Consider the following 57,671-nt stretch of genomic DNA (forward strand, 5'->3'; position numbering starts at 1 on the left):
AGACTGGACACACGCACCGGCATTTCCGTATCGATCGTGTGGGTCAGTTCCAAGCCAACATTGCCATGGCGCGACAGGAACGTAGAATAGCCCTGTCCATGGCGTGTTTCATACTGCACCGATGGATCACGCAGCACCGAAGCCGTGGGCGAGAATGCCGTGCCCTTGTCGAGATCAACGACATAGATCGCTTCGCCCGACCGGTTGATAACAGGGTCGTTCGACCATTGCGTCAACTGATAGTCGCGGCTGTTGCTGGACCATGTGAAGCCTGCACCCTCAGCCGAAACGTGGAAGCCAAAGCCTGCATTGGAAATCACATTGATCCAAGGCTGCGGCGTGTTGGCCCGGTCGGCAAGACGGATGACATATTCATTGGTCTTCATGTTGAAGCCGCCAAAACCATTCCAGAAGGCAAGATCACTACCCTCTGTTTTCTGGCGACGCTTGCTTGCCAGTTGGGTCGGCGCTGGCGCAATGGCGCGCATGTCGTCAAGACCGGTGTCACCGGTAGCGAGCGTTTTGCCGGAAGCAGTAATGGTTGGCTGCAGATCTGCCGCCGCCAGTTCTTCCGTACGCTTCAATTGCTCGACCAGCGTGCCGTTCTGCGCATGCATGACGATACGGGCGGAGGCGAGCAGGGTATTATAGCTCGCATCGCTCATCTGGTCTTTGCGCACGGTGAAGATATGGACACGCGGTCCATATTGGCCACCACGGTTGCGGCTGTTTTCGCAGATTGCTTCAAGCCCGCGCTGGAAATCCTGTGCATAGGAGAAGGAGCGCTCATTGATGACGACAACGTCAACCACAAGCCCCTTCGCCCGCCAGTATTCCTGTGCCTTCAGCACGTTCTTCAGCGTTTCCATATCGGCTTCATCATCAATGCGCAGTGCAAGGATGGGGAAGTCGCCCGAGATGGACATGGGCCAGAGATCGGACTGGCTGCCAAGGCCGGATGCGATGCTTTCGGAGGGCAGGCGCAAGGCCTTGTCCGTATAGATCAGGCTGGTTGCGACGCGCTGGAAATCCGCAGCCTCATCCGGATTGATCTCGATATGATGCAGCCGCACCTGCGAACTTGTCCACGACAATGAGAATTCGCGGGCAAAGCAATCCGGATGGCGGAAGCGCGAGACGACTTCTTCCAGTTCATGCCGGTCTGGCCCGACAAGGGTCCAGTAAACCAGCGTCACACGCTTGTGCGCAGGAACACGCACGCGGCAACGCAGCGAAGCGATGGGATCGAGCACAAATCCCTGACTGCCATTAAGAGTGACGCCCTCATCGAAAGCTGCCGGATTGCGCAGATTGCGACCACGGCCGATAAATGCCCGCCGGTCGGTTTCCGCCTGAATTTCGCGCATTGCGCCAGAACCATCGGTAACCACATGGGCCACGTGAATATCGGGTTCATTGCTGTCACGCTTGCGGCGCGTCGCATAAATCGTGTCGCCGCGCGGATCGATATCGGTTTCCACGAACATCTTGGCAAATGCCGGATGTGCCGTATCCGTATCGTCAGCGGTCAACACCAGTTCCGCATAGGACGTCACTTCAATGATCCGGTCTTTTGTACCGGTATTGGTGATGATGATGCGGCGGCCTTCGCCATCGGAATCCGAAGCGACAATGGTTTCCACTGTGGTCTGGATCGTGCCATTTTCCTTGACGAATTCAGCTTTGTAGTCAGCAAAGATGGTTGTGCTTTTTTCGCCGGCTGCCCGAACGGGATCGCCAGTCGCCGACCACCATTCACCGCTGTCGAGATCGCGCAGGAACAGGAACGTGCCATAGCCGCTTTCAAGCGGATCAGGCTGGAAGCGGGTGATGGCAAGACCATTCCAGCGGCTGTAACCACCACCATTGGCGGTGACCATGACCGAGTAATGGCCGTTCGACATGATCTGCGTGGCGCGTGGGGCGGAAAGCGGGTTCTTGATGAAGCGGATAGACGCCGTTTCCTCGCCGCTTTCCACCGCCTTGCGCATGGGATTATCGGCCTTGGCCTGCAGGACAGGAATTTCGCGCGGGGCTTTTTCCTGCAACAGCAGTTCGGCAGCTTCAATCACAGGATCCGAATGGAACCGGTCACGCATGCGGCCTTCGAACACCACATTGTTGACGGCAACAATCGACATGCCGTGATGGTGCGCCATGTAGTTGCGCACGACGGCATATTCCTCACCCTCGCGAACGCGGGAGCGGGTGAAGTCCACGGCATCATAGAAACCATACTGACCCAGCGCACCCATCTCGCGCAGGCGCTTGAGATTAACGACAGCTTCTGCCGGGCGATATTGGGCTGCCATGATGCTGGCATAGGGTGCCACCACATAGTTTTTGGACAGGCCACGCTTCAGGCCGAGCGTCGGAACACCGAAATTGGTGTACTGGTAGTTCATCTCCGGATCGCGCGCATTATAGGCGGCTTCGGAAATACCCCATGGCAGACCCTTTGACTCGCCATATTCGATCTGGCGCTGAACGATCAGCTTGTTGGTTTGATCGAGCATGGAGCCCAATGGTTCGATCATGACCAAAGGTGGCATGAGATATTCGAACATGGAGCCTGACCACGAGATCAGCGCACCGCGCCAGCCAACCGGAACCAGAAGACGGCCAAGACGGAACCAGTGATCAACCGGTATATCGCCCTTGGCAATGGCAAAGAGGCTGGCAAGACGGGCCTCCGAAGCCAGAAGATCGTAGCAGCTGGCATCAAGCTCATTGGTATCGACACGGAAACCGATTGATAGCAGACGGCGTTCCTTGCGCTCAAGGAAGGTGAAGTCCGTATCAAAGGCCAGTTGCCGGGCCCGGGTTGCCAACGAAACCAGACGTTCGCGCAGGCTGTCCGTACCATCATGCGTTCCGATGGCATCATCCGTATGGGCCTGACAGGTCTTGACCAGAAGCAGCGCCCAGCCATTGGCAACGGTGCTCAGCGGGCTTTCAAGTTCGCCGTGCAGTTCCTCGGTCAGGCGCTGAATGTCACCGGCAAACAGCGAAAGATTGATAGTGCGCAGGGAAGCGGTTTCAGGCTCTTCCTTGATGGTTGTGATCGCACGGCGGAAGTTCGCCACACGCTCATCGAGACGGCGGCGCAGTGGCCGCAGCACACGGCGTTCATCGGGAATATCGTTGATCGCCTCTTCAAGGATATCGCTGACATCGAGAATACCGTCGAGATCGCTTTGCAGATAGACCGACGGTGCTTCGGCCCACTTTTCCAAAGCGGAGGAAAGCGCCACCAGATGACCGGCGAGATTGCCACTATCCACTGAGGAGACATAGAGCGGCAGCAGGGGCCGCAATGTCGTTGTCTCATACCAGTTGTAGAGATGGCCGCGATATTTTTCCATCTTCTCAAGGGTGGTCAGCGTGTCATCAATACGCGTCAGCGTCTCGTTGAAACCGATCCAGCCAAAGTCGCGCGCAGCCACGGTCGACAGCAGATACATGCCGATATTGGTTGGCGATGTGCGTGTCGCGATAACCGGATGCGGGTCTTCCTGAAAATTGTCAGGCGGAATGAAATTCTGCTCTTTGGTGACGAACGTATCGTAATAATGCCAGGTGCGGCGGGCGAACCGGCGCAATTCGCTCTTATCCGAAGAGCGGACGTTCAGATCATCCAGCGGCTTGGCCGAACGGCTGACGAGCCATGCAATGACAGGCGAGAAGAACCAGATCAGCGCAAAAGGCACGGCCAGAAACCATGCCCGGTTATGGGTGGCGAGTGGCAGTGCAATGGCAACAATGGCCACGATAACAGCTGGCCACATCAGGCGGGCATAATATTGCAACGTATCCGGCGCGCTGGCCTTGGCCTGTGCCGCAGCACGCCATTCGAGCAGGTTCTTGCGCGAGATGAACACGCGGTAGAGCGTGCGGGCGATAGCATCCGCCATCAGGCAGGCCATGTTGGCGATAAAGGTAATGCGCAGCGCAATATCGGCGGCACCGGAGAAGATATCGGTGAGGATCGCCTGAAAATGGCCCTTGAGCGACAGGTTCATATCTGTCGGCACGAGATTGGTGAAGAGGATCATCGTCGGGACGATGAACATGCTGAAGATCATGAAGAATTGCCATAGCGCGGCAACACCCGGTGGCAGCAATGTCCAGCCGGCAATCGAAGCGATAATCCAGAAAACAGGCGTCAGCGAGCGGCGCAGATTGTCGGTCATCTTCCAGCGGGTAACCGCTGTTACCCCCGGCTTGGTGCTGAAGAGATAAGGCAGAAGTTGCCAGTCACCACGGGTCCAGCGATGGTGGCGGGAAATGTCGACATTGTATCCGGTAGGATAATCTTCAACCACCTCGACATCGCTGACGAGAGCGGCACGGGCATAGCCACCTTCGAGAAGGTCGTGGCTGAGAACAGTGTTCTCATCGATCTTGCCATCAAGCGCCAGTTCGAAGAAGTCGATATCGTAGAGGCCCTTGCCGGTGAATGTGCCTTCACCCAACACGTCCTGATAAACGTCTGAAACGGCAAAGACATAAGGATCGATGCCGCGATTGACAGAGAAGACACGTTGCAGGAACGACGCATCGTCACCTGTCGTCAGCGAGGGCGTAACGCGCGGCTGGAGAATGGCATAACCGCTCGTCACACGGCCGGACTTTTCCTTGTAGATTGGACGGTTCAGCGGATGGCTGAGCTTGCCCGCAAGACGATTGACGGAATCCGGCGTCAGACGCGTATCGGAGTCGAGCGTCATCACAAATTTGATGTCGGTGGGCACGTCCTCATTGCTGGGGAAATAGGTTGTATCTTTATCGCCGCGCAGCAGAAGGTTGAGTTCGTGCAACTTGCCGCGCTTGCGCTCCCAGCCCATCCAGCGGCCTTCCTGTGCATTGTAAAGGCGTTTGCGGTGCAGGAGGAAGAAACGTGGATTTCCGCCTTGAGTATAATGCTGATTGAGCGCGGTTACTTTTTCGCGTGCATAGTCAAGAATATCAAGATCATTCTCGGTCTGCTCAACTTTGCTGTCGGCCCAGTCGGTCAGCAGCGCGAAATAAATTTCACCGCGCGGGTTGGTCAGATAATGGACTTCGAGATTGCGGATATGCTCGTCAACGGAATCGCGTGAGGTGATCAGCGTCGGCACCGCCACAAGGGTTTTGGCTTCCGGCGGCAGTCCGTTCTTATATTCAAAGCCGATCAGCCGTGTCGGCGGCATGAACATCGGAATGATCCAGTTGACGAAACCATTGGCGGTTTCCATCGTCGGGAAGACGGCCAGTATCGTGAGCAGAAGAACCGTATCGCTCGGCAGGCCATAGCGGCGCAGCCAATAGTGGATCAGAAACAGAATACCGATGGAGATAACGGAGGCGGGAACCCACAGACCGGCAAGGCCAAGCATCTTGTAGAACCGCACCCAGCGCTGCAGCACCGTCGGTGTGGAACCACAGGTTTCCTCGAGTTCGGAGCGTCCGTCACCCGCGAGATAATAGCCGACATCGCGCTTGCGTTGCACGGTAACGCTTTTCTCGTCGCCTTTGGTTTCGGCGCTGTGATGGGCCAGATCAAGTGCGGCCTGTGTAATGTCCTGCTCGCTCTTGCCGGAGCGGCGCGCGATCTTTTCAATTGCCACGCGATAGGCGTTGCGGGAGTGGAAATCGAGCGCGTCGAAGTTGGAATGTTCGCGCAGCACCGCATCGACGCCGCTAACCGTCTCAAACCATGTGATCCAGTCGACGTCGTCAATGGCTTTCAGGCTGCGAATGAGGTTACCCATGGTAACACCGCCGGTGGACTGGCGCGTATGTTCCTGGATAATGGCGTCTTCCGCGTCACTGCCGTTCTTCTCCAGCTCTTCTTCCAGCCAGGCGACAGCGGCGCCGGAATGCATCGCGCCGCCACGCAGGCGGTAGAGCAAATGGGTAGCAAATGTGCTGTCGCGCGCAGCCGTGGTGTATTGGGCTAGAAGCTGCGGCAGCGTGTCCTTGTCGGCGTTGAGCGTGATTTCATCGGCAACGCTATTGGCATAGGCGCGCATGCGCCGGGCGCGCTCGACCCGCAAAGACAGGCGGCGCGCATTCTCGATAAGGATGAAGCGCACAGCTGAAGGCAGCGCCCAAAGCTCACCAATATGCAGCGGCGAAACGGTCTGGAAGCCTTCGACCACGGCGGTCAGGCTGCTGAGCGAGAACTGGCTGTCCGTATGGGCTGCATAGAGCCAGGCGAGTGCCATGACACGCGGAATTTCCGGCTTGCCTTTCAGCGGGGGCAACTGGCGGAAGAATTTTTTCGGAAGATCGCGTTCGACCTGCTGGATGTTCTGATCAACGAGATAATAATTGTCGAGGAGCCACTGCGCTGCCGGTGTAATCGTTTCGCCCTTGCGTGCAGCCGCGTCGGAGGAACGATAGGAGTGCAGGATCAGCCGCGCATTCTCGACGGTGCGTTGCTCAAAGACCATCGGTTCATAATCGGGCAAGCGGATGTCTTCGCCGCGCGCCACGCGCGCACCCATCTCTCGCAGATCGTCAACGGATTTGTAGTGAGCTCTGATTGGATTGGGTTGGACCGAAAAAATCTGACCAACGGCATTCTTCTGTGGTGTGAAAGATTTAAAAAAAGACAGTAGGGCCATTTGCCTTCGTTTCGGTTGTGAAGAAAAAATCTTCAGGGCTGCAACACAGACGATAATAACGGGTCGATTGACCCATAGAGGAGTCACGATCTAATCGGGTCGGAGCAACTAAGCTACCATCACTTTTACCCTTGCCGATCAGTTTTGATGAAAATGAGTCAAATTTCCATCTGTTTATCTTAGGCAATTCGTAGCGGACTGCACAGGGGCATTGCGCGCAAACCGCGTTGTAGCCGTTCACGGAATGCCATAGGCTTTGTGAACAGACTGTTTCGAGATCAGTAACAGCAAATATAGCGGACATGCAAAAAAGCCGGAGGGGAACTCCGGCTTTCCGTGTCGGTCGTAAGGAGGGTTAAACCTTCGGAAAAACCCGCCAATGCTTGGGGCGAAAGGCGATGCGGCTCTTTTCCTTGGCCGGATGATCAGCGGGAATTTCAATCTCGACCCGTTCTGCCGCGCCGCCGATTTCAAGTTCCACACGCCTTGTCGCACCCACGCGGCGGCTTGCAATGACAGTCCCGGCAATGCAGCCGCCACAACCATCGACCAGTTCGACATCGTGCGGGCGGAAATAAAGCGCGGCTTCCCCGTCAGGCACATCGCTCTTTATGCCAAGTGCACGGTCCGTAAGCCAGATTTCGCCGCTTTCTATCCGCACCGACAACGAGCTTGATTCGCCAATAAAGCCGTAGACGAACGGAGAATTCGGCGTGTCATAGACCTGATCAGGTGTGCCAATCTGCTCGATCTTGCCCTGGCTCATCACCACCACACGGTCGGCGAGTTCCAGCGCCTCGTCCTGATCATGCGTCACAAAAACCGTGGTGTGCATGGTCTTGTCGTGAATTTCCCGCAGCCAGCGGCGCAGTTCCTTGCGCACCTTGGCGTCGAGCGCACCGAATGGCTCGTCAAGAAGCAATACGCGCGGCTCAATCGCCATGGCACGGGCAAGCGCAACGCGCTGGCGCTGACCACCGGAAAGCTGGGCCGGATAGCGCTTTTCCAGTCCACCAAGCTGCACGAAATCGAGCAGCTCTGACGAGCGGCGGCGGATTTCCTCATTGCTTGGGCGGCTGGCAGACGGGCGAACTTTGAGGCCGAAACCAACATTGTCGATCACAGTCATATGCCGGAACAGCGCATAATGCTGGAATACGAAGCCGACATTGCGTTCCTGCACGGATTTCAGCGATGCGTCTTCGTCGCCGAAGAACACCTTGCCCTCAGTCGGGGTTTCCAGACCGGCAATCAGCCGAAGAAGCGTTGTCTTGCCTGATCCCGATGGACCGAGCAAGGCAATCAGCTCTCCCGAATTGATATCGAGCGACACGTCGTGCAACGCCGGAAAGCGATCAAATTCCTTGCGTACACCACTTACGCGAACGTCCATCTTAATTCCTCTCAGTGTCCGCCATTGGCAGCCAGTTCCGCACCATATCTCAACTCCAGAAGAGTTTTGAGAACGAGCGTTACCAGCGCCAGCAGCGCCAGAAGCGAAGCCACTGCAAAGGCAGCAACCGTATTGAATTCGTTGTAGAGAATCTCGACCTGCAGCGGCATCGTATTGGTCAGGCCACGAATATGGCCTGAAACGACGGACACTGCGCCAAACTCTCCCATGGCACGGGCGTTGCACAAGAGCACGCCGTAGAGCAAGCCCCATTTGATGTTCGGCAGGGTGACATGCCAGAAAGTCTGCCAGCCATTGGCACCAAGCGAAAGCGCGGCCTCCTCATCGGTCGTGCCCTGTTCCTGCATCAACGGGATCAGTTCACGCGCAACAAATGGGAAGGTCACGAAAACCGTTGCCAGGACAATGCCCGGAACAGCAAACAGGATTTCGATCCCGTGCGATTTGAGCCAGGGCCCCAGCGCGCTATGACTGCTGAACAAGAGCACATAGACAAGACCCGAAATAACCGGAGAAACCGAAAAAGGCAGATCGATCAGGGTTGTCAGAAACGCCTTTCCCTTGAATTCAAACTTGGCAATCGTCCAGGCTGCGACCACGCCAAACACGAGATTAAGCGGAACAGCAATCACCGCCACCAAAAGGGTCAGCCGAATGGCGGAAAGCGCATCCGCATCGGCAAAGGCTGCAAAGTAAGCCGCGGGACCCTTTCGGAACGCCTCAAAGAAAACCGAGATGAGCGGCAGAAGCAGGAACAGCCCGAGAAACGCCAGCGCCACGCCAATCAGCACGAAACGCGCCGTTCGGCTTTCCGTGGTCGCCGGGTGCCAGGCTTTGGTTGCAGGCTCCGGAGGTTGTGGCAATTCATGTCGCATAGCCATACCTCCTGCGGCTCCAGGCCTGAATGAGATTGATGACAAAAAGCATCGTGAACGAAATGATCAGCATAATGGCCGCAATTGCAGTCGCACCGGTATAGTCAAACTCTTCAAGCCTGATAACGATCAGAAGTGGCGCAATTTCCGAAATATAAGGAAGATTGCCAGCAATGAAGATCACCGATCCGTATTCGCCAACGGCACGGGCAAAGGCGAGGGCAAAACCGGTAAGGATCGCTGGTGTCAGTCCGGGTAACAGCACACGCGTGATCGTCTGGAACCGCGTGGCGCCAAGTGTGGCGGCCGCCTCTTCCACTTCCTTGCGGATTTCCTCCATCACCGGCTGCACGGTGCGCACGACGAAAGGCAGTCCGATAAAGATCAGGGCAATGGTTATGCCAATCGGTGTAAAGGCGACCTTGATTCCCAGCGGATCGAGCCATTTGCCGATCCAGCCATTCTTGGAGTAGAGCGCTGTCAGGGCAATACCGGCAACAGCCGTTGGCAAAGCGAAGGGCAAATCCACAATGGCGTCGATGATACGGCGACCGGGGAAGCGGTAGCGCACCAGCACCCAGGCGACGATAACGCCGAACACGACATTGACAAGCGCGGCCACGAACGACGTGCCGAAGCTGATCTTCAACGCGTTCAGTGTGCGCGGATCTGTTGCGACATGCCACATGCCGCCCCAGCCAAGCGAGGCGGAACGCCAGACCAGACCGGCCAGTGGAATAAGAACGATGAGGGTCAGATAGGCAAGAGTGAAGCCGAGTGTCATTCCGAACCCTGGAATGACACTCGGCCTCTTAAACCGCCAACCTGCCTTGGCAAGGTTGGAAAGCATGCTGTTACTTTTTCGGCTTGTAAATCTGGTCAAACGTTCCGCCATCTCCGAAGTGATAGGGCTGTGCTTTAGCCCATCCACCGAAGATTGGATCATCGATCGTCACCAGTTTCAACTCCGGCAATTTCTTCAAGATGTCAGCAGGCACCAGTTTAGGCTCCGCCGGGCGATAAAAATGCTTGGCGGCGATGGTCTGGCCCTCTGCGGAGTAGAGATATTGCAGGTAGGCTTCAGCCACCTTGCGTGTGCCCTTGGCATCGACATTGCCGTCGACAACAGCCACCGGCGGCTCGGCGAGGATGGATTGCGGCGGGACAATGATGTCGAACTTGTCGGCACCGAACTCATCGGAAGCAAGATAGGCTTCATTTTCCCATGCGAGCAACACATCGCCAAGCTCGCGCTGGGCAAAGGTAGTGGTCGAACCGCGCGCGCCGGAATCAAGCACGGGAACATGCTGGAACAGATTGCCGATATAGTCCTTGATCTTGGCTTCATCGCCGCCGTACTGGCCATAGGCCCAAGCCCAGGCTGCAAGGTAGTTCCAGCGGGCGCCACCGGATGTTTTCGGATTTGGCGTGATGACTTCGACACCATCCTTGACCAGATCGCCCCAATCCTTGATGCCCTTGGGATTGCCCTTGCGCACGAGGAAAACAATTGTGGACGTGTAAGGTGCCGAATTGTGCGGATATTTGGTGCGCCAGTCAGGGTTGATTTTCTTGGTCGCCTTGACGATGGCCGAGATATCGCTCTCAAGCGCCAATGTCACCACATCGGCATCAAGGCCATCAATGACGGAGCGAGCCTGCGCACCGGAGCCGCCATGCGAGGTCTGGATGGTCAGGGTCTCGCCCGTATCGGCCTTCCATTTCGCAGCAAAAGCCGCGTTGTAGTCCTTGTAGAGTTCGCGGGTCGGATCATACGAGACGTTCAGAAGCGTCGTATCCGCATGGGCGGCAGACAGCGATTGAAAGGAAACTGTTGCGGCGAACAATGCTGCCGCCAGCGATAGCGAAAATCGGGAATGTTTCATGCCTGCCTCCGTGTAGTGTGACCTGAAGCGTAGCAGAGCGACCCGCATAGCGGGCGTTGGAAAGAATTCCTTTTATATCGATAAATTAGAAAATTCTACCTGAATACGTTAGTCTACAGAAACAGTAGTCTATTATCCGCTGACCCGGAATTTTGCCCGCAACAGGATTCTTTCAGGCTATCAAGCGCAAGCTCCAATTAAATGGATTGATGGGTTTGGTACTCTTGAGAAAACTGGTTGCGTGCGAAATAATATTTCACCGGTAGGTTGTGTTGTCCGCGTTGAAGGACAGTACCGGCGCAGGGCCGGTACCGGGCTGGAGGCCTTTATTTTCTGAGCAGCAGGTCGGCCGGTTCCACCGACGCAACTTCCGTGAAAGTGCTCGTCACGGCCTTGGCTTCAATGGAAGCGCGCACCGTGAGCGGTGTGATGAAAATCGCCAGAGTCAATGCGGCAGTCGCGGCGATTGAGAGGCGTCGTTCCAAGCGGGAGCTGATGATCATTATATTTCCCCTTCTTCTTAATGGTACTTCGCCCGCATCGGGCGAGAAATGATGTCATCGATTGCAAATTTCGGGATCGGCAAAAGCACTTGATCCAGTTCCACCAGTGTTTCGGCAAAACCGATGGCTGCGTTCTCGACTTCCTCATGGCGGGAGGGACATGCCATGGCATTGAGGCAGGTTCTTGCTGCAAGCATGTCGCAATTTTGAAGTCCGGCGATCAGACCCAAAGTCAGGCACTCTTCCTTGCACACATGGTGTGAGCCGAACGGGAATGTCTTCAGCGGGCACAGGGCGCAATGGCGCAGCGTGCGGATGAAGAAAGACAGTTCCGACAGGGCGCGATTGCCTTCACGGGTGCCGAGAATTTCGCTGTAAAGTCCGTAAGCCATTTCCCAGGCAATCACCGAGCCGGTTTCAAACCCGGCAGTCCAGCGGCGATACCCTTCAAGCACGAGCTTTTCCGGGGTACGGTCGAAATAACAACCCGTACCGTTCCCGATTTCAGATGTGCGTGGATACATGCCCACTCCCATCCTGCTCATTGTTGCGGATCAAGGCAGTAAATTCGTTGTGGCATAGCCAGGCAACGGGCTGCGTCAGCCTGTTGAGGCCGGAAGCAGAATGTGGACGCCGTGGGTGCAGCGTAGAGACCACGCGCAGGCGTGGCAGAAAAAGACCTATCATAGGGTCCTCCAATCGAACGGGTTCAAGGCCCAGACATCAAAGGTATGCACTCCTGTGCTCGTGCATAAAGGCAATGCTTCGATTCAAAGTCAAATGATAATTTCGGAAAACAATGAAAAATATCAATAGCTTAGAATTATTCTAGGAAATTATGAGTATTTTAGTAGACAATTGTTCTGGCAAGCTGACAAATCACCGCACCTCAGCCGTCTTTACGGGTGGAAGCCGTACGACCGCATTCTCAGGAATTTCAGGAATTAGCCTAAAGCTGCGTGACCATCCGGTGGGACGAGGGATGGATCATCCGCACGAATGTGATCGGTTTCTGCGGCACGAATGTAACGCGCTCGACAATGAACACCGCATCCTTTTCGGCAACACCAAGAATATCGGCTTCTTCTGCCCCCGCCACATCAGCGTGAAAGACAATTTCAGCCTGTGAAAACGGCGAGTGGGTCACCAGCCATTCATTTGGGCTGATGGTTTCAAACGTCTCACCGCGAATGGAAGGCACAGCATCCAGATTAACCCAGCGGTCCTCATATTGATAGGCCTTGCCATCGGAAAGATGCAGACACCGTACATGCAGCATCTCCTTGCCCTTGGTGAGGCCCATGCGCTGGGTAATGCTAGCGGGGGCTTTCTCAACCCGGTTGGAAAGCAGCTTGAATTGGTATTTTCCGCCCTTTGTCTCGATTTCCTGCCTGATAATAGGAATGACGAAGCGTGCCTCGCGCATTGGATGCAGGGCCACCCGTGTTCCGGCCTTGCGCTTGCGTACAAGCACACCGCCACGCGCCAATTCCTGCAGGGCGCGATTGACAGTTGCGCGGGCGCAGCCAAACTCAACCGATAAAACTTCCTCGCCGGGAATAAGCGCTCCGGGAGCCCAGACCCGCTCGGCGATGCGCCGGGCCATTTCAGCCTTGATGGCGTGGAAGGATTTTCGCGCTGCTGCTGTCACACCCGCTCCAGAATCGACGCAAGCCGCGTCTTGTAGGTTGCAAAAATTTGCTCGCGCGCATGATGGCGTCCGTTATGCACCACATGGCGGCCTGCCGACCACACATCGGTCACCGCATGCCTGTCGCCTGCAAAAATCCAGCCGTCAAGCAGCCGGTCGCCCTTAAGGCCAAGGATCGCAGGATTGTCGGCATCGAGCGCGACCATATCGGCCCATTTCCCGGACGCCAGACTGCCAGCATTGCGGCCAAGCGCCTGTGCTCCGCCATTAAGTGCTGTGTCATAGAGCGTTCGCCCGTTGGACTTGCCATCAACCGAAAGCGTCACCCGCGAGACATCGCGTAGGCGCTGGCTATATTCAAGCTGCCGCAATTCTTCCGATGGCGAAATGCGGATATTGGAATCCGAACCCGTACCAAAGCGTCCACCCGCATTGAGATAGCGCACACCGTCGAATATGCCATCACCGAGGCTGGCTTCGGTCAGCGGGCAAAGGCCGACAACCGCGCCGCTTTTGGCGACGCGCAATGTTTCTTCCGGCGTCATATGTGTCGAGTGGATGAGGCACCAGCGTTCATTGACGGGCAGGTGATCCAGCAGCCAGCTCATGGAGCGTTGGCCATAGGCAGCCTGAACCTCTTCCAGCTCGGGAAGCTGCTCAGCAATGTGAATATGGAACGGCATGGCTCTAAACCGGCGCTCAAGCTCCAGAAGGTCATGCTCATTGACGGCGCGGATTGAATGCGGCGCAACGCCGAAACCGGCATCCGGCCCAGTCTGGCGGGCTGCTTTTTCAGCCGCCTCAGCCAATTGTGAAAACCGTTCAACGTCATTGCCAAAGCGCAATTGCCCGCCCGCAAGCGCCCGACCATCGACACCGCCCTGCGCGTAGGCGACAGGCAGCAATGTCAGGCCGATACCGGTGGCACTGGCTGCAGCGGCGATCCGCTCGGACAACTCGCCAAGGCTCGCATAGGGCGTTCCACCCGGCTGGTGGTGAACATAGTGAAATTCTGCAACGCTGGAATAACCGGATTCAAGCATTTCGACGAAAGCAAAGGCGGCGATGGCCTCAATATCCGCAGGGTCGAGAATATCAAGAAACCGGTACATGATCGCGCGCCACGTCCAGAAACTATCCCGGCCCTCAGGGCTGCGCGCTTCTGACAGTCCCGCCATCGCGCGTTGAAAGGTGTGACTGTGCAGATTGGCCTGAGCGGGAAGCAGGATAGCGGTGCTGTGGCTGTTGGGGAGGGCGTTGCTGTTGGCTTTGACGGAAATAATTTGTCCAGTTGCATCGATTTGCACCAGAACATCGTTTTCCCAGCCGTTTTCCGTGAGGGCCTTATTCGCAAAAACGGATTTTTTGGCTTCGCTCATTTCTTCTCTCATCCCCGGATTGACATAATATGTATATACATAATAACGTCATGAGCAAGCGCTAATGGGGATGGTATCAAGGCCAATGAGGAAAATTCTTTCCGGATTGAGAATTGCGACGCTGGAGAATACCGGTGCGGCCTATGGCCTGATCGATGCGGGCGCCATCGGCATCGAAAATGATCGTATTTCCTGGGTCGGCGAGACCATTCCGGGTGACTGGAAAGGTGTTGAGACGCTGGATTTCGGCGGACGCCTGGCAACGCCTGCGCTGATCGATTGCCATACCCATCTGGTGTTCGGCGGCAACCGCGCGCGTGAATTTGAAATGCGGCTTGAGGGTGCAAGTTACGAGGAAATCGCCCGGGCAGGCGGCGGTATTGTCTCCTCGGTCAAATCGACCAATGGCCTTTCGGAAGATGAACTCGTCGCGCAAAGCCTGCCGCGCTTGGATACCCTGCTGGCGGAAGGTATTTCCACCGTTGAAATCAAATCCGGTTATGGCCTCAATATCGAAACGGAACTGAAAATGCTGCGGGTGGCGCGTCGCCTTGGCACGCTGCGTCCAGCACGCATCCGCACCAGCTATCTTGCTGCCCATGCGGTTCCGCCTGAATATCGTGGGCGCGCGGATGATTATATCGGCGAAGTAGTCCTGCCCGGTCTTGATGCCGCCCATGCGGAAGGTCTGGTTGATGCGGTTGATGGCTTCTGCGAGGGCATAGCTTTCTCGCCCGCGCAGATTGCTCGCGTTTTTGACCGGGCAAAGGCACTTGGTATCCCGGTCAAACTGCATGCGGAACAGCTTTCCAATCTTGGCGGTGCAAAGCTCGCCGCCTCCTATGGCGCGCTCTCCGCCGATCATCTTGAGTATCTCGATGAAGATGGTGCAAAGGCGATGGCTGCTGCTGGTACGGTTGCCGTGCTGTTGCCCGGTGCATTCTATGCACTGCGCGAAGAACGGGCACCGCCGGTCAAAGCCCTGCGCGAAGCCGGTGCGCGTATCGCTATCGCTACAGATTGCAATCCCGGCACATCGCCGCTGACATCACTGCTCCTGACCATGAACATGGCCTGTACCCTGTTCCGCCTGACTGCCGAAGAGGCACTGGCGGGCGCAACACGGGAAGCCGCCCATGCGCTTGGATTGCAGGATGATCTTGGCACAATCACTCCGGGCAAACGCGCCGAAATCGCCATCTGGAACGCCGCGCAGCCCGCAGAACTTTGCTACCGCATCGGCTTCAATCCCCTCCACCAGCTCATCTTGAAGGCCTAACCATGACCGTCGTCCTCCATCCCGGTTCCGTTCCACTTGCCGAACTGGAAAAAATCTACTGGCAGGGAACGCCGGTCAAGCTTGATCAATCGTTCCATAAAGGCATCGAAGCTGCCGCTGCGCGTATCGCCGAAATTGCCGCCGGAAACGCGCCGGTTTATGGCATCAATACCGGCTTCGGCAAACTTGCCTCGATCCGCATTGATGCGGCTGATGTGGGAACGCTCCAGCGCAATTTGATTCTGTCGCACTGCTGCGGCGTTGGTAAAGCGCTGCCGGAGAATATCGTCCGGCTGATCATGGCGCTGAAACTCATTTCACTGGGTCGCGGCGCTTCGGGTGTTCGCCCTGAACTGATCAGCCTGATTGAAGGGATGCTCGCCAAGGGTGTTATCCCGGTTATTCCTGAAAAGGGTTCAGTCGGTGCTTCGGGCGATCTGGCACCTCTGGCCCATATGGCTGCCGCAATGATTGGCGAGGGCGATGTGGTGTTTGCAGGAACCCAGATGCCCGCCGGTGAAGGGCTTGCCAAGGCTGGTCTGAAGCCGGTTGTGCTTGCCGCAAAGGAAGGGCTGGCACTCATCAACGGTACGCAGGTTTCAACGGCGCTGGCGCTGGCTGGCCTGTTCCGCGCGCACCGTTCCGCGCAGTCTGCTCTGATCACCGGCGCGCTCTCGACGGATGCGGCGATGGGCTCTTCCGCTCCGTTCCATCCGGATATTCATACCCTGCGCGGTCATCGCGGCCAGATCGATACGGGAGCAGCACTCCGCCGTCTCCTCGAAAATTCGCCGATCCGCGAAAGCCATATTGAAGGCGACGAACGCGTTCAGGACCCCTATTGCATTCGCTGCCAACCGCAGGTGGACGGGGCCTGTCTTGATCTCCTGCGCATGGCCGCCCGCACGCTCGAAATCGAAGCCAATGCTGTCACCGATAATCCGCTGGTTCTCAGCGATGGTTCAGTGGTCTCGGGCGGTAATTTCCACGCGGAACCCGTGGCTTTCGCTGCGGACCAGATTGCGCTTGCAATCTGTGAAATCGGCTCGATTGCGCAGCGCCGTATCGCGCTGCTGGTTGATCCGGCCCTGAGCTATGGCCTTCCTGCTTTCCTCGCCCGCAAGCCCGGTTTGAATTCCGGTCTGATGATTGCCGAAGTGACTTCTGCTGCGCTGATGTCAGAAAACAAGCAGATGTCGCATCCGGCATCGGTCGATTCCACCCCCACATCAGCCAATCAGGAAGACCATGTGTCCATGGCGTGCCACGGCGCGCGCCGCCTATTGCAGATGACCGACAATCTGTTCTCGATCATTGGCATTGAAGCATTGACCGCCGCGCAGGGCATTGATCTGCGCAGCCCGCTGCAAACAAGCCCGGAACTTTCCCGCGCCCATGCGGCGATCCGTTCCGTTGTGCCGACGCTGGATGAAGACCGCTATATGGCGCCCGACCTCAAGGCTGTGTCTGATCTTGTTGGCTCCGGCGCTCTGAATGCCGCCATTTCCCCTGATATCCTGCCAGCACTGGATACCGCCCTATGAGTGTTGTTGACGTCAAACAGGGTTCATCCCCGGTCATTTTAGGCTTGCCGCATACGGGCACGGAGGTTCCGGCTGATATCTGGGACCGCCTCAATGAAAATGGCAAGCTGCTTGCTGATACGGACTGGCACATTCACACGCTGTATGATGGCCTTTTGCCTGAAGCGACGACGGTGCGTGCGACGTTCCATCGTTATGTCATCGACGCCAATCGCGACCCTGAGGGTGTGAGCCTTTATCCCGGACAGAATACCACGGGCCTGATTCCTGAAACGGATTTCGATGGCAGGGCGATCTGGCGCGATGGCGAAAAGCCTGCAGCCGCCGACACGCAAACGCGGCTTGAACAGTTCCACAAGCCCTATCACGAGGCTCTCGCCGCAGAGATCAAGCGTGTGCAGGATATTCACGGCCTTGCCATTCTCTATGATTGCCACTCCATCCGCTCGCACATCCCGTTCCTGTTTGAGGGAAAGCTGCCGGATTTCAACATCGGCACCAATCAGGGCACCAGTTGCGCCCCCGAAGTGGCTGCCGCCACGGGCCGATTTGCGCTTGCTGCATCCGGTTATGATGGGGTGATGAACGGCCGCTTCAAGGGCGGCTGGACGACGCGGTATTACGGCCGTCCGCAACTGGGCATCCATGCGATCCAGATGGAACTGGCGCAGTCCACCCATTTGCAGACGGAAGCGCCGCCCTTTGCTTATGATGAAACCAAGGCCGAGCGCTTGCGCAAACATCTCAAAGACATTCTCGAAAATCTCGAACAAACCGCTTTCAAGCTGGGGAGCTAATGATGAACAATCCGCGCCATAACATTAGAGAAATTCGTAGCCCCCGTGGTACGGAACTCAACACCAAATCCTGGATGACCGAAGCGCCCCTGCGCATGCTGATGAACAATCTTGATCCGGACGTCGCCGAAAACCCCAATGAACTGGTGGTTTATGGCGGCATTGGCCGCGCCACCCGCACATGGGACGACTTTGACAAGATCGTCGCAACGCTCAAGACATTGAACGAAGACGAGACGCTGCTCGTGCAATCCGGCAAGCCGGTTGGCGTGTTCCGCACCCACGCGGATGCACCGCGCGTGCTCATTGCCAATTCGAACCTCGTTCCCCATTGGGCTACATGGGACCATTTCAACGAACTGGATAAGAAGGGTCTGGCCATGTACGGCCAGATGACCGCCGGTTCATGGATTTATATCGGCACGCAGGGCATTGTTCAGGGCACCTATGAAACCTTCGTTGAGGCTGGCCGTCAGCATTATGGCGGCAGTCTCAAGGGCAAATGGATTCTGACCGGCGGTCTCGGCGGCATGGGCGGCGCGCAGCCGCTGGCGGCTGTCATGGCCGGTGCCTGCTGCCTTGCCGTTGAGTGCAATCCTGATTCCATCGATTTCCGCCTGCGCACCCGCTATGTTGATGCCAAGGCCGAAACGCTGGATGAAGCCCTTGCAATGATCGACCGCTGGACCAAGGCTGGCGAAGCCAAGTCCGTGGGCCTTCTTGGCAATGCCGCTGAAATTCTGCCGGAACTGGTGCGGCGCGGTGTGCGTCCTGATATCGTCACCGACCAGACCTCGGCCCATGATCCGATCAACGGCTATCTGCCCAAGGGCTGGAGCATGGCTGAATGGAAAGCCAAGCGCGAGAGTGATCCGAAGGCTGTCGAAAAAGCCGCCCGCGCCTCCATGCGCGAACATGTGGAAGCGATGATTGCCTTCTGGAATGCCGGTGTGCCGACGCTCGATTATGGCAACAACATCCGTCAGGTCGCCAAGGATGAGGGGCTTGAAAACGCCTTTGCATTCCCCGGTTTTGTTCCTGCCTATATTCGTCCGCTGTTCTGCCGCGGTATCGGCCCGTTCCGCTGGGCTGCACTTTCGGGCGACCCGGAGGATATCTACAAGACCGATGCCAAGGTGAAGGAACTGACACCCGGCAATACCCATCTGCACAACTGGCTCGATATGGCGCGTGAACGTATCGCGTTTCAGGGCCTGCCCGCGCGCATCTGCTGGGTCGGTCTGGGTGATCGCCATCGCCTTGGTCTTGCGTTCAACGAAATGGTGCGTACAGGCGAGCTGAAGGCGCCTGTTGTCATCGGTCGTGATCATCTGGATTCTGGCTCCGTCGCCTCGCCGAACCGCGAGACCGAATCCATGAAGGACGGTTCCGATGCGGTTTCCGATTGGCCATTGCTCAACGCTTTGCTCAACACGGCATCCGGTGCCACATGGGTTTCGCTGCATCATGGCGGCGGTGTCGGCATGGGTTTTTCGCAGCATGCGGGCATGGTTATCTGTGCTGACGGTACTGATGATGCCAAGCGCCGTCTTGAGCGGGTTCTCTGGAACGATCCGGCAACCGGCGTCATGCGCCATGCGGATGCGGGTTATGAGATCGCCATTGATTGCGCCAGGGAGAAGGGCCTCAACCTGCCGGGCATTCTCGGCTGATGCGCGTCCTGCGCGCCGCTGATCACCGGCAGATGTCATGGAAGAACGGCAAGGGTGTCACCACCGAAATTGCCGTTTTTCCTGAAGGCGCATCGGTCGACAGTTTCGACTGGCGCATCAGCATGGCAAAGGTGCCTGATTCAGGTCCGTTCTCGGCTTTTGCCGGGATCAACCGGGTGCTGGTCGTACTTGAAGGCGAGATGGTGCTGACCGTGGACGGCGGATCGCCTGAAAAGCTCGATCCGTCATGTCCAGCCATGGGATTCCCCGGCGATAGGCCCACCAGCGCGGAAGTGCTGCATGCGGTAACGGACCTCAACATCATGATCAGGCGCGGAAGATATCAGGCGCGGGTTAGCCGGTTGGACAGGGCGGTTGTGCGTGGCGACGCCGAGCAGACTTTTGTGCTTCTACGCGATAATGCACAGCTGGTGTCAGGTGAAACGCTCAGGTCCGACGATGTATTGCATCTCGCAACGTTGGAAACAGCAACATTCGAAACCGCGCCATCCCATGCATGGCTCATCGAGATCAATTCTCTCTCCTCATGAGTATCCTCCGGGCATTTGTCGCTTTGCCGCATAGATTTCGCCGCCGAGCTGGAGTATCTGGTTAGCCGGAACCGCAAAATGGGGATGTGATGCGCAAATACGGATACGATTGGCAACTGGCGGTGCGCATGCTGTGCGCGCTGGCGCTTGTCTTCGTCGCCTTTGCCCATCAGCCCGTCATAGCCTCGCCCAATGATCAGATTGATCTTGCCGCCTATACGCTGCCTGACGGCACCGTTCCTGTGCTCTGCCTTCCCGGTAGTGGTGATCAGAACCCGCACAAAAGCGCCTATCACGGCAATAGCTGCGAAGCCTGCCGCCTCTCTGCTTCGTTCATTCTTGCCACCCCGCCCCATACGGGTGGCTTGAAGGTTGAACCTGTTCGCTCGCTTGCCATCAAGCGCGAAGCGGTTCTGATTGCCCGCAGCCTCTATCCTCCGGCAGCGCCGCCGCAGGCTCCCCCACTCGTCTGACAGGAACCCTTTCGCACGCTGGTCCGCCATCGAACGGAAGGGTTGCGCCATTTTCGGCGCGTCCATTGGCCTGATCAAAGGCCAATCATTGTTGCTTTCGGACGATTGGAACACGCATGAGCGTCTCAACTCTGGCTTCGGAGAAGCCAAAAGACATCAGTCAATCTCTCTACCGCGCCATCTGGCGCTGGCATTTTTTCGCTGGCCTTCTGGTCATTCCTTTCATGCTCAATCTTGCCATCACTGGTGGCCTCTATCTCTTCAAGGATGAAATCGACAATACGGTCTTTGCCTATCGCAATGTCGTCACGCCCCATAATGAGGTGCTTGCGCCATCACTGCTGATCAAGAATGCACAAGCGGCGGTGCCCGGTTCGACAATCCTGCGTTATCGCGATCCATCGACACCAACCCAATCAGCACGGGTGATCGTCGGCACTGATGCCGGAAAGGTGCTGGTCTTTGTTGACCCTTATACGGGTTCTGTTCTTGGCAAGGTCGCCGAGAAGCAGGAGTTCAACTGGGTCGTGCGCAAGATCCATAGTCTGGTCTATTTCGGCCTTGCACTTGACCGGGTGGTCGAAGCCGTTGGCGGTCTCGCATTGATCCTCGTTGTCACCGGCTTCTATCTCTGGTGGCCGCGCAAACAAAAAGGCGGCGTCATTACAGTGCGCGGCACGCCCGACAAGCGGGTGTTCTGGCGTGATCTGCATGCTGTGACTGGTGCAGTGGCCGGTGCGCTGATCTTCTTTCTTGCCATCACAGGCATGCCTTGGTCGTCCTATTGGGGCGACAAGCTCAATGGAACATTGGCAAATAACGGTCTTGGCTATCCCACGCAGCTCTGGAACGAGACACCCATATCGCAAATTCCGACAAAGGATGTGCTGACAGAAGCGGGTTGGACCGTAGAAAACGCGCCGGTTCCGACCTCGACAGTCGATGGAGTGGTGAAAAGTGTTGGCCTCGATCAGATCGTCACATCCGCCAAGGCTGAAGGCATTACCCCCGGTTTCGAGGTTTCGCTGCCATCCGATCCGGAAGGCGTCTATACGGCGGCGATCTTTCCCGATGATATCGCCAAACAGCGGACGATCCATTTCGATCAATACACCGGTAAGCCGCTGGTTGATCTGAAGTTTGCCGATTATGGCGCGGGTGCCAAGGCAATCGAGTTCGGCATTGGTGTTCACATGGGTCAGTATTGGGGTCTCCTCAACCAGATTGTCATGCTCATCACCTGCTTTGCCATCATCCTTGCGGCGGTTTCCGCCATGGTCATGTGGTGGAAGCGTCGTCCTTCCGGTCGTCTTGGTGTGCCGCCCATGCCTTCGCAAAAAAGCGTCTTTGCGGCGCTGACTTTGGTCATCCTCGGCTTCGGTGTGCTCTTCCCGCTCACCGGTTTTGCCATTCTGGCGATGCTTGTTCTGGATCAGCTGATCCAGCGTATTCCTTCCCCGCTCAAACGCGTATTCTCGTAACCAAACGGAACTGGAGAACGTCCATGAAATCCACTCTCAAATTTGCCGCCATTGCTCTTCTGGCGACATCCTTTGCAGTGCCTGCACTGGCCCATGATCATGCGGCCATGGGTAAGGGCGATGCAGCCAAGATGAAGAAAGATATGACGCAGGACGCGGTGAAAGTCGGCAATCTTGTGTTCACTGATGCTTTCACCCGCGCCACATTGCCGGGTGCCAAGGTTGGCGGCGGCTATATCTCGATCACCAACGAAGCCAAGGAAGCCGACCGTCTGCTCGGCGGCTCCAGCCCGGTCGCCGCCCGCGTCGAAGTCCACGAAATGAAAATGGACGGCGAAGTGATGAAAATGCGTCAGCTCAAGGATGGCGTTGAAATTCCCGCTGGCGGAACCATCGAACTTGAGCCCGGCGGCATGCACCTAATGTTGTTGGAGATTAAACAGCCTCTGAAGCAGGGTGAAACCGTTCCCGTCACGCTGGAATTCCAGAAGGCGGGTAAAGTTCAGGTCAATCTGAAAGTGGAAGCCGCCGGTGCGACCTCCACGGGGCATGGTCAGTGATGAATGTACGCAATGTCCGTATAGCGCTGTGGTCGGTCATCGGCCTCTTGATCATCTTCCTTGCCTTTACCTATCTGAGTGCCCGCAATGGCAATGAGATAGAGCCGGTCAAACTTGGTGCTCCGTTTTCTCTGATTGATCAGAACGGTGCGCCAATCACCCAGGCGGCGTTCGAGGGGCATCCGACAGCCTTGTTCTTCGGCTTTACCCACTGTCCGGAAGTCTGCCCGACAACATTGTTTGAAATGGCGGGCTGGCTCAAAGCCCTGGGCGATGAAGGCAAGGATCTGCGTGTCTTTTTCATTTCCGTTGACCCCGAGCGTGACACGCCCGAGGTGATGAAGGGCTATACCGCTGCCTTTACCGACCGGATCACCGGTATCACCGGCGATCCCAAGGAAGTCGAAAAACTCATCAAGGGCTGGAAGATTTATGCCCGCAAGGTGCCGACGGAAAATGGTGACTACACCATGGACCACACGGCATCGGTGATGCTGCTGGACCGGGACGCCCGGCTGAAAAGCACCATCGACTACAAGGAAACCACAGAGATGGCATTGAAGAAACTACGGCTTCTCATCGCTTCCTGATTTCCCGCAACAATGAACGAGGCCAATATCCGGCCTCGTTCATGAGGGTTCAATTGTCCAGCATCACCAGATCGAAGCCACCGAGGCGTTCTGGATCGGCAATAGCCTCGATACCGGTGATTTTTCCGTCCATCATTGTCAGGTTCAGCACCACGCGCAACTGACCTTGGATAGAGACAACAATAGCCAGCGCACCATCGATAAGTGCTGGCAGTGCGCCCTGTGCTCGTCCCTTGAAGGTATTGGCCACAGCCTCCGCACCACGAATTTCCGCAAGTGAACCCATCTGCACCGCAGTACTGTCGGCACGGAAGACCACATCCGGATCAAGCAGCGCCAGAAGCGCGCTGAAATCTCCGCCACGCGACGCGGCCAGAAAGGCAGTTACCACTTCACGCTGCCGGGCGAGATTGCGTTCCGGCGTGGTCTCCGTTCCCTGCACCCGCCGCCGTGCCCGGCTGGCAAGCTGCCGCGCCGCATCCGGCGTGCGATCGACAATGGGCGCGATTTCGTCAAAGGACACGCCGAACATATCGTGCAGCACGAAAGCCAGCCGCTCCGCCGGGGCCAGCTTCTCCAATACCACCAAGAGCGCTGCACCAACTGAATCCGCCATCACCACATCGCGTTCAGGATCGCCGCCCGCCACCGGTTCTGGCGTTTGCGGGGTCAGTTGTTCCTCACGGCGGGATTTGCGCGCGCGCAGCATGTCGAGACAGATGCGGGAGATCACGGTTGTCAGCCACCCGCCAAGGTTATCGACACCATCCATTTCCGCGCGGTTGAGCCGCAGCCACACTTCCTGCACCGCATCCTCGGCCTCGGTCATGGAGCCCAGCATGCGGTAGGCAACCTGCCGCAAATGGGCGCGATTGGCCTCGAATTGCTCTGCCAGAAATTTTTTCTCGTTCATCTGTCACATTTCCTCATCCTGTTCCGTCAAAGCAATGACGAACGAAAACCGGCGGATGTGACAAGAAATCGGAGCCGCCGGACCGTCAAGAGCAAATGCCCGGTTATGCACACCGGACCCTGAAAAATGAGAGGAAAGAAAATGCAAGCACGTATGAGCAACCCGGCAATGATCAATCCTGAAGCCATGAAAGCCTTGCAGGCGCTCGCCGCTTCCACCAGCACGAGCGAGTTTCCCAAAGGTATGCTGGAACTGGTCCATTTGCGGGCCAGCCAGATCAATGGCTGCAGCGTCTGTGTTGATATGCATCCACGCATGGCCCGCAAGGCTGGCGAAACCGATGAGCGCCTCTTTGCCGTCTCGGCATGGCGCGATACGCCTTATTTCTCCGATGCCGAACGGGCCGCACTGGCATTGACGGAAGCTGTCACCCGCGTTGCCGACAAATCCGACCCGGTACCGGATGATATCTGGAATGAAGCCGCAAAGCATTTCGATGAAAGGCAGCTTGGAGACCTCGTTCTGGCTATTGCCAACGTCAATGTGTGGAACCGTCTCAACATCGCCACCCGGCAGATACCGGGCGTGTGGAAAGTCTGATCGCAACTTATGCATTCCGCTGTGGCCCTCACGGTCGGCCGCAGCGGATGATGCGCATTGCCCCATTGGCGTTTCTGTTCAACTGCACTATGTGAAGCGTTGGGAAATAATAGGGACAACAAGCATGGCAGGCGTGAGCAAGGAGCAGGTTCTCGATCAGCTGAAAACAGTGACCGGACCTGATTTCAACAGCAATATTGTCGATCTGGGGCTCGTCTCGGATATTTTCATTGCTGACAACAAGGTGTTTTTCTCCATCACTGTTCCGGCGGCGCGTGCCCAGGAACTGGAGCCTCTGCGCTCTGCAGCCGAACGGGTTGTCAAGAACATGCCCGATGTGGCGGGCGCTATTGTCGCGCTGACCGCCGAGAAAAAGGGTGGCCCGACCAGCGATGATGCCGTACCGCGTCCGGCACCTACTGCCCCGCAACGCCCTGCCCAGCGGCCCGCGCCTGCCGGTGCTGTTCCGCCGCCCCGCGTTGCCGCACAGCCTGCGGCAACTCACCAGCATGGCCACGCCGCCGCGCCGGTTAAATCAGGTGTTCCCGGTGTTGGCGCGATTATCGCTGTGGCTTCCGGCAAGGGCGGTGTCGGCAAGTCGACAACCGCCGTCAATCTGGCGCTTGGATTGCAGGCCAATGGCCACCGCGTCGGAATTCTCGATGCGGATATTTATGGCCCGTCCATGCCGCGCCTTTTGCACATCTCAGGCAAACCGGAAGTCGTCTCCGGCCGCGTGCTCAAGCCCATGGAAGGCTACGGTCTGAAAGTCATGTCGATCGGCTTCCTCGTCGATGAGGAAACGCCGATGATCTGGCGTGGCCCAATGGTCATGTCGGCCCTGACGCAGATGCTGCGCGAAGTGCAATGGGGCGATCTGGATGTTCTCGTTGTCGATATGCCGCCCGGCACCGGCGACGCACAATTGACCATGGCACAGCAGGTGCCGCTGGCTGGCGCGGTGATTGTCTCGACGCCGCAGGATCTGGCGCTGATCGATGCGCGCAAGGGCCTGAACATGTTCAAAAAAGTCGATGTGCCATTGCTCGGTATCGTCGAGAATATGAGCTATTTCATCGCGCCCGATACCGGCAATCGCTATGACATTTTCGGTCATGGCGGAGCGCGTGCGGAAGCGGAGCGGCTCGGTGTTCCCTTCCTCGGGGAAGTGCCGCTGGTAATGGAAATCCGCGAAATGTCTGACGCCGGAACGCCCGTTGTGATCAGCAATCCCGAGGGGCCGCAGGCTAAGGTTTACCGCGAGATTGCAGCAAAGGTCTGGGATCAGTTGCAGACGGCGAAGACCCAGGGCAGGGCGGCTCCGGCTATCGTGTTTGAATAGCTGTGTTCTGTGTGTTTGTGGGGTGGTTTTCACCCCCCTCTGTCCTGTCGGACATCTCCCCCACAAGGGGGGAGATCACATTGGCATGAACGCTTTCCCACAACAGGAAACGTTGCAGATTGTGCAAAGGCGGCAAATACAGCTGATCTCCCCCCTTGTGGGGGAGATGCCCGAGAGGGCAGAGAGGGGTGAAACCGCTCCTCAAGTAATCACACTCGGCTTATCGCGGCCGGTGCGGGTCTTTATCTCGGTCAATTCGTCCGCAGCGCTGATAAGGTCTGCCAGAGCCGCTTGCGTTTCAAGGCCGTGGCGCTTCGGGTCTGCCTCATAGCGCTCGATATAGAGCCGCAGCGTTGCCCCCGATGTTCCTGTTCCGGAAAGGCGCAGGACAATGCGCGAACCACCCTCAAAGAGGATGCGGATGCCCTGGTGCTGGCTCACCGATTTGTCGACCGGATCGTGATAGGCAAAATCATCCGCCGTGGTGATTGTCAGCCCCTGCACGGTCTTGCCAGCCAATGTCGGCAACTTGGCGCGCAAGGTGTCGACCAAGCCATTGGCGGATGCCGAATCGACTTCCTCGTAATCGTGGCGGGTATAGTAATTGCGCCCATAGGTGGCCCAATGTTCCCGTGAGATCTGCTGAACACTTTCCTTGCGCACGGCAAGGATGTTGAGCCAGAGCAGAACGGCCCACAGACCATCCTTTTCGCGGACGTGATTGGAGCCGGTGCCTGAGCTTTCCTCACCGCAGATCGTTGCCATATCCGCATCAAGCAGATTGCCGAAGAACTTCCAGCCCGTCGGCGTCTCGTACATGCCGATTTTCAGCTTTTCGGCCACGCGATCCGCAGCGCCGCTTGTGGGCATGGAACGGGCAATGCCTTTGAGCCCAGCCTTATAGCCGGGCGCAAGATGCGCATTGGCTGCCAGCATCGCCAGTGAGTCCGACGGGGTGACATACATGCCCTTGCCGATAATCAGATTGCGATCACCATCGCCATCGGACGCAGCGCCAAAATCAGGGCCATCCGGGGACATCAGCAGATCGTAGAGATCTTTGGCATAGACGAGGTTGGGATCGGGATGGTGTCCGCCGAAATCCTCCAGCGGCACAAAATTCACGCAGGTGCCGTCAGGCGCACCAAGACGGTGTTCGAGGATTTCCTTGCCATAGGGGCCGGTCACGGCATGCATGGAATCGAAGCGTAGCGTGAAGCCTGACTTGATCAATGCGCGGATGGCATCGAAATCGAACAGCGTTTCCATCAGCTCCGCATAGTCGGAGACGGAATCGATAATCTCGACATCCATACCTGCGAGCTGCTGCTTGCCAACGGTATCGATGTCGATGTCAGCGGCTTCCGCGATCTTGTATTCCTTGATCACCTTGGAGTTGGCAAAGACCGCATCAGTGATCTTCTCGGGGGCCGGACCGCCATTGCTGATATTGTATTTGATGCCGAAATCTTCGGTTGGACCACCCGGATTGTGGCTGGCGGAAAGAATAAGGCCGCCGAACGCCTTGTACTTGCGAATGACATTGGAGGCAGCCGGTGTTGAAAGAATGCCGTGATGACCGACAAGGACCCGGCCAAACCCGTTGGCCGCCGCCATCTTCACGGCAATCTGGATGACTTCGCGATTATAATAGCGCCCGTCACCGCCGATTACCAAAGTCTTGCCTTTATAGCCGTCCAGCGAATCGAACACCGACTGGATGAAGTTCTCTACATAGTTCGGTTGCTTGAATTCGGGAACTTTCTTGCGCAGTCCGGATGTTCCCGGCTTCTGATCGTCAAATGGCGTGGTGGCTACGGTTTTAAACATGTGGACCTTCCCGGTTATGCGCATTGAGAACAATCTATGAGCGCCTTGTCGATCAGGTCAACAAGGCAAAAATCAGTTCGATAAATAAAAAGGCCGCCCGAGAGGCAGCCTTTTCGTGCAATTCATAAGTCGGAAAATTAAAGAACCACGACTTTCGCGCCCACTTCGGCACGGTTGAAGAGGTCGATAATGTCCTGATTCATTAGGCGGATACAGCCGGAGGACATCGCCTTGCCGATGGACCACCATTCCGGCGTGCCGTGCAGGCGGTAGCCCGTATCGCCGCCCTTGTTGAAGAGGTAGAGCGCACGTGCGCCAAGCGGATTTTGCAGGCCGGGGTCCATGCCGTCGCGGAATTCAGCCAGTTCCGGCTTGCGCTTGATCATTTCCTTTGGCGGTGTCCAGGTTGGCCATTCGCGCTTCAGGGCAATGCGTGCAGAGCCGGACCATTCAAAACCCTGCTTGCCGACGCCGATGCCGTAACGCATGGCGCGACCATCCCCAAGCATGAAGTAGAGGAACTTTGCATTGGTATCGACAATGATTGTCCCCGGTGCTTCCCCACTATCATAGCGAACTTCCTGACGCAGGAACTGCGGAGGAATTTTGGCGCGTGGAATGGCTGGAAGCACATATCCCGCGTCAGTCACAGAAGAATAGGAGGCAGTTGAATAGTTGAAGCCGAACGTGGAACAGCCGGTCAGAGCAGTTGCACCCATCAGTCCAACTGCAAGAGCGATCGTCTTGAGTTGCATAGTCACCCCATCAAGTATTGGCCGAATCCAAGGCGATTCAGTTGTCTTCCCTCATTACTGCCATTATTGTTAATGCTTGATTAACCGTAAAGCGTAGTTTTCTGTTAACCACGTTTTCTTCAACCAACTGGTGCATTTTTGCCGTATTCGGTTGCAGAGTTTTCAAAGATACTTGCGCCATGCCCCTTGTGATTCCCGGTCAGACCAGTCCGCTCATCGATGGACGCCAGTCAGAAAATGCCATGCTGGTGCGCCGCGGCGTGCAGCGGCTGTTTCTGGAGCTTGGTTTGGCTGTCGTGCCGGAGCTGCCGCTGGCCTCCGGACGACGTGCGGATTTGGTGGCTTTGTCGCGTAATGGTGAAATATGGATTGTTGAAATCAAGTCATCGATTGAGGACTGGAAGGTCGACAGGAAATGGCCCGAATACCGCGCCCATTGCGACAGGCTGTTCTTTGCCACCCATCCCGGCGTTCCGGCAGATATTTTCCCTGATGATTGCGGGTTCATATTATCGGATGGTTATGGCGCTGAAATCCTGCGCGATGCCCCGGAGCACAAATTGCCCGGCGCCACCCGCAAGGCGATGACCCTGCGTTTTGCGCGGGTAAGCGCTGCACGCATGACGCTTGCTGAACTGTCGGGGATACATTTGCCTGAGACGGATGTGGAGTAGGTGTTTGTGATGTGTTGCAGAGTTGTTGCAGGTTCGTGGTTCGACAAGCTCACCATGAGGGAGAGTGAGGATGCAACGCTAATCGCAGAGATTGCAGAAAAATGGGCCATGCCCCTCTTTCCGTCATCCTCGGGCTTGACCCGAGGACCCACGACAAAGCGGCAAAACCACTACAATGCCGGTAACTCCCGTGTTTCTCGATCATGGGTCCTCGGGTCAAGCCCGAGGATGACGGGAGGCGTGTCTCTGTCATGGTGAGTTGCGCCTACTGCATAGGCTGCAAAAACCGATGACATAGAAACTCAGCGCGGGGCGCGTTTGGCGAGGATGCGTTGCAGCGTGCGGCGATGCATGTTGAGGCGGCGCGCTGTTTCGGAAACATTGCGGTCACACATTTCATAGACACGCTGAATATGCTCCCAGCGAACACGATCCGCTGACATCGGATTCTCAGGCGGAGCAACCTTGGCACCGGAGCGCCGGGTCAGTGCAGCAAACACCTCGTCCGCATCGGCAGGCTTCGACAGGTAATCGATGGCACCCAGCTTCACGGCATTAACAGCAGTCGCGATATTGCCGTAGCCGGTTAAGACAATTGCGCGGGTATCTTCGCGGCGCGCCCGGATTGCTTCGATGATATCGAGACCATTGCCATCACCAAGGCGCATGTCAACAACCGCATAGGCAGGTGCGTGCGTCTTGACGCTGGCAAGTCCGGCTTCGACCGATTCAGCGATCGCCACCGTAAACCCGCGGGATTCCATGGCGCGCGCAAGGCGCTGCAAAAAGGGCTTGTCGTCGTCAACAAGTAACAACGTTCGATCGCCGCCTATGGCCGCAATATCGTCCTGATCCGTGTGTTCCATCAGGGTTTCCTGCTCATTTCTTACAAATATACTCCGTTAATGGTTCGCAATGAACAAAAAGTCAAAGGTTATCCGTTTTGTTCATCAAGTTGGTTGCGCGGCCAAGTCACAACAACTTCCGCGCCTTGGCCCGGATCATTGCGATTACGGAAGGTTATGGCTGCGCCAGAGCGTTCCAGCAGGGTTTTGGCGATGAACAGCCCGAGGCCCAGGCCGCCACCATGTTCATTGATCTCGCGGTCGCGGCCAGTGGTATAGGGCTCGCCGATTCGGTCGAGAATATCAGCCGGGAAACCTTTTCCGTCATCGGCGACGACAATCTGCACCGTCTTGTCAGTCCAGCCCCAACTGACCTCAATGGTCTCGCGGGCGAAATCCACGGCGTTCTCAACCAGATTGCCAAGGCCATAAATGATACCCGGATTGCGGCGGATAACCGGCTCGTGGCCTTCGCCGCGCAGTTTTGTTACCTCGATGCTGATGCCGAAATTGCGGTTGGGTTCGATGACTTCCTCGATCAGCGAGGAAATCTTCAACCGGGACATATGCTCTTCGCTCTCGGAGGAAAGGCTGGTCAGGCGCTTCAAAATTTCCCGGCAGCGATCAGTCTGCGAGCGTAAAAGTTCGACATCTTCGGCAAAGCGATCATCCTGTGCCAGTGCCCGCTGCATTTCCTTGGCGACAAGCGCGATGGTGGCAAGCGGTGTGCCAAGTTCATGCGCTGCTGCTGCGGCAAGGCCATCAAGTGCCGAAAGGTGCTGTTCGCGTTGCAGGATCAGTTCCGTCGCGGTGAGCGCGTCGGCAAGCAGGCGGGCTTCTTCGGCAACGCGGTAAGCATAGACAGCGGTAAAGACCAGCGCAGAGACAACAGAACACCAGACGCCCGCGACGAGCACAAAGGGCAATTGCAAGGTCTGATCAGGATACCAGGGCAGGGGCAGATGGAAATAGGCCAGTGCCGTTGCGCAGACCGTCACGAGAATGCCGAGTATGACGGTGGATGATGCCGGCAGTGATGTGGCGGAGATAATAACCGGAACAATCATGAGGACGGCAAAGGGGTTCTGCAGACCGCCAGTCATATAAAGCAGTCCAGCCACCTGCAGAATGTCAAAGGCAAGAACGGTGATCGCCGCCCGTGGTTCAAGGCGGTGATTGATCGGGTAGCGGAACGACAAAAGCAGATTCAACCATGCCGAGCAGGCAATCAATGCGAAGCAGATGCTGACCGGGAACGGGAATTTCAGATAGAGCGCGACAAAGAGAACCGCGATGCTCTGACCAGCAACCGCCAGCCAGCGCAGGCGGATCAATGTTGTCAGCCGCAGTCGCCGCGACAGATAGGAGGAACGTATGCCGAATTCTTGAGCCATGGGCGAGCTTTAGAACAAACCCGATGCAAAGGGAATTCTCGTTTTACGTCGTTGGTTACGGTTCCAGGATCGGGACTTAGGTGCCGCGCGGCTTGGCGCGGCTGGTGGGCAGGGCCTGCGCCGGGTCCTCAGGCCAGACATGTCTTGGATAGCGCCCGCGCATGTCGCTGCGCACATCCGCCCATGAGCCTTTCCAGAACCCCGGCAGGTCACGGGTAATCTGGATTGGCCGGTGTGCGGGGGAGAGGAGCTCAAGCAGCAGCGGGATTGTACCCTCGGCGATAGCAGGATGGGTGCCAAGCCCGAACAGTTCCTGCACACGCACCGCGAGAACGGGGTCATCGGCGTCATAGCGGATGGGAATGTTCGATCCTGTTGGTACCTCGAAATGCGTCGGTGCCAATGTGTCGATCTTGCGTTGCAAATCGTAAGGCACCAGCGAACGCAATCCATCCGTCAGCACATGCACGGGTATCTGGTTGAGATTTGATGCGCCTGACAGGAATGGCAGCAGCCAATCATCGAGTGTCGCGATCAGATCCGCATCCGCCATGGATGGCCATGGCGCGCCAAGCCCCTTGTGCAACCATGCGAGCCGCCGCCGCAGGATCATCGCTTCCTTCGACCAGGGCAGGATATCGAGACCATGATTGCGCACCGCTTCGACAACACCTTGGTTGGCCTGTTCGCCTGTGGGTGCAGGCAGGTTCTTTTCCGATAGCGCTATGGCCCCGATACGGGTGGCATCGCGGGCCTGCAAAGCATTGCGGGCGGCATCGTATGTGACCTGCTTTCCGCTGATAATGCGATCCGCCAGCGCCGCGCGGATTTCCGTTTCGGATATTTCTGTTGCCGCCAGAATGCGGGCTTTTCCAGCCCTGCCTGCCAGATCGGCAACCACCAGCCATGGAGAGCGTGCCAGAGAGGTCGCCGCGTCAACCTCGCCGCCGCGCCCGTTGGCCAGCGTGAACTGTCCATTGCCGCGCGATTTGGCGATACGATCAGGATAGGCATCAATGAGCAGGCGCCCGACGCTATCCGGTTCCGGCGCGTGCCCGGCGTCGCGTCCCGCCAGCCGCTTTGCCAGCCCTCGCGCACGTGTTGCGCGGTCGCCGCGTTCGCGCTGGAAGCGGGAAAGACGCACATCAAGGTCGATATCATTGCCGCCAAGCCCGCGTTCGGTCAGAAGCACCGCAAGCTCCGCCGCGCGCCCGGCCTGTCCGCGTTCGCGCGCTGTCAACACCATATGCGCCAGACGCGCCGGCAGGGCGAGGGCGCGCATGGCATTGCCCATCGGGGTAATGCGGTCGCCGCCCAGCGCGCCAAGGTTTTCAAGCAGGGCTTTGGCTTCCTTGATGGCAGGCGCTGGCGGCAAATCGAGAAATGACAGGCTGCGCGGATCGCCAACACCCCATGCCGCACAATCAAGCACCAGCCCGGTAAGATCAGCTTCGAGAATTTCGGGTGGCGCGAATGCTTCCAGTGCCGCCGTTTGTTCGGCCCGCCACAGGCGCAAGGCAATGCCCGGTTCCGTGCGCCCCGCACGTCCCGCCCGCTGGTCGACCGCTGCCCGGGCGGCGCGCACTGTTTCCAACCGGGTCAGGCCGGTTGCCGGTTCGAATTTTGGCAGGCGCGCAAGGCCGCTATCGATGACAACGCGCACGCCGTCGATGGTGATTGACGTCTCGGCGATGGAGGTGGCCAGCACCACTTTGCGCTTGCCCGCAGGTGCAGGCTTGATTGCCGCGTCCTGATCGCGTCCCTCAAGCGCGCCATAGAGTGGCACGATCATCGTATCTGCGCCGACACGCCCCTCCAACGCCCCTGCTGTTCGCTCGATCTCGCGTTGGCCGGGAAGGAAGGCGAGGATGCTTCCGGTCTCGGTCGCCAGCGTATCGCGGATCGCTCTGGCCATGGCATCTTCGATCTTTTCATCGGGCTTGCGTTCGCGATAACGCGTTTCGATGGGGAATGAACGGCCTTTGCTTTCCAGCACAGGCGCATTTCCCAAAAGCTGCGCAACGCGCGCGCCATCAAGCGTTGCCGACATCACCAGAAGTTTCAGATCCGGCCGCAAGGCTGCCTGCACATCAAGCGCCAGCGCCAGACCGAAATCCGCATCGAGACTACGCTCGTGGAATTCATCGAACAGCACCACCGCGACGTCCTTTAAATCAGGATCATCAAGGATCATCCGGGCAAAAACACCTTCGGTCACAACCAGAATGCGTGTCCTCGCCGAAACCTTGTTTTCAAGCCGCATGCGGTAGCCAACGGTCGCGCCAACCTCCTCGCCAAGCAGGCTGGCCATGCGGCTTGCTGCTGCCCGCGCTGCCAGACGGCGCGGTTCAAGCAGGATAATGGTGCGCTCGCCGCGCCAGCTGGCGTCAAGCAGGTGCAGGGGAATGAGCGTTGTCTTGCCCGCACCGGGCGGCGCAACGACAACCGCCGCATGGCCACCTGCCAGCGCTTCATCCAGCGCTGGAAAAATCTCGGTAACGGGCAGGAGAGGCAGATCGGGCACGGGCGAAATCCAAGGATGAAATGTCAGGCCGTTTTGACAAGGTTTACTGTCGCAAGTCCATAGCCTTGTGTTTCCCTTCCTACCAGTTGCCCTGATCGGCGACGGGAAATGTCGCCGATTTGATTGACGACACCGGCTATCATCCTGCACAACAGCAAATCAGTACACCGCACTTAAAAGACGTATCAGGGAGAGTTTGAATGAAATCGCGCGCCGCCGTTGCCTGGGAAGCCAAGAAGCCACTGACCATCGAGACAATCGAGATTGGCGGGCCGAAGCCGGGCGAGGTTCTGGTGGAAGTCATGGCCACCGGCGTGTGCCATACGGATGCTTACACGCTCTCCGGCCTTGATTCCGAAGGCAAATTTCCCGCCATCCTTGGCCATGAGGGCGCAGGCATTGTGCGCGAACTCGGCGCTGGCGTCACGTCGCTGAAAGTCGGCGATCACGTCATCCCGCTTTACACGCCGGAATGCCGCCAGTGCAAAACCTGTCTGTCGCAACGCTCCAATCTCTGCACCTCCATCCGCTCGACTCAAGGCCAGGGCGTTATGCCCGATGGTACCAGCCGCTTTTCCTGCGATGGCGGTGAAGTGTTCCATTATATGGGTTGCTCGACCTTCTCCAATTTCACCATCCTGCCTGAGATCGCTTTGGCGAAAGTGCGCGAGGACGCGCCATTTGACAAGATTTGCTATATCGGCTGCGGTGTAACGACGGGCATCGGCGCGGTTATCTATACGGGCAAGGTCTGGCCCGGCGCGAATGTTGTCGTGTTTGGCCTTGGCGGTATCGGCCTCAATGTCATTCAGGGTGCCCGCATGGTAGGTGCGGACAAGATCATCGGCGTTGATCTCAATCCAGCCAAGGTTGAGATCGCGAAAAAGTTCGGGATGACCCATTTCGTCAACCCCAACGAAGTGGGCAATGACAAGGTCGTGCAGGCCATTCAGGACTTGACCGATGGCGGTGCGGATTTCTCCTTTGATGCCACTGGTAATACCAATGTCATGCGGCAGGCGCTGGAATGCTGCCATCGTGGTTGGGGCACCAGCATTGTTATCGGCGTTGCGGAAGCCGGCAAGGAAATTGCAACCCGGCCGTTCCAGCTCGTCACCGGGCGCAACTGGCGTGGCACCGCCTTCGGCGGCGCGCGCGGCCGCACGGATGTGCCGAAAATCGTCGACTGGTACATGGAAGGCAAGATCGAGATCGACTCGCTCATCACCCACACCATGCCGCTTGATGAAATCAACACCGCCTTCGATCTGATGCACGAAGGCAAGTCGATCCGCTCGGTTGTGGTCTTCTGATGGACCCTGCCGATTACACGGTGGATGTGCGCGGGATTGATGAATTCGGCCCGCGCGATCTCTATGCCATGCTGCGCATGCGGGTTGATGTGTTCATTGTCGAGCAGAAATGCCCCTATCCGGAATTGGATGGCAAAGACATTGAGGCGTTGCATCTGAGGCTTTTCAGCGGTGATGAGCTGGTGGCAAGCGCCCGCCTGCGCCAGCCGCATGGCGCTGGCAGCGATGCGCGTATCGGCCGGGTCGTCGTCTCGCCTGTTCATCGCGGCAAGCGGCTGGGTGATCGGCTGATGGCGGAGGCGATTGCTGAATGTGAACGGCGCTACCCGGATAGCCCGATTGCTTTGTCGGCCCAAAGCCATTTGCAGCGGTTTTACGAATCCTTTGGCTTTTTGCCGGTTTCCGGGGAATATCTCGAAGACAATATTCCTCATGTGGATATGCAACGGCCAGTGACGGCAAAAGCGGGGTAGGATGTTGATACTGCGGCGGCACAATCCCTTCTATCTTGCAGCGATTATCGGCATTGCAGCGCTGGCGCTCGCTCTGGCGTTCTACCCGCGCCTTGCCTATGTGATCGGCGCAAACGCCTTTTTCATCGTCTATCTTGTGCTCTCTGCGTTCAAGATTCACCGTCTGACGGCAGCCTTTCTCAGGAAGAATGCCGCCCGTTCCGATGAGCCGATCTGGATTATTTTTGCCGTGACATTCTGCACGGTTGTCGTGGCTGTGGGCTCGCTGTTCGTCTTGATCAACAGTGAGAAAAACCCGCATTTGCTCGATCTTTCTCTGGCATTGGCTGCAGTGCCGCTTGGCTGGTTCACCATTCATATGATGACCGCCATTCATTATGCCCATCTTTACTGGCAGCCGGATGAGACGGCGGACGGCGCAAAAGATGCGCCGCGCAAACATGTGGGCGGTCTGGACTTTCCCGGCGAAAAAGAACCCGGCGGCATCGAGTTTCTCTATTTTTCCTTTGTCATCGGTATGACGGCCCAGACCTCGGATACCGCTGTCACCAGCACCGAAATGCGCAAGGTCAATCTGCTGCACGCCATTGTTTCATTCTTCTTCAACACCGTTCTTGTCGCGGCAGCGGTGAATGTCGCCGTCTCGCTCGGCCAATAATCAACACATAAAATCTCACGGGAATTGTCATGGAAACGCTATCGATCGCCAAAAGTTTTGACGGTACGCAAGGGGTCTATCGTCATCGCAGCGATGCCTGCCAATGCGACATGACCTTTGCGGTTTTCCTGCCGCCGCAGGCAAAGGATGGTCCAGTGCCGGTGCTGTGGTATCTGTCGGGTCTTACCTGCACCCACCAGAATGTCATGGACAAGGGCGAATATCGCCGAGCCGCCGCCGAGCATGGAGTGGCCATCATCTGCCCTGATACCAGCCCGCGCGGCGAGCATGTGCCCGACGAAACGGACAATTGGCAATTCGGTAAAGGCGCGGGCTTTTATCTCGATGCGACGCAGGCGCCCTATGCCACCAATTATCGCATGGCAAGTTATATCGCCGAGGAACTGCCCGCGCTGATCGCCGCTAATTTCCCCGTTGATATGGCGCGTCAGGGCATTTTCGGCCACTCCATGGGCGGGCACGGCGCGATCACGCTGGCGCTCAAAAACCCTGATCGATTCAGGTCCGTATCGGCCTTCGCTCCGATTACCCGTCCGGGCGTTGCGGGCTGGTCACGTCCCGCTTTTGAGAAATATCTTGGCCCGGATCAGGCAGCTTGGCGCGCCTATGACAGCGTGCTTCTGATCGAAGACGGCCACCGGGTGCCGGAATTGCTGGTGGATCAGGGCAAGGCCGATGGTTTTCTCGATGATGGCCTGCGTCCATGGCTGTTGGAAGTCGCCTGCAAGCGCGCCGGTATTCCGCTGACGCTGAACATGCGCGATGGCTATGACCATTCCTACTTTTTCATCTCGACTTTCATGGCCGATCACATCGCCTGGCATGCGGCGCGGCTTGGCTAGACCCGCGCCATGCGTGGATCATTGGCAAAGATCGCACGGCTGAAACCCAGCCGAATATCAGGCTGATCGCAAATGGCTTTGACGCCATAATCGGAAAACACCAGCCGCCACGTCGTCGTGTGCGTCGGGCGGGGCATGGCAAAGGCGGCGCAGGAGAGAAGCGCGAGATTGGCACCGCCCGATGGATCGCGCACCGACTTGTAGCGGATAATCTCGATTTCAGCCTCGTGTGCCGCATCGGCAAGCGCAAGACAGGCCGAGTAATCGGACAGGTGCGTCCAGTGCTCCGCATGCTGCACAAAGGGCGCAGCCATCAGATCGATGCCGCGCTTGGTGGCGTAGCGGGCTTCAAATGCGGTGAATTCCAGCGCATTGCGCGGCCATGGCGTGCCGGGGCTCTCGCTGAAGAACAGCAGCCGGTAAAAGGCCGTTTCGGCAACGGCTGTCTCCACCACCTCGCTGGCATAGAACACGCCGGGGGAATAGCCTTCGCGCCGGAAGCGCGAATTGCCGGGATAGCGGCCATAGCGGAACGGCGTTGCCAGCAGATAGTCGAGATGCACACAGGCCTGCGGAAGGGGTGGTTTCGTCGCCTCGATCTCGTCTTCAAGCAAAGCCTGCTCGTCGAGCGTATCGACAAGTTTCATGGTGGAAACGCGGTGCTGGGCTTCAACAAGACGCCAGCAGGCGCCGTGCCTGTCACGCGCCTCAGATCGGAGCGCGTCGGGCGTCCAGATAGGCGAGGACATGGGCGAGACCGTCAATGGTTTTGATGCGATTGAGCGGCTTGCCGCCAAGCATGCTGTTGTCAGTGCGGATCCAGTGCCGGGCGACGGTATCGTCACCACCGACAATGGCGTCGAGGGAGCGGTAAAGGCGGATGAACAGGAGCGCCAGTTCGTAGCTTTTGCCGGTCAGCGGCGTGCCATCCTCACTGCGCTTCAGGCGTGATATGGTCGGCTCCGACAATCCAACCACTGTTGACAGCTCCTTGGCGGTCAGCCCGAGCAGTTCGGCTGAGCGCAACAAGGCTTTCGAGACAACCGCAGTCTTGCTGGAGCGTTCCGGTGTGCGTTGAGTGAGTGCCGACATAATTATACCTTTCTTCTGAAAGGAATATAGCGTTTATTTCATGTGAAATCAATTGGCGGGTTTATTGTTTGTCTATGCGGGGTTACAGGGGGCTTTCTGCCATTGGGTCGAGGCATTTCACCCTCCTCTGTCCTGTCGGACTACTCCCCCACAAGGGGGGAGATCACATCGACACAAACGCTTTCCCATAACAGGAAGCATTTCAAATTGTGCAAAGGCAGTACTGACAGCTGATCTCCCCCCTTGTGGGGGAGATGTCCGATAGGACAGAGGGGGGTGAATGCCGCCGTTTTTGGATCGCCCGTCTTTCCCACCTTTCAATAACCAGACGCAAAAGCGGGCGTGGCAATGGGGAAGCTTAATCATGTCGGCTGCAAATCGATTGTTGCGCCCTTCGACAAGCTCAGGATGAGGGGTTTGGTTTGGTTGCAAAACTAATCTCCACCATTGCAGAACTTGACTCCTCAGCAACCCACCCCCACCGTCATCCTCGGGCTTGACCCGAGGACCCACGACTAAGGAGATTAGGTGAATCCGGATATTCAGCACTTTGGGGTTATGGGTCCTCGGGCTTAACCCGAGGACTGAGGATGACGGGGAGGTATGTCGAACCACGCGCCATGTTAATGCAACGCTCACTCTCTTAATGTGGATAAGGGAGAGCAAAGCGTCTGAAAGATTCGAAAATTACCAAAGACATTGGTTCTTCTAACGCTCTGATGACAGGAGCTTCCGAGATGCTTCCAAACCGGAACAAAGCCTTTGTGCAAGGAACAACACCATTGCCGCTCCGATTCCTGCACGGCAATAAGTGAGCAATATCAGTTGATTGTCTACATATTGATGTTTGGTCTGTTGATGGAATGTCATTTATGGAGTCTCCCGCTATTCGGTGGGATAAAAATGAATTAAAGTACTAAAGATATAAATGTATGCAACACACATATATATGGATGCAGATGAATTCACAACTGGTAAATTTACTGGGAGCCCTGTCATTGGCACTGGCCGATGCGCAGATTGAAGCTGTGCAGGAAAGCAGCGGTGTTGGAACCGCTGGTTGTGCAACTTTGGTGGCATTGGGTCATTATCCCAATCTGACGCTCCGGGAGATTGCGACCATTGCGGGGCTCAGCCATTCCGTGATCGTGCGAACGGTTGAGGCGCTCGTCAGCGCTGGTCTTGTTATTAAAGCATCGGGTAAGGACAAGCGTGAAGTAACGCCGCAACTTACCCCTGAAGGACAACGCATTCGCGAAGCCTTGATCAACGCCCGTGCGGGGGTCCTTGCGAAAGCACTCGTCAACCTGTCGCCGCAAAAGCAGGATGTTTTGCACGGCCTGGTGTCGGAAATGCTGGAAAACCTGACAATCGATCGCGATCAATCCGATCATCTTTGCAGGCTGTGCGATGAAGCAGCCTGTGGACCGGATTGTCCTGTGGAAATGAAAGTTCAGAGAATGAAAGGTGCTGATCGCGGAATGAACCACTGAGTTCAGATCAGATCGCAAAGAAAGATTGCAGAAGCGGTGTGCGTGGTTCGCCCTTCGACAGGCTCAGGAGGCTCACCATAAGGGAGAGAGGTAGGTTGCAGGGAGCCAAGTTCTGCAACTGCAATGTTGGGTGATGTATTCACCCCCCTCTGCCTTGTCAGGCATCTCCCCCACAAGGGGGGAGATCAGCTGTCAGTACAGCCTTCGCACAATCTCCAATGTTTCCTGTTGTGGAAAGCATTCATGTCAGTGTGGGGGAAGATGGGCGACAGCCCAGAGGGGGGTGAACGCCGCCGCTGCATGGTTCGTGGTTCGACAAGCTCACCATGAGGGAGAGGGGTGGCTGTAACGATAATCGCAGCACTACAGAATCACACATGCTGCAGAATAAAGCTCCCTGCAACCCATCTCTCCGTCATCCTCGGGCTCGACCCGAGGACCCACGACTAAGGAGATTAGGTAAATCCGGATATTCAGCACTTTGGGGTTATGGGTCCTCGGATTAAACCCGAGAATGACGGGAGAGGTATGTCGAATCACACGCTGTATTGATGCAACGCTCACTCTCCTATCTCCGCCCGGTAACAGCCATGGGCAAGCCGCCATCGGGTTGGGTGGTCAGCTTTTGTACCGGCCATGGCTTACCGGTGCCGACCGTATCGAAGCGGAAGCGGTGCAGCAGTGTTGCAAGCGCGATGATGGCTTCCTGCAGGGCAAAGCTGGCGCCGATGCACACGCGCGGGCCGGCGCCGAAGGGCAGATACTGGAAGCGGTCGATCTTGTCGCGATTATCCGGGTGGAAGCGGGCGGGCACGAAAGCTTCAGGGTTGTCCCAGTAGAGCCGGTGGCGATGTACGGTCCATGGCATGACCAGAATGGCCGAGCCCTTGGGAATAAACAGGTCCTTGTACTGATCGTCTTCCACCGGCTCGCGATTGATCGAGGGCGCGGGCGGGTAGAGCCGCATGGCTTCCTCAAATGCTGCGCGGGTGAGTGGCAGGGCGTTCAGCCAATCATGCGGCGCGGGCAAAGGGTCCTGCTGCATGAAGGCATCGATTTCCTGCTCGATCAGGTCGCGCTCCCACGGCGCCTGTGCCAGCAAATAGAGTGTCCAGCCCAAGGCGCGCGCCGTGGTTTCATGCCCGGCGCCGATGAAGGTGATGATATTGTCTTCAATCTCCGCACGCGACAGCCCCTCCGGTCCTTCCGCCCGCAGAAGCAGCGTGAGGAAATCATTGGGAACCTTATCGCCGTCACGGTCCATCCGTGCCTTGCGCAGGACGATGGTCTCGGCAACGATCTTGCGGAAGAAAGCCAGCGCTCGGCGCCCGCGTATCTGGGTAAAGCGCGGCAGCCAGCTTGGCGCACCGAGAAGGTCAAGCGGATCGACGCGGCCCATCGTCTCGAACAGCCGGTCAACCTCGTGGGCAAATTGATCCGCTTCCCCGGCGATTTCGCCTGAAAATAAAGTTTCCGCCAGAATGTCATAGGTGAGCATCGTCATATCGCGGGAGACATCGACGGTTCCGGCCACGCTTTCATAGCGCTGGGCAAAGTTTTCGGTCGTTCGCTTCATCGCTTCGGCAAAGCCATTGATATGGCGCGGGGTGAACACCGGGGCCATGGCCTTGCGCGAGCGCTTCCATGTTTCGCCTTCGGCAGTCAAAAGCCCATCGCGCAGAATTGGTCGCAGGATGCGCTGGCGCACTGCCGCCATTTTGTAGTTCTTGGCATTGTCGACAAGGATGTGCCGGATAAGGCCGGGATCATTGGCAATGATCGTGTGCTGGAAGGCCCAGTCGATTGATACCCATGGTTCGTTGTAGGAGGGCTCGCCCCATAATTCGAGTGGATTGCGGTAAATGGTGCGGATTAGCTCAATCGTACCAACCGGTCCCGTACGCGGTATCGGTGCAGGGGGAATGAATGCGGTTCTGACAGTGTCCATTTGGCAGCCTCCAGAGCCACGATGTGGGTATAATTATTCCCAATGTCCACTAATTTAGCCATCATCCGTGGATAGCCTGGTGCTCAAGAATTGGAAAAACCCACATTAACCACTATATCTAAGTCTGTAACCGGGCATGATTCGCCCGGGTCCTTCACGCCAGCTCACGGCGCCAAGAAAAGATTGAATTTATATGAGTGATACACCTGAGATGACGACCGGAACTTCACCGGAATATGGTGCAGATTCCATCAAGGTTCTCAAGGGGTTGGATGCTGTTCGCAAACGCCCAGGCATGTATATCGGTGACACGGACGATGGTTCCGGTTTGCACCACATGGTTTACGAAGTCGTGGACAACGCAATTGACGAGGCACTTGCCGGTCATGCGACCCGCGTCACCGTGACGCTTAATCCCGACGGTTCCTGCACCGTTACGGATAACGGGCGCGGGATTCCCACAGATATGCACGAAGAAGGCGTCTCGGCTGCCGAGGTCATCATGACCCAGCTGCATGCGGGCGGTAAATTCGACCAGAATTCCTATAAAGTGTCAGGTGGCCTGCACGGCGTCGGTGTTTCTGTGGTCAATGCACTGTCGGTCTGGCTGCGCCTGAAGGTTCGCCGTCAGGGCAAGGTTCATGAGATGAGCTTTACCCACGGTGTTGCTGATGCGCCGCTCAAGGTGACGGGCGACTCGAATGGCGAGACGGGTACGGAAGTATCCTTCCTGCCATCAACAGATACGTTCACCATGGTCGAGTTTGACTTCAAGACGCTGGAGCATCGCCTGCGCGAGCTTGCGTTCCTGAATTCAGGTGTCCGCATTTTGCTCGCGGATCGTCGCCATGCCGATCCGGTTGATCTTGAACTATTCTACGAGGGCGGACTGACCGCCTATGTCAAATATCTCGATCGCACGAAGAAAGAACTGGTCAACGAGCCGATCTACATTCGCGGTGAGCGCGATGACACCACGGTGGAAGTCGCCATGTGGTGGAACGACAGCTACCATGAGAACGTGCTGTGCTTCACCAACAACATTCCGCAGCGCGATGGCGGCACGCACCTTGCCGGTTTCCGTGGTGCGCTGACGCGCCAGATGACCGGTTATGCCGAAAGCTCCGGACAGGCCAAGAAGGCAAAGGTTACGCTGACTGGCGATGATTGCCGCGAAGGTCTGACTGCTGTTCTCTCGGTCAAGGTTCCCGATCCGAAATTCTCGTCGCAGACCAAGGACAAGCTTGTTTCGTCCGAAGTGCGTGCGGTTGTCGAAAGCCTTGTCAACGAGGCGCTGTCAAGCTGGCTCGAAGAGCATCCGGCTGAGGGCAAGATTCTTGTGGAGAAGGTCATTCAGGCCGCATCCGCCCGTGAAGCTGCGCGTAAAGCGCGCGACATCACCCGCAAGAACTCGCTCAGCATCAGCTCACTGCCGGGCAAGCTTGCCGATTGTCAGGAACGCGATCCGGCAAAGTCGGAAATCTTCATCGTCGAGGGTGATTCTGCCGGTGGTTCTGCCAAGGGCGGACGTTCGCGCCAGAATCAGGCCATCCTGCCGCTGCGTGGTAAAATTCTCAACGTCGAGCGCGTCAAGCTCGACCGCATGCTTTCCTCCGACCAGATCGGCACGCTGATTCTGGCGCTGGGCACCAGCATTGGTAAGGATGAGTTCAATCCGGACAAGCTGCGTTACCACAAGATCATCATCATGACGGATGCTGACGTCGATGGCGCGCATATTCGCACGCTGTTGCTGACGTTCTTCTTCCGCCAGATGCCTGAATTGATCGAGCGTGGCCATATCTATATCGCCCAGCCACCGCTTTATAAGGTGTCGCGTGGCAAGTCCTCGCAATACATCAAAAACGAAGCTGCTTTCGAGGAATTCCTGATTGAATCGGGTCTGGAAGAAGCATCGCTGGAATTGACCAGCGGCGAAGTGCGCACCGGACCCGACCTGCGCGCCGTCATCAATGATGCGCTGGCTGTCCGGCATCTGCTAACGGGCCTCAATACCCGTTACGACCGTGCCGTTGTGGAACAGGCGACCATCGCCGGGGCTCTCAATCCTGAAGCCATTTCCGATACGCCACGCGCCGAGCTTTTGGTGAAGGAAGTTGCTGCCCGCCTCGATCTGATCGCCGAAGAAACGGAAAAGGGCTGGTCCGGACGCCTCGCAACGCCTGATGATGGTGTTGATGGTTACGTCCTTGAGCGCTCGCTGCGCGGTGTGAAGGAAACTGTAACACTCGATATGGCTTTGATCGGCTCCGCCGATGCACGCCAGCTCGACCGCTACTCGCCGCGTCTGCAGGAAGTTTACGGCAAGCCGCCGGTTCTGCGCCGCAAGGAGAAGGTCGAATCCCTTGCCGGACCAAGCACACTGCTGGAAGCAGTCTTTGCCACGGGTCGCAAGGGCCTGTCGCTGCAACGCTATAAGGGTCTGGGCGAAATGAATGCCGACCAGCTGTGGGAAACCACGCTTGATCCGAATGCGCGTTCACTGCTGCAGGTGAAGGTCAACGACGCGACCGATGCCGATAGCCTGTTCTCAAGGCTGATGGGCGATGACGTTGAACCGCGCCGCGAATTCATTCAGGACAATGCGCTAAGCGTCGCCAATCTGGACGTGTAAGGTTTAAGCGAAATCCACTGCGGGCGTTGTCGTCAGGCAACCGCCCGCAGGTCGAAGTCCGCATGAATGACATCGAACGGTACACAAACTTTGGCGTCATTTGTGCGCGCTACGAGACCCCATTCGATCAATGCAGTAACGTCATCATGAACGCGCTTGACGTCGCGCTGAAGTGAACGTGCAAGTCCGCGAATACTTGTCGGGCCAATTTTCTGCAAATGTTCGATCAGGTCCCATCGCTTTGGCGTGATGACTGAGAATAGCTGCGCTGGTGAGCTGAAGGTGAACGTTGCTGCCGGTTCGACCTTGCCATTGTGCCAAGCATGCAGAAATCCGTCCGCCGCATCCTGCAGAATGGCTTGCGCATCACTGCGTATCTGGATCGTTGCTCTCTTCATCTGATCATCCTCTTGCGAATTTCGGCATAAAAATCGTTGATCAGTGCTTCTGGAGAGCTAAAGCGGTAGGGATGTTCGTTGCCGTCAAGATGGCAATGATCGCCCTTTCCACGTTCATTATCGTAACCAACGATTCGCACGTTGTTTCGACCCCAGTACAGCCGATATTTGTATAAATGGGTGCTCCCTGCGACTGGTGCCGGGACTTTCCAGATCACCATTTCCAAGATAGCGCCGTCTGGAAATACACTCTTATACCTGTAAATTATATCGGCTCTCGTGTTGTCAATCATGCCAACGATCTCAGTTGTTGTCAATTCTGCCAACGCTAGTATCAAGCTGCGATTCATTGGCCGAGAACCATTACGAGAATGGGAATTAATTTCCACGATCCACAGGTTGCAGCAGGTCGGTATTGCCGCCCGCGCACAAATGCGGCGGCTATTATACTTTTGTACAATTACTATCTTGCCTGTTCGCCGGTGACATGATCTTTTGTCGAAGAAGAAGTGCGTGATGCCGGAATTGATGAAACGATTTATCGGTGCTTGCGCCTTGCCGAACAACCGGATTGGGAATTGAAATGCAGCCTGTCTTTGATGGTCACAACGATGTGCTTTACCGGTTGTGGAAACATTCAAGAGACGGAGCCGACCCGATCAGGGAATTCATCGACGGCACCACATCAGGGCATATCGACAAGAAGCGTGCGCTGAAGGGCGGGTTGATCGGCGGACTTTGTGCCATCTATGTCCCATCCGGCGATCTCGCCTTCAAGGCGCCGGATGCAAAAGGTCATTATTCCACCCCGCTTGCCGCGCCTTTGGAGCGTGCGCCCTCTCTCGATATTTCGCTGGAAATGGCTTCAATTGCGCTGCGTCTCGAACAGGCGGGCGGTTGGAAATTATGCCGGTCCACTGCCGATATCGAGGAAGCGATGGGCAAGGACCTTTTTGCTGCGGTTTTGCATATTGAGGGCTGCGAAGGTATTGGCGCTGATCTTTCCGCGCTGGATGTCTTCTATGCTGCCGGTTTGCGCTCTCTGGGGCCTGTCTGGAGCCGCAACAATGTTTTTGGCCATGGGGTTCCCTTTGCTTACCCGATGGACCCCGATACGGGCCCCGGTTTGACCGCCGCTGGCGAGGATCTCGTCAAGGCCTGCAATCGCCTCGGTATTCTTGTCGATCTCGCCCACATCACCGAAAAAGGTTTCTGGGATGTCGCCCGTATCAGCGATCAGCCGCTGGTCGCCAGCCATTCCAATGTTCATGCGCTGACCCCGGTCGCCCGCAATCTGACGGACAAACAGTTCGACGCTATCCGGGAGCGCAAGGGGCTGGTTGGCCTGAATTATGCTGTGGCGATGCTGCGTCCTGACGCGCGCGAAAATGCCGACACGCCGCTCAGCGATATGGTTCGTCATATTGATTATATGGTCAATCGCATGGGTATTGACTGCGTGGCACTTGGCTCAGATTTTGATGGTGCTAAAATCCCCGGCGAAATTGGTGATGCAGCGGGCAATCAGGCGCTCGTCAACGCGCTGGGAGAGGCCGGATATTCTGACGAGGACCTTGCCAAGATTTGCCGCGGGAACTGGATGCGCGTTCTTGGGTCGGCCTGGCACGAAACAAACTGAAACAATACAAAAAACAGGGGTAATCATAATGTTGATCAATCAGATAAACGCAAAATTCCGACTGCTCGTCGGCAGCGCGGCGCTGTCAGCGCTTGTTGTGTCGGGCGTGCCTGCGTGGGCGGCAACACCGGCGGACACGCTTGTCGAAGCATGGGCGATTGATGATGTCATCACGCTTGATCCGGGCGAAGCATTCGAGCTCACCATGGGTGAAATCAACGGCAATACCTATGACAAGCTGGTTCGTCTCGATATTAACGATCCTTCCAAGATTACCCCCGATATTGCCGAAAGCTGGACGGTTTCTGATGATGGCCTGACCTATACGTTCAAGCTGAAGCAGGGCCTGAAATTCGCTTCGGGCAACCCGTTGACTGCCGAAGACGTTGCCTATTCCTTCGAGCGTGCCATCAAGATCGACAAGAGCCCGGCGTTCATTCTCACCCAGTTTGGCCTGAAGCCTGACAATGTGACCGAAAAGGCCAAGGCGACAGATCCGAACACCTTTGTCTTCACCGTTGATCAGCCCTATGCGCCGAGCTTTGTGCTCAACTGCCTGACCGCAACGGTCGCCTCGGTTGTCGACAAGAAGCTCGTCTCCCAGCACATCGTCGACAATGATTACGGCAATGCCTGGATGAAGACCAATTATGCCGGGTCCGGTCCGATGAAAATCCGCGACTGGCGTGCCAACGAAATCCTCGTTCTGGAACGTAATGACAATTATTACGGCACCAAGTCGATACTCAACCGCGTTATCTATCGCCATGTGAAGGAAAGCGCGACGCAGCGCCTGCTGCTGGAAAAAGGCGATATTGATGTTGCCCGCAATCTGGAACCGAACGATCTGGAACAGGTCGTCAAGAACAGCGACATCAAGACGACAAGTGCGCCAAAGGGCACAATCTATTATTTCAGTCTTAACCAGAAGAATGCCAATCTGGCCAAGCCAGAGGTGCGTGAGGCACTGAAATACCTCGTTGATTACGATGCCATCGGCGAAAAGCTGATTAAGGGTATCGGCGAAATCCACCAGACTTTCCTGCCGAAGGGCATTCTGGGCGAACTGGATGAAAAGCCCTATTCGCTCAACGTGGCAAAGGCCAAGGAGCTTCTTGATAAGGCAGGTCTGAAGGACGGCTTCTCGGTGACAATGGATGTGCGTAACGGCCAGCCGGTAACGGGCATTGCCGAATCCGTACAGCAGACATTTGCACAGGGCGGCGTCAAGCTGGAGATTATCCCCGGTGACGGCAAGCAGACCCTGACAAAATTCCGTGCCCGCACGCACGACATCTATATCGGCCAGTGGGGCGTTGATTACTGGGACCCGAATTCCAATGCGGAAACCTTCACCAGCAATCCTGATAATGCCGATACGGGCACCAACAAGACGCTCGCATGGCGCAATGCCTGGGACGTGCCTGAGCTGACCAAGGAAACCAAGGCCGCTTTGCTTGAACGCGACACGGCCAAACGTGCGCAGATCTACGTGGATCTGCAGAAGAAGGTTCTTGAAACAAGCCCGTTTGTGATGTTGTTCCAGCAGACGGAAGTTGCTGGTTACCGTTCAACCCTCAAGGGCCTGAAGCTTGGACCATCATTCGATACCAACTACGTCTTCAACGTATCGAAATGAACTGGGGCAAACGCCCAAGGCTGACACGATGACAACGACCGATACCCAACTGGAGGCCAGGCGCTCAGGCGCCTGGGTCTCCAGCCTTGCCCTTGCCATTGGCCGTTTTGTGCTGATCGGTGCAATCACCTTCCTTGGCCTTCTTGCCGTCACGTTCTTCATCGGGCGGGTCATTCCCATTGATCCCGCCTTGGCGATCGTTGGTGATCGAGCCCCGGCCCATGTGGTCGAACGTATCCGGGAAGAATATGGGTTGAACCTGCCGATCTATCAGCAGTTTATCCTTTACGTGAAAGGCGCGTTGCAGGGCAATTTCGGCAATTCGGTTTTAACGTCCAATCCTGTGATGACCGACATCCGCAGGGTATTTCCCGCGACCATGGAACTTGCCACTTTCGGTACACTCATAGGCACGCTTTTCGGCGTGCCTCTTGGTGTCCTTGCCGCTGTCAAGCGCGGTAGCCTTGTTGACCAGATCGTGCGTCTTATCGGTCTGATCGGCTATTCCATGCCAATCTTCTGGCTTGGGCTTCTGGCACTACTGGTCTTCTATGCCAAGCTTGGCTGGACCTCTGGCCCCGGCCGTATTGATGTCATCTATGAATACACCTTCACGCCCATAACAGGCTTCTATCTCCTTGACGCCGTGTTGCAGGGCAATTGGGAAGCCTTCCGGAATATCTTCTCCTTCATCATCCTGCCCGCCTCGCTGCTCGGTTATTTCTCGCTTGCCTATATCAGCCGCATGACCCGCAGCTTTATGCTGAATGAACTGGAGCAGGAATATATCGTAGCCGCCCGTGCCAAGGGCCTGTCCGAAACCCGTATCATCTGGGCCCATGCGCTGCGCAATGCGGCGGTGCCCCTGGTGACAGTCATTGCCCTGTCCTATGCCAATTTGCTCGAAGGTTCAGTGCTGACTGAAACAGTCTTTTCATGGCCGGGACTTGGCATGTACATCACCAACTCACTGCAAAACGCCGATATGAACGCTGTGCTTGGCGGGACTATCGTCATCGGCACAGTGTTCATCGCCATCAATCTTCTGTCCGATCTCCTGTATCGGGTGCTTGACCCACGGACGCGTGCACGATGAGCCAGACAATCAAGACACCACAACCCATGTCCCGCCGTGAATGGCTGATGAGTGACCGTCCGCAATCGCGCGTGCAGGCAAGGCTTGGCCGCGCCTATCTCGTCTGGGGCCGCTTTGCCAGCAACCGGCTCGCTCTCGCCGGTCTTGCCATCATCATCGCGCTGTTGCTGGTCGCCGCCCTGGCCAATGTTCTGGCGCCGCATTCGCCCGTCATTGGCGATTTGCGCAATGCGCGCCTGCTACCGCCCGGCGGTGACTATTGGCTTGGCACCGATGATCAGGGCCGCGATATTCTCTCGCGCCTGATCTATGGCTCGCGCCTGACACTCTATGTGGTTATTCTCGTCGCCATCATCGCGGCACCTATCGGCCTGATCGTCGGCACTGTCGCCGGTTATGCGGGTGGCTGGGTGGATTCGATCCTGATGCGCCTGACAGATATTTTCCTTGCCTTTCCAAAGCTCATTCTGGCGCTGGCGCTGGTCGCAGCCCTGGGACCCGGCATTGAGAATGCGGTCTTGGCCATTGCCGTCACCTCATGGCCACCCTATGCCCGTATTGCCAGAGCCGAGACGCTCACCATACGCAACTCCGACTATATTGCAGCCGTGCGCCTGATGGGCGCATCGCCCTTTCGGATTGTCCTGCGCCACATCATGCCGCTTTGCCTGTCCTCGCTCATTGTGCGTGTGACACTTGATATGGCTGGCATCATCCTGATTGCAGCCGGTCTTGGCTTTCTTGGCCTCGGCGCGCAACCACCACTGCCGGAGTGGGGTGCGATGATCGCTTCGGGCCGTCGCTTCATCATGGATCAATGGTGGGTTGCGGCAGCACCCGGCTTTGCCATTGTCATCGTCAGCCTTGGCTTCAACCTGCTGGGAGATGGCCTGCGTGATGCGCTTGATCCGCGGGGTAACAACCAATGAGCACCCTTTTGACAGTGAACGATCTACGGGTTCAGTTTCCAACCCGCACCGGGGTGGTCGATGCCGTGCGTGGCGTCTCCTTTACCCTTGGCCGTGAACGTCTTGGCATTGTCGGTGAATCCGGTTCTGGCAAATCCCAGACCGGGCGTGCCATTATGGGGCTGACGCCATCTCATGCGAAAATCACGGCGGAGACGTTGAATTTCGACGGGATCGATCTTCTGAAAGTCTCAGCAGCCGAACGGCGGTCGCTGCGCGGCAATCGTATCGCCATGATCCTGCAGGACCCGAAATATTCGCTCAATCCGGTGATGAGCATCGGACGGCAGATTGTCGAAACCCTGCGCACCCATGAAAAGGTCGGCCGGTCAGAAGCGCGCAAGCGGGCGCTCGACATGCTTGCCGCCGTGCAGATTCGCGACCCTGAGCGGGTTTTTGATCTGCACCCGCACGAAGTATCGGGCGGTATGGGGCAGCGTGCCATGATTGCCATGATGCTGATCACCGGGCCTGAATTGCTGATCGCAGACGAGCCGACCTCGGCGCTTGATGTCACCGTCCAGCTCGACGTTCTTGCCATCCTCGACAATCTGGTGCGGGACCGCGGCATGGGGCTGATCTTCATTTCGCATGATTTGCGGCTGGTATCCTCCTTCTGCGACCGGGTCATTGTCATGTATGCCGGACGGATCGTCGAGGAGATTGCCGCCAAGGACCTGCACAATGCCAAACATCCCTATACGCAAGGTCTTTTGAACTGCATGCCCAAGATTGGTGCCGATACCCATCCGCTCCCCGTCCTTGATCGCAAGCCGGAGTGGGCCGCATGACCATATCTCCTTCCAAAGCGCTTATTGTCGATAAACTTGAAGTGACATTCGACCGCTTCCGCGCGCTTCGCGGCGTCAGTCTTGACGTGATGCCGGGTGAATCCTTCGGGCTTGTGGGCGAATCCGGTTCAGGCAAGTCGACATTGCTGCGTGCCATTGCAGGACTGGCCCCAACGACACGGGGATCGATCACCGTCAACGGCAAGCTTCTCGGCAAGAGCCGCACCAAGGCATTTTACCGGGAAGTGCAGATGGTGTTTCAGGACCCCTATGGTTCTCTGCATCCGCGCCAGACCGTCGACCGGCTTTTGCTGGAGCCGCTGGCCGTGCATGGCTTTGCCGATATTGAAAAACGTATCCTGCGCGCGCTTGACGAGGTGGGACTTGGATCGAGCTTCCGCTTTCGCTATTCGCATCAGCTATCCGGCGGCCAGCGCCAGCGCGTGGCTATCGCGCGCGCTCTGATCCTTGAACCTTCCATCCTGCTTTTGGATGAACCGACATCGGCGCTTGATGCCTCGGTGCAGGCGGAGGTGCTGAACCTGCTCGAACAGATCCGCCGCGACCGCAATTTGACATTCCTCATGGTCAGCCATGATCTGGCGGTTGTGACCCATATGTGCGACCGGCTGATGGTGATGCAGAACGGTGCGGAAGTGGAGCGCCTTTCAGCTGATGATCTTGCGGCGCACAAGGTCACGCAGGCCTATACGCGCAATCTGCTTGTCGCCAGCGAGGGTTTTGTCCGGCCGGATGTACCCACCGCATAGGGTCTGTTTCACCGGATTTTTACCATACGCTGAGACTTGCCGCAGATCGTGACAATCTGAACGAATTTCCTAAAGGCGCATTTACGCCATTTCATCCATGGTCTGCCCAACACCGGAGCGGGCTATGAAAAAATTCAGAGATTTTCTTAAAGATACCAGCGGCGCAACTGCATTGACGTTTGGACTATTGCTTGTTCCGCTTCTCGGCGTGACAGGATTGGCCGTGGATTATACCCGTGCAAGCAGTGATCACGCGGAACTGCAGAATGCAGCAGATGCCGCGGTTTTGTGGGGCGCCTCTACGTACAATGGCAGCAATTTACCCGATGTGAAGGCCCGCATTCAGCAAAGTTTGCGCGCTAACCTTCCAGGCTTTGACGCTAGTGGCGCTACCTACGATGTGTCGGTTACGGACGATGTCCCTGCACGGATCAAGCTTTCGCTTGCGAGGCCGATGAAGACGACATTCATGCAGGTGTTGAGCCAAAATTCGATGGATATCGGGACCACTTCGACAGCTTCAGGGGCGTTGACGCCAAAGCAAGCAACAATAAAAGTCACGAACGTAAAAGGAATTTATTACAAGAAAATTTCCATTATTGTTGTTGGAGCCGATGGCGCTGAGAAACAAGTCGGCTCTATCGAATACAAATACATCAACAACACAGGGACATCCAATCCCGCAGTGGGATCAACGCCGCTGACCTTTGACTTGGGCACATACAAGTCGTTTTATTTTACCATGATCGTCAAGAAAGACGGCTGCGCTATTGGAATGAAGCCTTCGGGCAGGAATTGTGTGGATGCCCCCAAGGTAAAATCCAACGACCCTAAGAATCCTGGCATGGTCGATGATCCCAAATACCAGATCACGCCAGTTCCAAACAATCTAAACTTTGACAACGAGAATAAATTCTATGGCAATGATACGACCTATGCTTTCTTGGTCAAAAGCAACAGAGCGCGTGATGCTTGGCGGTTCGTTGAGGGCGGCGGTCAATCCACTGTGCCGAAAGATAGCGACACTCCGGTGATTATGGACAAACTTATGAACTGCGATGGTTCGGTAAAAAAACACGGTTGGGAAGATGGCGGTGGCGGCACACCGGACTTCGAATATACACTGACAACCGGGTGCGCGTTCGATTACTCACAAATTCGTCTAACCCAGTAATCATTAACACGAAGGCGGCGCGATTGACTTTGCTCTTGCGGCGCTCCATCATGACTTTATTCCGAGGGGGGCACTGTACAGTGCTGAGATAGCGTCGAGCTGGACCCTTGAACCTGATCCGGGTTATGCCGGCGTAGGAACGGGAATTGAGCACTCTCCACGCACTCTGCCTTGTCTTCGCACATATCCGGATCTCCACGCTTTTGATGGAGTCCCGCAGATGCCGTTTACCCTGATATCGCAATCATCATTTCTGTGACGATGTGATCGCCGTCATGGGCATGCTTGTCCGCATCACTGGCGCTTTGCTGGCTGTGCTTCTGTGCTGGCAGTTGGCTATCTGGGCTTTGCAGCCGCCGCGCTTCATCCTGCCGGGTCCCGGCTCAGTTTTTGTCGCCTTGATCGAGCAGCGCCACTATCTTCTGACCAATGCTGCCATCACCGTGCTCGAAATTCTGCTCGGATTGTTCTTTGGCGCTGTTGCCGGAATCCTGACCGCACTTCTCGTTGCTGGACTGCCCGGCTTTGGCCAGATCGTCTGGCCGCTCCTGCTTGTTTTGCAGGCACTTCCTGTCTTTGCCATCGCGCCGCTTCTGGTTCTCTGGTTCGGCTTTGGCCTTGCCTCGAAAGTGGTCATGGCGAGCCTCATTATCTTCTTTCCCGTGGCCTCCGCCTTTGCCGATGCGCTGCGCCGCACCAATCAGGATTTGCTGGATGCGGCAGCCCTGACGCAGGCAACGCCGCTGGCCACCCTGTTTCTGATCCGCGTTCCCAGCGCCTTGCCCGGTCTTGGCTCGGGCCTGCGCGTTGCGGCGGTCTTTGCGCCTATTGGTGCGGTGATTGGCGAATGGGTCGGCGCCTCGCGTGGGCTTGGCTTTGTCATGCTTCAGGCCAATGCCCGTATGCAGACCGACACGCTGTTTGCCGCCCTCATCATTCTCGCAGTGCTGACCATTGTCCTGCGTTTTCTCGTCGATGCTTTCGCCGCGCGCCTTACCCCTTGGATGCAGGTGTCATGATCAGAATTTTCGTTCGTCCCATCAATGAAGGAATGTCCATGTTTCGCCGCTGTGCGTTTGCCTTTGCCCTCTTAACCGCTTTGCCTTTCCTGCCATCACAGGCGATGGCGGCGGACAAGCTGTCTGTTCTTCTCGAATGGTTCGTCAACCCTGACCATGCACCGCTGGTTGTCGCTCGCGAAAAGGGTTTTTTCAGCGAGGCCGGTCTTGATGTCGATCTGATCCCCCCGGCTGATCCGGCGGCGCCACCGCGTCTTGTCGCGGCAAAACAGGCAGATATTGCCATCGGCTATCAGCCCAATCTCTACCTCAGCCATGATGAGGGTCTGCCGCTGGTGCGCTTTGGCACCTTGGTGGAAACCCCGCTCAATACGGTGACGGTGCTGGCCGATGGTCCGATCAAAAGCCTGAAGGATTTGAAGGGCAAAAAGGTCGGCTTTTCCGTGGCGGGCTTTGAAGATGCCATGCTCGGCGCCATGCTGAAATCAGAAGGCCTGAAAGCCGATGATGTCGAACTGATCAATGTCAATTTCGCCCTTTCATCATCGCTCATTGCCAAACAGGTGGATGCGACGGTTGGTGGTTACAGGAATTTTGAACTCACCCAAATGGCGCAGGAAGGCCATAAGGGAACGGCGTTCTTCCCGGAGGAGCACGGTGTTCCTGTCTATGATGAACTGATCTTCCTGACGCACCCTGACCTTGCCGGAGACAGCAGGATGAAACGTTTCCTCGAAGCGGTGGAGAAGGGCGCGGTTTATCTGACCAATCACCCGGATGAATCCTGGGCGCTGTTCATCAAGGCCTATCCCGATCTCGATAACCCGCTGAACCTGAAGGCATGGACCGATACTTTGCCGCGTTTTGCCAAGCGTCCCGCTGCGCTCGACCGTAGTCGTTATGAACGGCTCGGTGTGTTCATGCACGATGCCGGACTGATCAAAACCGTACCCAAAGTTGATGATCTGGCCGTTGAACTGCGGTGAAACGTTTCATAGAGGAAGAACAATCATGCCAAAAGTAGATTTTCGTTTGAATGCCATTGTCGATGTTGATGCAATCGGTGGTGACAAGGATTTAGGGCAACTGGCGCTGCAGGCCGCGCGCGGCGGCGCGACCATTATCCAGTATCGCGATAAGAACTCACCGACCCGGCTGATGGTGGAGCGCGCGCGCGCTATCCATGCGGCGCTGAAAGGCACAGGCGTACCCTTGCTCGTCAATGACCGCATTGATGTTGCTCTGGTAGCGGGCGTTGAAGGTGTGCATGTCGGGCGTGAGGACATGCTGGTCAGTGACGCAAGAAAGCTGCTTGGTCCGGATGCCATTATCGGCCTCACCGTGAAAAACGAAACGGACGCACAGGCGGCCATAGCGGCGGATATCGACTACGCCTGTGTAGGCGGCCTGTTCGAGACACCCGCCAAGCACAATCCGGATGGGCCGATTGGCTTTGATGGCTTTGCCCGGCTGGCTGCGATGATCCGGGCAGCAAAGCCGGATCTACCTGTTGGTGCGATCGCTGGCATTGACCTTGGCAGGGTGGCTCCAGCCATTGCGGCGGGAGCAGATGGCGTTGCGATCATTTCGGCAATCTTCCGGCAGGCTGATCCGCGCGCCGCGGCGCAGGCGCTGCGCGATGCTGTCGATGAGGCGTTGAGGGCGACGGCATGACCGCCATTGCCTTGACGATTGCAGGCTCCGATAGCGGCGGCGGCGCTGGTATTCAGGCCGATCTCAAGACGTTCTCGGCGCTTGGTGTTTATGGAACAAGCGTATTGACCGCAATCACGGCGCAGAACACGCGCGGCGTTACCGCCATCGAGAATTTAAGCCCGGGCATCATTCGCGCGCAGATTGATGCGGTTCTCTCGGATATCGCGGTGGGTGCGATCAAGATCGGCATGGTCTCCACCGTGGAAACCATCGATGCTATCGCCGAAGCCTTGAACCGATGGCAACGCAAAGTGGTGCTTGATCCGGTAATGGTTGCAACCTCGGGTGATCCATTGTTACAGCCGGAAGCCATAGAGGCGCTTCGCACGCAGCTTCTGCCATTGGCGCTTGTGCTGACCCCCAATTTGCCTGAGGCCGCGCTCCTGACCGGCACGGATATTGCTCAAGATGAACAGGCAATGGCACGGCAAGCCGAACTGCTGTTGAAGTTTGGCCCGAAGGCGGTGCTGATCAAGGGCGGCCACGGAAACAGCGCCTTGAGTACGGACCTTCTCTTCGACGGTTCGTCCTTACAGCGTTTTGACGGTCCGCGCCTGTCAACAACCCACGATCACGGTACGGGTTGCACGCTGGCAGCCGCCATCGCCAGCGGACTTGCCAAAGGTCACGACCTGCCTACGGCAATCGGCGAGGCAAAGGATTATCTGACGGCAGCCATGGCTGCCGCCGATACGCTTAAAGTGGGTCAGGGGCGCGGGCCTGTTCACCACTTTCATCGTTGGTGGGCGGCGTAGCTGCCGCCCCCGCATTGAGAATGCGCTGATAGAACAGCCCCACACCGACAAGCGAGAGGCCAAGGCCAATAAAGGACAGCGCCCGCAAGATGCCTTCGAGATTTGCCATGTCGAGCAGGAAGACCTTGGCGATGACCAGAAAGACGATCGGAGCCGAGATCAGACGCAACGGCCTGTTCTGCCGCCATGCGCCAAGACCGAAGAGGCCAAGGCCGAACAATAGCCATACGGCGGAATAGGTGAACATCTCAGGCGAATCCACACCCTGTCCCAGATTGATATAGTTGCCCTGGAAGAAGAGACGGATAGTCAGTGTGACCCATGTAAACAGCATGAGGCCCGAGAGGATTGCCAGCGCCATGGCGTAATGTCTGGGGCGGTTCGCCTGTGCCATAACCAGCGGCAAGCCGAACAGTTTTATCTGTGGTTCGCCAAAGGCATTAAGCGCGACGAGTGCTGCCAGAAGGCCGGGCAGCAGATAACCCATGAACAGGCTGTTGAAGACAAATCCGCCAGCGACAAAACCGTCAAACAGCGGATTGAGGAAGATGAAATGCTGACACACGGCAATCAGAATGCCGACATAGCCAACAATCAGTGCAGCAGTGCGATAGAGCCAGTCCTGACCACCACGGCTCAGCATCATCAGCGACAGTGATCCGCCCAAGGCGATGATTGTGTAGAGCGACTGTTCGCTCAATGTGAGATCGCCACTGCTGCTCAATGTGCCGCCATTCATCCAATGGCGAACGAGGATATTGATAAGCACGAAACCCGCCAACACGGCGAGTGCCTGCACGAGGCGGTAGGCCGTATCCTTGATCCCCTTTGCGAGGATGATCTGGGCTGCAATCATAGCCGCGAAGAACCCGCCATAATTGAGCAGAAGCTGGTTGAAGAACGGCGTTGTCGACAAGCGGTCACTGCCGACGATGGTTGGATCAAAGAAAATATGTCCGATGATGACGACCGCAAAGACTGCCGGAGCAAAGCGCAGCACCGGTGCCATGCGCATGCGGGTGGCGAGCGCGTAGACGACGGCAAGTATGCAGGCGGCCAGAACACGCCATTGCGGTTCGAACACGAC

Annotated in this window: 50 protein-coding genes and 1 riboswitch (1 of these 51 running past the window's edge); of the genes, 29 read left to right on the plus strand and 21 right to left on the minus strand. The window is 56.8% G+C overall.

Annotated features, from left to right (window positions below):
- From AB4Y96_RS05995 to AB4Y96_RS06035, 9 genes are all read right to left on the minus strand, one after another.
- The coding region (locus tag AB4Y96_RS05995; RefSeq protein ID WP_441916262.1) for a glucoamylase family protein at window positions 1–6,611 on the minus strand (6,611 nt) is incomplete at its 3' end.
- A gap of 355 nt (window positions 6,612–6,966) precedes the next feature.
- Window positions 6,967–8,004, minus strand: coding sequence for a sulfate/molybdate ABC transporter ATP-binding protein (locus AB4Y96_RS06000; protein WP_441916263.1), 1,038 nt, complete (start codon window positions 8,002–8,004; stop codon window positions 6,967–6,969).
- An 11-nt stretch (window positions 8,005–8,015) separates the two neighbouring features.
- Window positions 8,016–8,900: a sulfate ABC transporter permease subunit CysW gene (cysW, locus tag AB4Y96_RS06005; protein ID WP_091878851.1), complete on the minus strand. Its 885-nt coding sequence runs from the start codon at window positions 8,898–8,900 to the stop codon at window positions 8,016–8,018.
- Window positions 8,890–9,750, minus strand: coding sequence for a sulfate ABC transporter permease subunit CysT (gene cysT / locus AB4Y96_RS06010; protein WP_441916264.1), 861 nt, complete (start codon window positions 9,748–9,750; stop codon window positions 8,890–8,892). Before cysT ends, cysW begins: the two co-directional genes overlap by 11 nt.
- 4 nt (window positions 9,751–9,754) lie before the next feature.
- Window positions 9,755–10,786 carry a sulfate ABC transporter substrate-binding protein gene (locus AB4Y96_RS06015; RefSeq protein ID WP_091878848.1) on the minus strand — a complete coding sequence of 344 codons (1,032 nt, stop codon included), beginning with the start codon at window positions 10,784–10,786 and terminating at the stop codon, window positions 9,755–9,757.
- Window positions 10,787–11,112: 326 nt separating this feature from the next.
- Window positions 11,113–11,289, minus strand: coding sequence for a hypothetical protein (locus tag AB4Y96_RS06020; RefSeq protein WP_175540542.1), 177 nt, complete (start codon window positions 11,287–11,289; stop codon window positions 11,113–11,115).
- Between the two features lie 17 nt (window positions 11,290–11,306).
- Window positions 11,307–11,813, minus strand: a complete 507-nt coding sequence (locus AB4Y96_RS06025; protein ID WP_441916265.1) for a hypothetical protein — start codon at window positions 11,811–11,813, stop codon at window positions 11,307–11,309.
- 425 nt (window positions 11,814–12,238) lie between these two features.
- Entirely contained in the window at window positions 12,239–12,940 is a 702-nt protein-coding gene (locus tag AB4Y96_RS06030) for a GntR family transcriptional regulator (RefSeq protein WP_441916266.1), read from the minus strand.
- Window positions 12,937–14,319 (minus strand): formimidoylglutamate deiminase, encoded by a 1,383-nt coding sequence (locus AB4Y96_RS06035; RefSeq protein ID WP_441916267.1) that lies wholly within the window; start codon window positions 14,317–14,319, stop codon window positions 12,937–12,939. Before AB4Y96_RS06035 ends, AB4Y96_RS06030 begins: the two co-directional genes overlap by 4 nt.
- Window positions 14,320–14,404: 85 nt before the next feature.
- Between AB4Y96_RS06035 and hutI the strand changes: the two genes are divergently transcribed.
- From hutI to AB4Y96_RS06080, 9 genes are all read left to right on the plus strand, one after another.
- The gene (gene hutI, locus AB4Y96_RS06040) at window positions 14,405–15,598 is read left to right on the plus strand and encodes an imidazolonepropionase (protein ID WP_441916268.1); all 1,194 of its coding nucleotides are present in this window, start codon (window positions 14,405–14,407) and stop codon (window positions 15,596–15,598) included.
- Between the two features lie 2 nt (window positions 15,599–15,600).
- The gene (gene hutH, locus AB4Y96_RS06045) at window positions 15,601–17,142 is read left to right on the plus strand and encodes a histidine ammonia-lyase (RefSeq protein ID WP_441916269.1); all 1,542 of its coding nucleotides are present in this window, start codon (window positions 15,601–15,603) and stop codon (window positions 17,140–17,142) included.
- Window positions 17,139–17,939, plus strand: coding sequence for an N-formylglutamate deformylase (hutG, locus tag AB4Y96_RS06050; protein ID WP_441916270.1), 801 nt, complete (start codon window positions 17,139–17,141; stop codon window positions 17,937–17,939). The genes hutH and hutG overlap by 4 nt, the downstream gene beginning before the upstream one ends.
- A gap of 2 nt (window positions 17,940–17,941) precedes the next feature.
- Window positions 17,942–19,612, plus strand: a complete 1,671-nt coding sequence (gene hutU, locus AB4Y96_RS06055) for a urocanate hydratase (RefSeq protein ID WP_441916271.1) — start codon at window positions 17,942–17,944, stop codon at window positions 19,610–19,612.
- On the plus strand, window positions 19,612–20,163 hold the full coding sequence (locus tag AB4Y96_RS06060; protein WP_441916272.1) for a HutD/Ves family protein: 552 nt from the start codon (window positions 19,612–19,614) through the stop codon (window positions 20,161–20,163). The genes hutU and AB4Y96_RS06060 overlap by 1 nt, the downstream gene beginning before the upstream one ends.
- An 89-nt stretch (window positions 20,164–20,252) precedes the next feature.
- Window positions 20,253–20,636, plus strand: a complete 384-nt coding sequence (locus tag AB4Y96_RS06065) for a hypothetical protein (RefSeq protein WP_441916273.1) — start codon at window positions 20,253–20,255, stop codon at window positions 20,634–20,636.
- 116 nt (window positions 20,637–20,752) lie between these two features.
- A complete protein-coding gene (locus AB4Y96_RS06070; protein ID WP_441916274.1) occupies window positions 20,753–22,117 on the plus strand; it encodes a PepSY-associated TM helix domain-containing protein in 1,365 nt (454 codons plus the stop codon).
- A 23-nt stretch (window positions 22,118–22,140) separates the two neighbouring features.
- Entirely contained in the window at window positions 22,141–22,677 is a 537-nt protein-coding gene (locus AB4Y96_RS06075; RefSeq protein WP_091878831.1) for a copper chaperone PCu(A)C, read from the plus strand.
- A complete protein-coding gene (locus AB4Y96_RS06080; RefSeq protein ID WP_091878830.1) occupies window positions 22,677–23,267 on the plus strand; it encodes an SCO family protein in 591 nt (196 codons plus the stop codon). Before AB4Y96_RS06075 ends, AB4Y96_RS06080 begins: the two co-directional genes overlap by 1 nt.
- A 49-nt stretch (window positions 23,268–23,316) precedes the next feature.
- Here the strand turns inward: AB4Y96_RS06080 and AB4Y96_RS06085 are convergent, their stop codons facing one another.
- Window positions 23,317–24,180, minus strand: coding sequence for a sigma-70 family RNA polymerase sigma factor (locus AB4Y96_RS06085; protein ID WP_441916275.1), 864 nt, complete (start codon window positions 24,178–24,180; stop codon window positions 23,317–23,319).
- 141 nt (window positions 24,181–24,321) lie between these two features.
- Here AB4Y96_RS06085 and AB4Y96_RS06090 point away from each other — a divergent pair, with 141 nt between their 5' ends.
- Both AB4Y96_RS06090 and AB4Y96_RS06095 read left to right on the plus strand, forming a co-directional pair.
- A complete protein-coding gene (locus AB4Y96_RS06090) occupies window positions 24,322–24,780 on the plus strand; it encodes a carboxymuconolactone decarboxylase family protein (RefSeq protein ID WP_091878827.1) in 459 nt (152 codons plus the stop codon).
- Between the two features lie 124 nt (window positions 24,781–24,904).
- Window positions 24,905–26,122 carry an Mrp/NBP35 family ATP-binding protein gene (locus AB4Y96_RS06095; RefSeq protein WP_091878825.1) on the plus strand — a complete coding sequence of 406 codons (1,218 nt, stop codon included), beginning with the start codon at window positions 24,905–24,907 and terminating at the stop codon, window positions 26,120–26,122.
- Between the two features lie 201 nt (window positions 26,123–26,323).
- On the opposite strand, the gene AB4Y96_RS06100 is transcribed toward AB4Y96_RS06095, so the two are convergent.
- Together AB4Y96_RS06100 and AB4Y96_RS06105 are read right to left on the minus strand one after the other, a co-directional pair.
- Window positions 26,324–27,952 carry an alpha-D-glucose phosphate-specific phosphoglucomutase gene (locus tag AB4Y96_RS06100; RefSeq protein WP_441916276.1) on the minus strand — a complete coding sequence of 543 codons (1,629 nt, stop codon included), beginning with the start codon at window positions 27,950–27,952 and terminating at the stop codon, window positions 26,324–26,326.
- 137 nt (window positions 27,953–28,089) lie between these two features.
- Window positions 28,090–28,707, minus strand: coding sequence for a L,D-transpeptidase (locus AB4Y96_RS06105; RefSeq protein ID WP_091878821.1), 618 nt, complete (start codon window positions 28,705–28,707; stop codon window positions 28,090–28,092).
- A 179-nt stretch (window positions 28,708–28,886) separates the two neighbouring features.
- Here AB4Y96_RS06105 and AB4Y96_RS06110 point away from each other — a divergent pair, with 179 nt between their 5' ends.
- Window positions 28,887–29,381 (plus strand): MmcB family DNA repair protein, encoded by a 495-nt coding sequence (locus AB4Y96_RS06110; protein WP_091878819.1) that lies wholly within the window; start codon window positions 28,887–28,889, stop codon window positions 29,379–29,381.
- A gap of 302 nt (window positions 29,382–29,683) precedes the next feature.
- Here AB4Y96_RS06110 and AB4Y96_RS06115 read toward each other — a convergent pair whose 3' ends face one another.
- The 3 genes from AB4Y96_RS06115 to hrpB all read right to left on the minus strand — a co-directional run bounded on the left by AB4Y96_RS06115 (window position 29,684) and on the right by hrpB (window position 34,144).
- Entirely contained in the window at window positions 29,684–30,247 is a 564-nt protein-coding gene (locus AB4Y96_RS06115; protein ID WP_091878818.1) for an ActR/PrrA/RegA family redox response regulator transcription factor, read from the minus strand.
- Window positions 30,248–30,315: 68 nt separating this feature from the next.
- Window positions 30,316–31,620 carry an ActS/PrrB/RegB family redox-sensitive histidine kinase gene (locus AB4Y96_RS06120; RefSeq protein WP_441916277.1) on the minus strand — a complete coding sequence of 435 codons (1,305 nt, stop codon included), beginning with the start codon at window positions 31,618–31,620 and terminating at the stop codon, window positions 30,316–30,318.
- A 76-nt stretch (window positions 31,621–31,696) separates the two neighbouring features.
- A complete protein-coding gene (gene hrpB / locus AB4Y96_RS06125) occupies window positions 31,697–34,144 on the minus strand; it encodes an ATP-dependent helicase HrpB (RefSeq protein WP_441916278.1) in 2,448 nt (815 codons plus the stop codon).
- A gap of 200 nt (window positions 34,145–34,344) precedes the next feature.
- Here hrpB and AB4Y96_RS06130 point away from each other — a divergent pair, with 200 nt between their 5' ends.
- From AB4Y96_RS06130 to fghA, 4 genes are read left to right on the plus strand one after another with little or no spacing between them, the layout of a single operon-like run.
- Window positions 34,345–35,457, plus strand: a complete 1,113-nt coding sequence (locus tag AB4Y96_RS06130) for an S-(hydroxymethyl)glutathione dehydrogenase/class III alcohol dehydrogenase (RefSeq protein ID WP_091878813.1) — start codon at window positions 34,345–34,347, stop codon at window positions 35,455–35,457.
- Window positions 35,457–35,930, plus strand: coding sequence for a GNAT family N-acetyltransferase (locus AB4Y96_RS06135; RefSeq protein WP_441916279.1), 474 nt, complete (start codon window positions 35,457–35,459; stop codon window positions 35,928–35,930). The genes AB4Y96_RS06130 and AB4Y96_RS06135 overlap by 1 nt, the downstream gene beginning before the upstream one ends.
- A gap of 1 nt (window position 35,931) precedes the next feature.
- On the plus strand, window positions 35,932–36,588 hold the full coding sequence (locus AB4Y96_RS06140; RefSeq protein ID WP_441916280.1) for a DUF1345 domain-containing protein: 657 nt from the start codon (window positions 35,932–35,934) through the stop codon (window positions 36,586–36,588).
- A gap of 29 nt (window positions 36,589–36,617) precedes the next feature.
- Window positions 36,618–37,451: an S-formylglutathione hydrolase gene (gene fghA, locus AB4Y96_RS06145; protein ID WP_441916281.1), complete on the plus strand. Its 834-nt coding sequence runs from the start codon at window positions 36,618–36,620 to the stop codon at window positions 37,449–37,451.
- Here the strand turns inward: fghA and AB4Y96_RS06150 are convergent.
- A complete protein-coding gene (locus tag AB4Y96_RS06150) occupies window positions 37,448–38,200 on the minus strand; it encodes an RES family NAD+ phosphorylase (RefSeq protein WP_441916282.1) in 753 nt (250 codons plus the stop codon). The genes fghA and AB4Y96_RS06150 overlap by 4 nt on opposite strands.
- On the minus strand, window positions 38,160–38,543 hold the full coding sequence (locus AB4Y96_RS06155) for an MbcA/ParS/Xre antitoxin family protein (protein ID WP_091880126.1): 384 nt from the start codon (window positions 38,541–38,543) through the stop codon (window positions 38,160–38,162). The genes AB4Y96_RS06150 and AB4Y96_RS06155 overlap by 41 nt, the downstream gene beginning before the upstream one ends.
- A gap of 959 nt (window positions 38,544–39,502) precedes the next feature.
- On the opposite strand from AB4Y96_RS06155, the gene AB4Y96_RS06160 reads away from it, so the two are divergent.
- A complete protein-coding gene (locus AB4Y96_RS06160; RefSeq protein WP_441916283.1) occupies window positions 39,503–40,036 on the plus strand; it encodes a MarR family winged helix-turn-helix transcriptional regulator in 534 nt (177 codons plus the stop codon).
- Window positions 40,037–40,604: 568 nt separating this feature from the next.
- On the opposite strand, the gene AB4Y96_RS06165 is transcribed toward AB4Y96_RS06160, so the two are convergent.
- The gene (locus tag AB4Y96_RS06165) at window positions 40,605–41,984 is read right to left on the minus strand and encodes a cytochrome P450 (RefSeq protein ID WP_441916284.1); all 1,380 of its coding nucleotides are present in this window, start codon (window positions 41,982–41,984) and stop codon (window positions 40,605–40,607) included.
- Window positions 41,985–42,177: 193 nt separating this feature from the next.
- Here AB4Y96_RS06165 and gyrB point away from each other — a divergent pair, with 193 nt between their 5' ends.
- Window positions 42,178–44,619 carry a DNA topoisomerase (ATP-hydrolyzing) subunit B gene (gyrB, locus tag AB4Y96_RS06170; protein WP_441916285.1) on the plus strand — a complete coding sequence of 814 codons (2,442 nt, stop codon included), beginning with the start codon at window positions 42,178–42,180 and terminating at the stop codon, window positions 44,617–44,619.
- Window positions 44,620–44,651: 32 nt separating this feature from the next.
- On the opposite strand, the gene AB4Y96_RS06175 is transcribed toward gyrB, so the two are convergent.
- Complete coding sequence (locus AB4Y96_RS06175) at window positions 44,652–45,017, minus strand: HVO_A0114 family putative DNA-binding protein (RefSeq protein WP_441916286.1); 366 nt, start codon at window positions 45,015–45,017, stop codon at window positions 44,652–44,654.
- Complete coding sequence (locus AB4Y96_RS06180; protein ID WP_441916287.1) at window positions 45,014–45,343, minus strand: toxin-antitoxin system TumE family protein; 330 nt, start codon at window positions 45,341–45,343, stop codon at window positions 45,014–45,016. Before AB4Y96_RS06180 ends, AB4Y96_RS06175 begins: the two co-directional genes overlap by 4 nt.
- A gap of 257 nt (window positions 45,344–45,600) precedes the next feature.
- Between AB4Y96_RS06180 and AB4Y96_RS06185 the strand changes: the two genes are divergently transcribed.
- The 11 genes from AB4Y96_RS06185 to thiD all read left to right on the plus strand — a co-directional run bounded on the left by AB4Y96_RS06185 (window position 45,601) and on the right by thiD (window position 56,584).
- Window positions 45,601–46,656, plus strand: a complete 1,056-nt coding sequence (locus AB4Y96_RS06185) for a dipeptidase (protein ID WP_441916288.1) — start codon at window positions 45,601–45,603, stop codon at window positions 46,654–46,656.
- A gap of 28 nt (window positions 46,657–46,684) precedes the next feature.
- On the plus strand, window positions 46,685–48,295 hold the full coding sequence (locus AB4Y96_RS06190) for an ABC transporter substrate-binding protein (RefSeq protein ID WP_441916289.1): 1,611 nt from the start codon (window positions 46,685–46,687) through the stop codon (window positions 48,293–48,295).
- A 28-nt stretch (window positions 48,296–48,323) separates the two neighbouring features.
- Window positions 48,324–49,391 (plus strand): ABC transporter permease, encoded by a 1,068-nt coding sequence (locus AB4Y96_RS06195; RefSeq protein ID WP_091878798.1) that lies wholly within the window; start codon window positions 48,324–48,326, stop codon window positions 49,389–49,391.
- A complete protein-coding gene (gene nikC / locus AB4Y96_RS06200; protein WP_441916290.1) occupies window positions 49,388–50,320 on the plus strand; it encodes a nickel transporter permease in 933 nt (310 codons plus the stop codon). The genes AB4Y96_RS06195 and nikC overlap by 4 nt, the downstream gene beginning before the upstream one ends.
- Window positions 50,317–51,150, plus strand: coding sequence for an ABC transporter ATP-binding protein (locus tag AB4Y96_RS06205; RefSeq protein WP_441916291.1), 834 nt, complete (start codon window positions 50,317–50,319; stop codon window positions 51,148–51,150). The genes nikC and AB4Y96_RS06205 overlap by 4 nt, the downstream gene beginning before the upstream one ends.
- Window positions 51,147–51,920, plus strand: a complete 774-nt coding sequence (locus AB4Y96_RS06210) for an ABC transporter ATP-binding protein (RefSeq protein WP_441916292.1) — start codon at window positions 51,147–51,149, stop codon at window positions 51,918–51,920. Before AB4Y96_RS06205 ends, AB4Y96_RS06210 begins: the two co-directional genes overlap by 4 nt.
- Window positions 51,921–52,044: 124 nt before the next feature.
- Window positions 52,045–53,094 carry a TadE/TadG family type IV pilus assembly protein gene (locus AB4Y96_RS06215; RefSeq protein WP_175540541.1) on the plus strand — a complete coding sequence of 350 codons (1,050 nt, stop codon included), beginning with the start codon at window positions 52,045–52,047 and terminating at the stop codon, window positions 53,092–53,094.
- 54 nt (window positions 53,095–53,148) lie between these two features.
- A riboswitch (TPP riboswitch) is annotated at window positions 53,149–53,251 on the plus strand.
- A 118-nt stretch (window positions 53,252–53,369) separates the two neighbouring features.
- Window positions 53,370–54,113: an ABC transporter permease gene (locus tag AB4Y96_RS06220; protein WP_441916293.1), complete on the plus strand. Its 744-nt coding sequence runs from the start codon at window positions 53,370–53,372 to the stop codon at window positions 54,111–54,113.
- Window positions 54,114–54,151: 38 nt separating this feature from the next.
- Window positions 54,152–55,099, plus strand: coding sequence for an ABC transporter substrate-binding protein (locus tag AB4Y96_RS06225; protein ID WP_441916403.1), 948 nt, complete (start codon window positions 54,152–54,154; stop codon window positions 55,097–55,099).
- 25 nt (window positions 55,100–55,124) lie between these two features.
- Window positions 55,125–55,787 carry a thiamine phosphate synthase gene (gene thiE / locus AB4Y96_RS06230; protein ID WP_441916294.1) on the plus strand — a complete coding sequence of 221 codons (663 nt, stop codon included), beginning with the start codon at window positions 55,125–55,127 and terminating at the stop codon, window positions 55,785–55,787.
- Window positions 55,784–56,584, plus strand: coding sequence for a bifunctional hydroxymethylpyrimidine kinase/phosphomethylpyrimidine kinase (gene thiD, locus AB4Y96_RS06235; protein ID WP_441916295.1), 801 nt, complete (start codon window positions 55,784–55,786; stop codon window positions 56,582–56,584). The genes thiE and thiD overlap by 4 nt, the downstream gene beginning before the upstream one ends.
- Here the strand turns inward: thiD and AB4Y96_RS06240 are convergent.
- A protein-coding gene (locus tag AB4Y96_RS06240) for a DUF2339 domain-containing protein (RefSeq protein ID WP_441916296.1) crosses the window boundary here: on the minus strand, window positions 56,526–57,671 show its final stretch. Its footprint extends 1,695 nt past the window's final position; 1,146 of the gene's 2,841 nt are visible here — the last part of the coding sequence; its start codon lies off the right edge, out of view; its stop codon occupies window positions 56,526–56,528. The genes thiD and AB4Y96_RS06240 overlap by 59 nt on opposite strands.

Origin of the sequence: Phyllobacterium sp. TAF24, assembly GCF_052113785.1 — a bacterium.
Taxonomy (GTDB): Bacteria; Pseudomonadota; Alphaproteobacteria; order Rhizobiales; family Rhizobiaceae; genus Phyllobacterium.

Bases quoted from the DNA above. Each gene is read 5' to 3' on its own strand.
- AB4Y96_RS06100 (WP_441916276.1), bottom strand. From the start codon at position 27,952: ATGTTTAAAACCGTAGCCACCACGCCATTTGACGATCAGAAGCCGGGA.
- AB4Y96_RS06085 (WP_441916275.1), bottom strand. From the start codon at position 24,180: ATGAACGAGAAAAAATTTCTGGCAGAGCAATTCGAGGCCAATCGCGCC.
- AB4Y96_RS06105 (WP_091878821.1), bottom strand. From the start codon at position 28,707: ATGCAACTCAAGACGATCGCTCTTGCAGTTGGACTGATGGGTGCAACT.
- AB4Y96_RS06195 (WP_091878798.1), top strand. From the start codon at position 48,324: ATGACAACGACCGATACCCAACTGGAGGCCAGGCGCTCAGGCGCCTGG.
- cysW (WP_091878851.1), bottom strand. From the start codon at position 8,900: ATGCGACATGAATTGCCACAACCTCCGGAGCCTGCAACCAAAGCCTGG.
- cysT (WP_441916264.1), bottom strand. From the start codon at position 9,750: ATGCTTTCCAACCTTGCCAAGGCAGGTTGGCGGTTTAAGAGGCCGAGT.
- AB4Y96_RS06190 (WP_441916289.1), top strand. From the start codon at position 46,685: ATGTTGATCAATCAGATAAACGCAAAATTCCGACTGCTCGTCGGCAGC.
- AB4Y96_RS06160 (WP_441916283.1), top strand. From the start codon at position 39,503: ATGAATTCACAACTGGTAAATTTACTGGGAGCCCTGTCATTGGCACTG.
- hutI (WP_441916268.1), top strand. From the start codon at position 14,405: ATGAGGAAAATTCTTTCCGGATTGAGAATTGCGACGCTGGAGAATACC.
- AB4Y96_RS06165 (WP_441916284.1), bottom strand. From the start codon at position 41,984: ATGGACACTGTCAGAACCGCATTCATTCCCCCTGCACCGATACCGCGT.
- thiE (WP_441916294.1), top strand. From the start codon at position 55,125: ATGCCAAAAGTAGATTTTCGTTTGAATGCCATTGTCGATGTTGATGCA.
- AB4Y96_RS06150 (WP_441916282.1), bottom strand. From the start codon at position 38,200: ATGTCCTCGCCTATCTGGACGCCCGACGCGCTCCGATCTGAGGCGCGT.
- AB4Y96_RS06095 (WP_091878825.1), top strand. From the start codon at position 24,905: ATGGCAGGCGTGAGCAAGGAGCAGGTTCTCGATCAGCTGAAAACAGTG.
- AB4Y96_RS06175 (WP_441916286.1), bottom strand. From the start codon at position 45,017: ATGAAGAGAGCAACGATCCAGATACGCAGTGATGCGCAAGCCATTCTG.
- AB4Y96_RS06075 (WP_091878831.1), top strand. From the start codon at position 22,141: ATGAAATCCACTCTCAAATTTGCCGCCATTGCTCTTCTGGCGACATCC.
- AB4Y96_RS06140 (WP_441916280.1), top strand. From the start codon at position 35,932: ATGTTGATACTGCGGCGGCACAATCCCTTCTATCTTGCAGCGATTATC.
- AB4Y96_RS06205 (WP_441916291.1), top strand. From the start codon at position 50,317: ATGAGCACCCTTTTGACAGTGAACGATCTACGGGTTCAGTTTCCAACC.
- AB4Y96_RS06155 (WP_091880126.1), bottom strand. From the start codon at position 38,543: ATGTCGGCACTCACTCAACGCACACCGGAACGCTCCAGCAAGACTGCG.
- hutH (WP_441916269.1), top strand. From the start codon at position 15,601: ATGACCGTCGTCCTCCATCCCGGTTCCGTTCCACTTGCCGAACTGGAA.
- AB4Y96_RS06080 (WP_091878830.1), top strand. From the start codon at position 22,677: ATGAATGTACGCAATGTCCGTATAGCGCTGTGGTCGGTCATCGGCCTC.
- AB4Y96_RS06060 (WP_441916272.1), top strand. From the start codon at position 19,612: ATGCGCGTCCTGCGCGCCGCTGATCACCGGCAGATGTCATGGAAGAAC.
- AB4Y96_RS06130 (WP_091878813.1), top strand. From the start codon at position 34,345: ATGAAATCGCGCGCCGCCGTTGCCTGGGAAGCCAAGAAGCCACTGACC.
- AB4Y96_RS06000 (WP_441916263.1), bottom strand. From the start codon at position 8,004: ATGGACGTTCGCGTAAGTGGTGTACGCAAGGAATTTGATCGCTTTCCG.
- AB4Y96_RS06135 (WP_441916279.1), top strand. From the start codon at position 35,457: ATGGACCCTGCCGATTACACGGTGGATGTGCGCGGGATTGATGAATTC.
- gyrB (WP_441916285.1), top strand. From the start codon at position 42,178: ATGAGTGATACACCTGAGATGACGACCGGAACTTCACCGGAATATGGT.
- AB4Y96_RS06115 (WP_091878818.1), bottom strand. From the start codon at position 30,247: ATGGAACACACGGATCAGGACGATATTGCGGCCATAGGCGGCGATCGA.
- nikC (WP_441916290.1), top strand. From the start codon at position 49,388: ATGAGCCAGACAATCAAGACACCACAACCCATGTCCCGCCGTGAATGG.
- AB4Y96_RS06220 (WP_441916293.1), top strand. From the start codon at position 53,370: ATGGGCATGCTTGTCCGCATCACTGGCGCTTTGCTGGCTGTGCTTCTG.
- AB4Y96_RS06210 (WP_441916292.1), top strand. From the start codon at position 51,147: ATGACCATATCTCCTTCCAAAGCGCTTATTGTCGATAAACTTGAAGTG.
- hutU (WP_441916271.1), top strand. From the start codon at position 17,942: ATGAACAATCCGCGCCATAACATTAGAGAAATTCGTAGCCCCCGTGGT.
- AB4Y96_RS06015 (WP_091878848.1), bottom strand. From the start codon at position 10,786: ATGAAACATTCCCGATTTTCGCTATCGCTGGCGGCAGCATTGTTCGCC.
- AB4Y96_RS06025 (WP_441916265.1), bottom strand. From the start codon at position 11,813: ATGTATCCACGCACATCTGAAATCGGGAACGGTACGGGTTGTTATTTC.
- hutG (WP_441916270.1), top strand. From the start codon at position 17,139: ATGAGTGTTGTTGACGTCAAACAGGGTTCATCCCCGGTCATTTTAGGC.
- AB4Y96_RS06020 (WP_175540542.1), bottom strand. From the start codon at position 11,289: ATGATCATCAGCTCCCGCTTGGAACGACGCCTCTCAATCGCCGCGACT.
- AB4Y96_RS06215 (WP_175540541.1), top strand. From the start codon at position 52,045: ATGAAAAAATTCAGAGATTTTCTTAAAGATACCAGCGGCGCAACTGCA.
- AB4Y96_RS06090 (WP_091878827.1), top strand. From the start codon at position 24,322: ATGCAAGCACGTATGAGCAACCCGGCAATGATCAATCCTGAAGCCATG.
- AB4Y96_RS06120 (WP_441916277.1), bottom strand. From the start codon at position 31,620: ATGGCTCAAGAATTCGGCATACGTTCCTCCTATCTGTCGCGGCGACTG.
- AB4Y96_RS06225 (WP_441916403.1), top strand. From the start codon at position 54,152: ATGTTTCGCCGCTGTGCGTTTGCCTTTGCCCTCTTAACCGCTTTGCCT.
- AB4Y96_RS06065 (WP_441916273.1), top strand. From the start codon at position 20,253: ATGCGCAAATACGGATACGATTGGCAACTGGCGGTGCGCATGCTGTGC.
- AB4Y96_RS06035 (WP_441916267.1), bottom strand. From the start codon at position 14,319: ATGAGCGAAGCCAAAAAATCCGTTTTTGCGAATAAGGCCCTCACGGAA.
- fghA (WP_441916281.1), top strand. From the start codon at position 36,618: ATGGAAACGCTATCGATCGCCAAAAGTTTTGACGGTACGCAAGGGGTC.
- thiD (WP_441916295.1), top strand. From the start codon at position 55,784: ATGACCGCCATTGCCTTGACGATTGCAGGCTCCGATAGCGGCGGCGGC.
- AB4Y96_RS06185 (WP_441916288.1), top strand. From the start codon at position 45,601: ATGCAGCCTGTCTTTGATGGTCACAACGATGTGCTTTACCGGTTGTGG.
- AB4Y96_RS06070 (WP_441916274.1), top strand. From the start codon at position 20,753: ATGAGCGTCTCAACTCTGGCTTCGGAGAAGCCAAAAGACATCAGTCAA.
- AB4Y96_RS06110 (WP_091878819.1), top strand. From the start codon at position 28,887: ATGCCCCTTGTGATTCCCGGTCAGACCAGTCCGCTCATCGATGGACGC.